48 protein-coding genes (1 of these 48 cut by a window edge) are annotated in these 57,671 nt (G+C 38.9%); 20 read left to right on the forward strand and 28 right to left on the reverse strand.

Annotated elements, in window-relative coordinates; genetic code table 11:
* Positions 1-558: 558 nt before the first annotated feature.
* Positions 559-1,797: a hypothetical protein gene (locus tag FAX86_RS16350; protein ID WP_144394542.1), complete on the forward strand. Its 1,239-nt coding sequence runs from the start codon at positions 559-561 to the stop codon at positions 1,795-1,797.
* A 282-nt stretch (positions 1,798-2,079) separates the two neighbouring features.
* Here the strand turns inward: FAX86_RS16350 and FAX86_RS16355 are convergent, their stop codons facing one another.
* From FAX86_RS16355 to FAX86_RS16375, 6 genes are all read right to left on the reverse strand, one after another.
* Positions 2,080-2,973 (reverse strand): hypothetical protein, encoded by an 894-nt coding sequence (locus tag FAX86_RS16355; RefSeq protein WP_144394543.1) that lies wholly within the window; start codon positions 2,971-2,973, stop codon positions 2,080-2,082.
* Positions 2,931-3,911 carry a serine hydrolase gene (locus FAX86_RS16360; RefSeq protein WP_144394544.1) on the reverse strand — a complete coding sequence of 327 codons (981 nt, stop codon included), beginning with the start codon at positions 3,909-3,911 and terminating at the stop codon, positions 2,931-2,933. Before FAX86_RS16360 ends, FAX86_RS16355 begins: the two co-directional genes overlap by 43 nt.
* Positions 3,912-4,332: 421 nt before the next feature.
* On the reverse strand, positions 4,333-4,557 hold the full coding sequence (locus FAX86_RS16365) for a hypothetical protein (RefSeq protein WP_144394545.1): 225 nt from the start codon (positions 4,555-4,557) through the stop codon (positions 4,333-4,335).
* A gap of 147 nt (positions 4,558-4,704) precedes the next feature.
* The gene (locus FAX86_RS22255; RefSeq protein WP_164503627.1) at positions 4,705-4,851 is read right to left on the reverse strand and encodes a hypothetical protein; all 147 of its coding nucleotides are present in this window, start codon (positions 4,849-4,851) and stop codon (positions 4,705-4,707) included.
* A 32-nt stretch (positions 4,852-4,883) separates the two neighbouring features.
* Positions 4,884-5,438 (reverse strand): hypothetical protein, encoded by a 555-nt coding sequence (locus FAX86_RS22260; RefSeq protein WP_164503628.1) that lies wholly within the window; start codon positions 5,436-5,438, stop codon positions 4,884-4,886.
* Between the two features lie 24 nt (positions 5,439-5,462).
* Positions 5,463-6,500, reverse strand: a complete 1,038-nt coding sequence (locus FAX86_RS16375; RefSeq protein ID WP_144394546.1) for an alpha/beta fold hydrolase — start codon at positions 6,498-6,500, stop codon at positions 5,463-5,465.
* A 649-nt stretch (positions 6,501-7,149) separates the two neighbouring features.
* Here FAX86_RS16375 and FAX86_RS16380 point away from each other — a divergent pair.
* A complete protein-coding gene (locus FAX86_RS16380; protein ID WP_144394547.1) occupies positions 7,150-7,584 on the forward strand; it encodes a DUF6985 domain-containing protein in 435 nt (144 codons plus the stop codon).
* 313 nt (positions 7,585-7,897) lie between these two features.
* Here FAX86_RS16380 and FAX86_RS16385 read toward each other — a convergent pair whose 3' ends face one another.
* The gene (locus tag FAX86_RS16385) at positions 7,898-11,266 is read right to left on the reverse strand and encodes a collagenase (protein ID WP_144394548.1); all 3,369 of its coding nucleotides are present in this window, start codon (positions 11,264-11,266) and stop codon (positions 7,898-7,900) included.
* Positions 11,267-11,382: 116 nt separating this feature from the next.
* Here FAX86_RS16385 and FAX86_RS16390 point away from each other — a divergent pair, with 116 nt between their 5' ends.
* The gene (locus tag FAX86_RS16390; RefSeq protein ID WP_144394549.1) at positions 11,383-15,399 is read left to right on the forward strand and encodes an ATP-binding protein; all 4,017 of its coding nucleotides are present in this window, start codon (positions 11,383-11,385) and stop codon (positions 15,397-15,399) included.
* A 363-nt stretch (positions 15,400-15,762) separates the two neighbouring features.
* The gene (locus tag FAX86_RS16395) at positions 15,763-18,219 is read left to right on the forward strand and encodes a Calx-beta domain-containing protein (protein ID WP_144394550.1); all 2,457 of its coding nucleotides are present in this window, start codon (positions 15,763-15,765) and stop codon (positions 18,217-18,219) included.
* 244 nt (positions 18,220-18,463) lie between these two features.
* Here the strand turns inward: FAX86_RS16395 and FAX86_RS16400 are convergent, their stop codons facing one another.
* Positions 18,464-19,519, reverse strand: coding sequence for a hypothetical protein (locus FAX86_RS16400; RefSeq protein ID WP_144394551.1), 1,056 nt, complete (start codon positions 19,517-19,519; stop codon positions 18,464-18,466).
* A 53-nt stretch (positions 19,520-19,572) separates the two neighbouring features.
* Between FAX86_RS16400 and FAX86_RS22265 the strand changes: the two genes are divergently transcribed.
* Complete coding sequence (locus FAX86_RS22265; RefSeq protein WP_205859234.1) at positions 19,573-19,722, forward strand: hypothetical protein; 150 nt, start codon at positions 19,573-19,575, stop codon at positions 19,720-19,722.
* A 325-nt stretch (positions 19,723-20,047) separates the two neighbouring features.
* On the opposite strand, the gene FAX86_RS22270 is transcribed toward FAX86_RS22265, so the two are convergent.
* The 3 genes from FAX86_RS22270 to FAX86_RS16405 all read right to left on the reverse strand — a co-directional run bounded on the left by FAX86_RS22270 (position 20,048) and on the right by FAX86_RS16405 (position 22,996).
* Positions 20,048-20,185 (reverse strand): hypothetical protein, encoded by a 138-nt coding sequence (locus FAX86_RS22270; RefSeq protein ID WP_164503630.1) that lies wholly within the window; start codon positions 20,183-20,185, stop codon positions 20,048-20,050.
* Positions 20,186-20,267: 82 nt separating this feature from the next.
* Positions 20,268-20,438 (reverse strand): hypothetical protein, encoded by a 171-nt coding sequence (locus FAX86_RS22275; protein WP_164503631.1) that lies wholly within the window; start codon positions 20,436-20,438, stop codon positions 20,268-20,270.
* Positions 20,439-20,923: 485 nt separating this feature from the next.
* Entirely contained in the window at positions 20,924-22,996 is a 2,073-nt protein-coding gene (locus FAX86_RS16405; RefSeq protein WP_144394552.1) for a winged helix-turn-helix domain-containing protein, read from the reverse strand.
* A 465-nt stretch (positions 22,997-23,461) separates the two neighbouring features.
* Here FAX86_RS16405 and FAX86_RS16410 point away from each other — a divergent pair, with 465 nt between their 5' ends.
* On the forward strand, positions 23,462-24,721 hold the full coding sequence (locus tag FAX86_RS16410; RefSeq protein ID WP_144394553.1) for an Ig-like domain-containing protein: 1,260 nt from the start codon (positions 23,462-23,464) through the stop codon (positions 24,719-24,721).
* Positions 24,722-25,359: 638 nt separating this feature from the next.
* On the opposite strand, the gene FAX86_RS16415 is transcribed toward FAX86_RS16410, so the two are convergent.
* Both FAX86_RS16415 and FAX86_RS16420 read right to left on the reverse strand, forming a co-directional pair.
* Complete coding sequence (locus tag FAX86_RS16415) at positions 25,360-26,004, reverse strand: hypothetical protein (RefSeq protein WP_164503632.1); 645 nt, start codon at positions 26,002-26,004, stop codon at positions 25,360-25,362.
* A 48-nt stretch (positions 26,005-26,052) separates the two neighbouring features.
* Positions 26,053-26,451, reverse strand: a complete 399-nt coding sequence (locus tag FAX86_RS16420) for a hypothetical protein (protein WP_144394555.1) — start codon at positions 26,449-26,451, stop codon at positions 26,053-26,055.
* A gap of 132 nt (positions 26,452-26,583) precedes the next feature.
* Between FAX86_RS16420 and FAX86_RS16425 the strand changes: the two genes are divergently transcribed.
* The 8 genes from FAX86_RS16425 (at position 26,584) to FAX86_RS16460 (ending at position 36,538) form a co-directional block, all read left to right on the forward strand.
* Positions 26,584-27,411: a MipA/OmpV family protein gene (locus FAX86_RS16425; RefSeq protein ID WP_144394556.1), complete on the forward strand. Its 828-nt coding sequence runs from the start codon at positions 26,584-26,586 to the stop codon at positions 27,409-27,411.
* 176 nt (positions 27,412-27,587) lie between these two features.
* Complete coding sequence (locus FAX86_RS16430) at positions 27,588-27,974, forward strand: BlaI/MecI/CopY family transcriptional regulator (protein ID WP_144394557.1); 387 nt, start codon at positions 27,588-27,590, stop codon at positions 27,972-27,974.
* The gene (locus FAX86_RS16435; RefSeq protein WP_144394558.1) at positions 27,971-28,915 is read left to right on the forward strand and encodes a M56 family metallopeptidase; all 945 of its coding nucleotides are present in this window, start codon (positions 27,971-27,973) and stop codon (positions 28,913-28,915) included. Before FAX86_RS16430 ends, FAX86_RS16435 begins: the two co-directional genes overlap by 4 nt.
* A 71-nt stretch (positions 28,916-28,986) precedes the next feature.
* Positions 28,987-29,355: a hypothetical protein gene (locus FAX86_RS16440; protein ID WP_144394559.1), complete on the forward strand. Its 369-nt coding sequence runs from the start codon at positions 28,987-28,989 to the stop codon at positions 29,353-29,355.
* Positions 29,330-30,904, forward strand: a complete 1,575-nt coding sequence (locus FAX86_RS16445; RefSeq protein ID WP_164503633.1) for an efflux RND transporter periplasmic adaptor subunit — start codon at positions 29,330-29,332, stop codon at positions 30,902-30,904. Before FAX86_RS16440 ends, FAX86_RS16445 begins: the two co-directional genes overlap by 26 nt.
* A gap of 102 nt (positions 30,905-31,006) precedes the next feature.
* The gene (locus FAX86_RS16450) at positions 31,007-34,078 is read left to right on the forward strand and encodes an efflux RND transporter permease subunit (RefSeq protein ID WP_144394561.1); all 3,072 of its coding nucleotides are present in this window, start codon (positions 31,007-31,009) and stop codon (positions 34,076-34,078) included.
* Positions 34,079-34,262: 184 nt separating this feature from the next.
* Positions 34,263-34,496 carry a hypothetical protein gene (locus tag FAX86_RS16455; RefSeq protein ID WP_144394562.1) on the forward strand — a complete coding sequence of 78 codons (234 nt, stop codon included), beginning with the start codon at positions 34,263-34,265 and terminating at the stop codon, positions 34,494-34,496.
* A gap of 221 nt (positions 34,497-34,717) precedes the next feature.
* Complete coding sequence (locus FAX86_RS16460; RefSeq protein ID WP_144394563.1) at positions 34,718-36,538, forward strand: SLC13 family permease; 1,821 nt, start codon at positions 34,718-34,720, stop codon at positions 36,536-36,538.
* A gap of 526 nt (positions 36,539-37,064) precedes the next feature.
* Here the strand turns inward: FAX86_RS16460 and FAX86_RS22280 are convergent.
* Positions 37,065-37,223, reverse strand: coding sequence for a hypothetical protein (locus FAX86_RS22280; RefSeq protein ID WP_164503634.1), 159 nt, complete (start codon positions 37,221-37,223; stop codon positions 37,065-37,067).
* 721 nt (positions 37,224-37,944) lie between these two features.
* On the opposite strand from FAX86_RS22280, the gene FAX86_RS16465 reads away from it, so the two are divergent.
* The 3 genes from FAX86_RS16465 to FAX86_RS16475 all read left to right on the forward strand — a co-directional run bounded on the left by FAX86_RS16465 (position 37,945) and on the right by FAX86_RS16475 (position 41,558).
* Positions 37,945-39,591, forward strand: a complete 1,647-nt coding sequence (locus FAX86_RS16465; protein ID WP_144394564.1) for a hypothetical protein — start codon at positions 37,945-37,947, stop codon at positions 39,589-39,591.
* 509 nt (positions 39,592-40,100) lie between these two features.
* Positions 40,101-40,589: a hypothetical protein gene (locus tag FAX86_RS16470; RefSeq protein ID WP_144394565.1), complete on the forward strand. Its 489-nt coding sequence runs from the start codon at positions 40,101-40,103 to the stop codon at positions 40,587-40,589.
* A gap of 132 nt (positions 40,590-40,721) precedes the next feature.
* Positions 40,722-41,558 carry a hypothetical protein gene (locus tag FAX86_RS16475; protein WP_144394566.1) on the forward strand — a complete coding sequence of 279 codons (837 nt, stop codon included), beginning with the start codon at positions 40,722-40,724 and terminating at the stop codon, positions 41,556-41,558.
* A 194-nt stretch (positions 41,559-41,752) separates the two neighbouring features.
* On the opposite strand, the gene FAX86_RS16480 is transcribed toward FAX86_RS16475, so the two are convergent.
* From FAX86_RS16480 to FAX86_RS16495, 4 genes are all read right to left on the reverse strand, one after another.
* On the reverse strand, positions 41,753-42,505 hold the full coding sequence (locus FAX86_RS16480; RefSeq protein ID WP_144394567.1) for a tRNA(His) guanylyltransferase Thg1 family protein: 753 nt from the start codon (positions 42,503-42,505) through the stop codon (positions 41,753-41,755).
* Entirely contained in the window at positions 42,495-42,941 is a 447-nt protein-coding gene (locus FAX86_RS16485; protein ID WP_144394568.1) for an AAA family ATPase, read from the reverse strand. Before FAX86_RS16485 ends, FAX86_RS16480 begins: the two co-directional genes overlap by 11 nt.
* 10 nt (positions 42,942-42,951) lie before the next feature.
* The gene (locus FAX86_RS16490) at positions 42,952-43,584 is read right to left on the reverse strand and encodes an ATP phosphoribosyltransferase regulatory subunit (protein ID WP_144394569.1); all 633 of its coding nucleotides are present in this window, start codon (positions 43,582-43,584) and stop codon (positions 42,952-42,954) included.
* A gap of 648 nt (positions 43,585-44,232) precedes the next feature.
* Positions 44,233-44,841 carry a PepSY domain-containing protein gene (locus FAX86_RS16495; protein ID WP_144394570.1) on the reverse strand — a complete coding sequence of 203 codons (609 nt, stop codon included), beginning with the start codon at positions 44,839-44,841 and terminating at the stop codon, positions 44,233-44,235.
* 724 nt (positions 44,842-45,565) lie between these two features.
* On the opposite strand from FAX86_RS16495, the gene FAX86_RS16500 reads away from it, so the two are divergent.
* On the forward strand, positions 45,566-46,318 hold the full coding sequence (locus FAX86_RS16500) for a LytR/AlgR family response regulator transcription factor (protein ID WP_144394571.1): 753 nt from the start codon (positions 45,566-45,568) through the stop codon (positions 46,316-46,318).
* Positions 46,319-46,368: 50 nt separating this feature from the next.
* On the opposite strand, the gene FAX86_RS16505 is transcribed toward FAX86_RS16500, so the two are convergent.
* The 4 genes from FAX86_RS16505 to FAX86_RS16515 form a co-directional block, all read right to left on the reverse strand.
* Entirely contained in the window at positions 46,369-47,169 is an 801-nt protein-coding gene (locus FAX86_RS16505) for a MipA/OmpV family protein (RefSeq protein ID WP_205859235.1), read from the reverse strand.
* A 515-nt stretch (positions 47,170-47,684) separates the two neighbouring features.
* Positions 47,685-47,855: a hypothetical protein gene (locus FAX86_RS22285; protein ID WP_164503635.1), complete on the reverse strand. Its 171-nt coding sequence runs from the start codon at positions 47,853-47,855 to the stop codon at positions 47,685-47,687.
* A gap of 10 nt (positions 47,856-47,865) precedes the next feature.
* Positions 47,866-48,150 carry a hypothetical protein gene (locus tag FAX86_RS16510; protein WP_144394572.1) on the reverse strand — a complete coding sequence of 95 codons (285 nt, stop codon included), beginning with the start codon at positions 48,148-48,150 and terminating at the stop codon, positions 47,866-47,868.
* A 423-nt stretch (positions 48,151-48,573) separates the two neighbouring features.
* On the reverse strand, positions 48,574-48,801 hold the full coding sequence (locus tag FAX86_RS16515) for a hypothetical protein (protein ID WP_144394573.1): 228 nt from the start codon (positions 48,799-48,801) through the stop codon (positions 48,574-48,576).
* 658 nt (positions 48,802-49,459) lie between these two features.
* Between FAX86_RS16515 and FAX86_RS16520 the strand changes: the two genes are divergently transcribed.
* Complete coding sequence (locus FAX86_RS16520; RefSeq protein ID WP_144394574.1) at positions 49,460-51,109, forward strand: M66 family metalloprotease; 1,650 nt, start codon at positions 49,460-49,462, stop codon at positions 51,107-51,109.
* A gap of 191 nt (positions 51,110-51,300) precedes the next feature.
* On the opposite strand, the gene FAX86_RS16525 is transcribed toward FAX86_RS16520, so the two are convergent.
* The 5 genes from FAX86_RS16525 to FAX86_RS16550 form a co-directional block, all read right to left on the reverse strand.
* On the reverse strand, positions 51,301-51,660 hold the full coding sequence (locus FAX86_RS16525) for a DUF2147 domain-containing protein (RefSeq protein WP_164503636.1): 360 nt from the start codon (positions 51,658-51,660) through the stop codon (positions 51,301-51,303).
* A gap of 237 nt (positions 51,661-51,897) precedes the next feature.
* Positions 51,898-53,817, reverse strand: a complete 1,920-nt coding sequence (locus tag FAX86_RS16530; RefSeq protein ID WP_164503637.1) for a galactose-binding domain-containing protein — start codon at positions 53,815-53,817, stop codon at positions 51,898-51,900.
* Between the two features lie 66 nt (positions 53,818-53,883).
* Entirely contained in the window at positions 53,884-54,537 is a 654-nt protein-coding gene (locus FAX86_RS16535) for a hypothetical protein (RefSeq protein WP_144394577.1), read from the reverse strand.
* Between the two features lie 630 nt (positions 54,538-55,167).
* On the reverse strand, positions 55,168-55,608 hold the full coding sequence (locus tag FAX86_RS16545) for a hypothetical protein (protein WP_144394579.1): 441 nt from the start codon (positions 55,606-55,608) through the stop codon (positions 55,168-55,170).
* A gap of 280 nt (positions 55,609-55,888) precedes the next feature.
* Complete coding sequence (locus FAX86_RS16550) at positions 55,889-56,245, reverse strand: hypothetical protein (RefSeq protein WP_144394580.1); 357 nt, start codon at positions 56,243-56,245, stop codon at positions 55,889-55,891.
* Between the two features lie 246 nt (positions 56,246-56,491).
* Here FAX86_RS16550 and FAX86_RS16555 point away from each other — a divergent pair, with 246 nt between their 5' ends.
* Complete coding sequence (locus FAX86_RS16555) at positions 56,492-57,232, forward strand: LytR/AlgR family response regulator transcription factor (RefSeq protein ID WP_144394581.1); 741 nt, start codon at positions 56,492-56,494, stop codon at positions 57,230-57,232.
* Between the two features lie 118 nt (positions 57,233-57,350).
* On the opposite strand, the gene FAX86_RS16560 is transcribed toward FAX86_RS16555, so the two are convergent.
* On the reverse strand, positions 57,351-57,671 hold the 3' portion of the coding sequence (locus tag FAX86_RS16560) for a M6 family metalloprotease domain-containing protein (protein WP_144394582.1). 1,941 nt of this gene lie beyond the right edge of the window; 321 of the gene's 2,262 nt are visible here — the last part of the coding sequence; its start codon lies off the right edge, out of view; its stop codon occupies positions 57,351-57,353.

The following is a 57,671-nucleotide window of genomic DNA, read 5'->3' on the forward strand; positions in this document are numbered from 1 at the left end:
CGCTAAAAACATTTTTACGATGTTTGAATCCACCGAGAGCAATTAACTGGATTGAAGAACAGTCATTATCTAATGGAAAAAAGGCGCTTAATAATTTTGTTAGGCGCCTTTATCTCTCAACTAAGAAAAACAACAACGAATATCCCATCAACCGTCCCTTGCTAGATTTAGAATACCGTTTAGTTAACTTAGTCTCGGCGCTATACATTTTAAGATTACAGACTTGCTTTTTTTTCAATATCAATCTGTTTGAAATGTACGTTAGTGCGCATGAGAAGTTCTTTTTATCATTCAAAAAAACAAAAAGAAAAAATATCTAAGAAACGACAAAAACAGCAAAAATGGATATCTTTGTTTAATTCGAGATCTTTGACAACACAACAAAACATTATGGTTTCATTAGTGTAATCCTTTAAATAGAGTACGAGTGTCGCTATGTGAGTAATTAAAATGCGCGACTATTCAAAGAGTCGTCATTTACCTAGTGACAACAGTTTCAACAAAACTTTCAATTCCAATTATCCTAACGTAACAACAGTTCATTAAAGGTATTTTTATATGAAATACAACTCTATGTTTAAAACATTTTTATTTCTTATCTCTGTAGTATTGATCTCCTCAATGTATCCATATCCACTTGTCGCAAATGAAAAACCAGAAGGTTTTCCACTAGATAAAAGAAGTAGCACCAATAAAACAGAAAGTGTCTCTGCAAATACGGTTCGTGCCGAAACAGTTGGCTCATCTGACAGTTATAGCAGTGATGATAAGCTGCGCATAGACACCCCAAGCACGGCCAACAATGGTGATTTGTTAATGTTATTTTTAAGTCGAACCGACGACTTACTTCCTATCCGTTTAAGCAGCTGGGATTTTGCTGCAGCCTGCTTTAAAACTTCAAATGGGCAAAACTCGTGTCATCAAGTGCGCGACTGCATCGACCGTGACGGCGACTATTGTATGCGCTTTGATGGCGGTAGTGGACGAGATCTGGCAACGGTTGTCTTTACTAAATCCGTAAGTTCCAATGAACCAAATAACTACTCATTTAATTTGCGTGGTAAGAAACCCACCTGGGCCATTATGACCGCAGTCCGTGGTGCAAATTTAAATAACCCCATTCGTGACGTAGCAACCGAATCTGACGATGGTTCATCCGACAGTCTTTTCCCGTCTGTTTATGGTAAAGAAAATGATCTTTTATTGTTGTCGATGGCATTTGACGACACCGCGCAAAAAGACGATTTTCGCGCACCCGATGGTATGGAGTTAGTCGATTGGACGCGTGGTTCAGATGAAGCAGGATTTCTTTATTCAGAAACACTGAGCTCTACTGGAGAAACAGGAAAGAGGAAAACGCATGGGCCGGGCGGCCCGAGTGCAAAAGATGCTCTAATTTCATTAACGGTTCGTGCGGCGAAAGATGACGATGGCGATGGCGATGGAGGTGATACACCAACTCGTACTAACAGCTTAAAGCCCGATCAACCGATGAAATTTGGCGACCGGTTAATTTCCACCAATGGAAATTATCGTTTGTACTTCCAGGGCGATGGTAACTTGGTATTGCGTGATACAGGTGGAAACGCGATTTGGGCCACCGATACGCATAACAAGGGCGGCGATAAGTTTATCTTTCAGAATGACAGTAATTTGGTGATCTACTCGGGCACTGAGCCACTTTGGGCGAGTAATACCCATGGGCAGGATGCTGATCGATTGGTATTAAATAATAATGGCTCTTTGGTACTGTATCGTGGCAACACTGTCGTTTGGTATGCAGGCAATCAACTTTAAAGAACTTGTTAATTGGTAACTAATTAAAAAGCCACATCGAGAGAATTTTTTGATGTTGCTCGAAAAGCTCATCGCTCCGTAATTTTGTGACGACAAATTTACGGAGCGAAAAGTAGGGGAGATCACTCACTTAAATAATATTCGTAGGTGTTTTACTTTCTTTCAGAAATGGTTGTTACAAAACAAATTCCATAACAATCATTCTGATATGTCGAGCCATGAGTTGGTTAAATTAATGTACACCCATCGAAAAATGATGGGTGTACTAATTAATTATTTCTGCTAACGTTCAATATCAGTACAAATATAACGACGAACGACTTGCTTACTGGCTAAATCATTACTTTTACCTTCACTAAAAGTACAATCCTTGTAATACGCATAGTGACTGTTATTTTTACTGACAATTGCCACTAAATCATCAACGGTTTTTCCTGGTGCTAGCTTACTTTTGTAAGCACGCCGTTTGCTGGCAAGGTTATGTGAAATCCCACTACTGACCCACAATTCACCATTATCGTTGTACCAAGCAAAATGCATATCATCATTAGAAGAAACATGAATTAAATTATTAATTGTGTATGCCGGGTCAATCCGAGAAGGATACAGACCGCGATTGCTGTCTAAATCTCGACTACTTCCACGCATAACCCATAATCCTTGATCTCGCTTGAGCCAAGCAAAATGAAAATCATTGTTAGCCGAAATATCAAAAACTTCTTCAAGTTCTCTTGAACCGTCTAAAGATGAAGGATAAAATTTTCTATCCCAGTCAAAATCTTGGCTGTTTCCAGCTGTTACATAAATTCCAGGGTAATAGGCAAAATGGTGATTATCGTTAGCCGAAAGATGCTCTGCGCGAAAGCCGTAGGTTGCATAAACAAAGGCATCAAAAAGCACTCGGGTTAACTCTCCAGAAGAGAACTCGCCGCTATTGATGGTTGCTGCAGCATAATGATTGCCAGGCAATGGAATAAAACTCGCGCGATAGTTTTTAAAACTGCCACCATGAAATCCCCATGTTGAGTGTCCTGTATCGTCTGCAAAAATTGAATCATTAATCTGACGCCATAAAATCAAACGCGTCCCTTCAGCTATCGGTCGCTTAATCCGTAAACGTATACCATCACTTATTAAATCATTCGAATGACCAAAAACTTTCGCAAATTGCGCCAATTGTCGTGCACTAAAGAAAAAGCCTCCTTGTGGTGCACAAGCGCTAGGACGAGGAAAATACCCATGAGTAACATTTCGATGTGAATATGATTTGGCAAAACTCTTTTCACCGAGCTCATCGTAAGGATTGCAGACTGGCTTCTCGCCTGAAAATATCTTAGGAAAAAAACATAAGTCATATAGTTTTTAAACATATTGTTATAAGCCGAAAGTATTGATTCAAAATACTCTTCTCGATCAGGTAAGTCTCCATACTGCTCTTCGATCCAAGCGGTCTCAGATGGATAAGCTATTGTTGGAATGATAAAACGCATTAACGAAATGTTTGTATTGTTGTAATCTATACCGCCTGTACCAGGTTGCCTTATAGTACCTCTTTGCAGTGCCCACTCTAATTTTCGCCAACCAGACGGTGGTTGATCTTGAGGTTCTTCACTATTCGCTTGAATCAAACCTGATTTATGAATAAGTAAATCACGAAATGTAAGGTCTTTTATCCCGTTTTTATATTGCGCTTTCAATCGTGGTGGTAAAAAGTCAGCTACTTTTGCCTCCAGCTGCTGATTGACAGTTCCCTCGGCGATACGGTTTTCTCGAATTAAATCAAGAAAAGCAACCCCAGTAATTACTTTACTAACAGAGCCTATATTACTAACAATGCTGGTAGACATAGGTACATTTCCGTTAGATGGTCCTTGTGCGAATCCACCTGCACCATCAACTACGGTTTGTCCTGGTGCCACTAAGGTAAAAGAATAACCTTTAACTCTATCTTTTAGACGAGAATGAACAAAATGTTCAAACTTTTGTGGATCAACTTCCGGTATTGCCGAAATAGGTGATGTGGCTATAATAAACAGCCACAAACCAATTATCCGATAAAGACCGTTCCTTGAATGAATAGAGCAAACTCTATTCTTTAGTTGGTTATCTTTCATCTTAATATTCCTCTTTTTTTAATATTTATTTAGATATCCAGTTAGCCAATCGCTTGAAGAGCGATATGTGTAACCTCAGCATTTGGAGCATTAACTTGTGTTATCAGAGACTCTAGATTTGCATCCCTATGGTAGAAATTATCTAGATTAGGAACTGCTAAGAAAGTGCTCATTTACAAAGACAAAAGACTAATGATAAATTTTTAACCATACTTACCAATCAAGTATGATAGGCTTCTTTAGGTAATATGCTGGAAACTTTATAACAGAAGGGAAGAACAGAACATTTCTAGGATATCGAAGTTAGTTATTGATTTTATTACTATTTACCTAAACCAGCGACTAGGAATCTAAATACAATCTATTTAACATAATATATATTATGCGCATTATAGAATACAGCCCCCAGAGCAACGGTTGGCTAATCAACGGTCTTGTTACTGAGTTCTAATATTTCTTTCTTACGAAGCTCTAGATTTTGAAGCTCCTTACGGTTGGCCTGTAGTTCATCATCCGTTAATCGCTTGGTATTGTTATAGTGATCTCTATGAATTAAGTTTCTTCTTTCAGTCTCTTCGATAATCTGTACGTATTCATCTAAGTATTCAGGATTAACGTTTGGCATCTGTTTAGGCTCATCAGACATAAATATCTCCTTGCTAATTAACGTCTTTGGTAACTCAGTTTAGTTTACAGATTGGAATTTGCTTGGATTAAATATCCACATTTTCAGTGGATAACCCTGTTTAAAAGACTCTGGGGCTAACGCCCCAAGGTTAATCAAGGGTGGTTTCTACTGCGTTTTTGACGATTCATTAGAGACCATTTGTTCGACGGTATCTAAGGCAGTCTCAGCTAGGTTCGCTATGGCCTGATGACGGCCATCGGGTTGACTGGACGTTCCCTGCGTCGATTCCGCACCCGCCTCGTCGGCATGCACCGCTTCGCTGCAATAGAAAACGAGCCTGTATATTAATGTATTAGATAACTATCACTTTCAGGCTCGTCATTTTCTGTATCTGCAGCATCAACCCAGCGGAAATGTTCTTCAATGGCTTTTTGAGCATCATTAACAGATACATTACTTAGGCACCAATTCCAGAAAGCATTTCCAGCATCGTATTCGGCGTGGTTGCTGGCTTCTTTTTGGTATTGAGGCGCAAACTTATATGCCATACTGTGAGCTTGCTTAGCTATTGAATGTTCGAATTTTTTTCGAGGAGATTCGTCATTAGACTCATCATCGATAGAAAAATTATTTTTTAATTCTTCTTCAAACTCGGAATCTGAATACTTAAAATCCCGGCGATAGGCTGCAATAAGTAAAGCATTTTTTTGGACACTTTGAGCATTTTTTGCACATGTGTTGTGGCGGAATTCTTGGGCTTCTAAATGCTCTCCAGAGAAATCATAGGTCATTTTTATATCATACCATTCCGGTAATTCCTGCTTTTCATTGGCAAATAGTGATGGTAATAGAGTAAGCATGAGTATTCGACTCAAAATACTATATTTTACGATCTTCATTATGTTCTATTCCTTTATTTAAATTTAATTGACAAATTTATTGATAATCTCGAAATATATTTCCGGTTGCTCCCACCAAATAATATGTCCCGCTTTTTCAATAAAATAATATTTTGCACCCAACAGCTCAGTAAATTCAATAGCTATACCATAGGGTATAAAATCACATTGAGCATGCAATGTTATAGCTGGTATTTCCACACTTTTTAACATCGGTCTAATATCTTCAAACTCAGGATTATAATTAGTTGACATATATGCATACGCACCAGCACCTCCCTCTTCTTGCTTAACATTTTTTGGATCACAAACCATTCCTTTGGTTACCTCTGTTATGAGGTTATTAAATAAAGTATCCATCTCTTTGTCGCTAATAAGCTTAGTATCCATTAATAACGCACCTGCCATTGCGAGCATCGGCTTTGGCCTAAAAATAGCTGAATCAGAAGTCTTGTGATAACTCCAAGGCTCAATAAACCGGTATTCTTCGGGTGGCTTGATATTATATCGAAGGGGAAAGCCTTCTTGATCATAGTGCTCAGGTGTAATGCCACCCGGCGATGAAAAAACAACTTTACTAACAAGCTCTGGATAATGTGCAATAAAATGTGTTGCGAGATCAGCGCCGAAAGAATGACCAATCAAGATAACTTTGTCCGCTTTAATATGCTGGGTCACAATTTCATGCAAGTCTTCAATGTGCCTTGTAAAGTTTACATCCGAAAAACTTGGCGGCCGCTCAGAAAGTCCTGAACCTAGCTGATCGTAAAAATATATCGCTCTCCCCTTGTTTCCCAGAGGCTTCAATGTGTCGATCGTCGATGAATGTATGTAGCCTCCGGGACCACCGTGAAGAAAAATGATCGGCGCTTTATTATCATTTCTTTCTCCAAACATACTAAATGCGATTTTAAATCCTCTATTAAGTTGCCAATACTGTGTTGTTGCGCGCTTTTCGATCTGGGTTACCTTACTATTTTCAGGTAAATAAGCAAAAATCATGAATGTGATGAGAGAAATTGCGAATAAACTTCCTAGGTATTTAAATATTTTTTTTATCATTTTTAATCCATTTATTAAGAACTCAAGCGATTTGCAATTTGATAGGATCAAAGTATTAATGACAAGTCACCAATTGTAAGAAAATTCTGTAAGGATTATGCTTTCGACTTTTTAAAACTGTACTTTTGTTGTCTGAAAGACATCGGTCAAGATTTGGGCGTTTTTAAGGCAGAAATTCACGAGCATCACTACTTAAAAGATAGAGAGAAAAGACACCAACTGGCTAATATACAACCAGTTATCCCTAGTTCAATTTGATTATAAAAGGGGACTCAAATGTCCCATATCGTTCTAGTAGAGCTTAATTTATTTAGTACTCCTAAATCGTTCACCGTAAAACGTTATCCTTTATCTTCCCCTGATGATGAGAATCCTTGTCAGCTATTGACCGGACGTCTCCAGAGCCGTTATCACTCACATAAACTTTCTCCATTCTGATTAGTATCAATCAGTTACATGAGCCTTAGGTTCCTTCTTTAACCGGCAATCAATCAACGGACTCTCTGTTTTCAGCAGCGATGTCGGAATTTTTCAATCATTGGTCGGATAAATGAAATAACGTACCAAATACTTATTTCCATAATGCCTTAAACTACTGAAATTCCAGAACTGATTGGTAAGCGCCACTGATTTTCTAATGAGCAGAACTTTGAAATTTAAGAACAACACACTTGCAAAACACTTAATAAATGAAGAAAAGGTGTATTTCGAACTATTCGGCGCTCACATCAACCTTATTGTCGATAATTACACTTCAGCCGACAGTCAAATTTTCGCTTCGCAGTTGAATAATTTGCCTGAAAAGACAATAAAAAGCCTCTGCGAGGCAACCTCTGAGTACTGCAACAATAAATTATACGCAATAGGAAAGTCAGCGATTCAATTCGAAAAAACCGAGAGCATTCTGTGTTATTTACGCCCAATTTTGTTACTGGTTTCTTTTGAGGGCTCCAAACGAATAATGACTTTAAATTTAGAGTTTGAATGCTCATTGTTGAATAAAAGTGTCATAGAGTGGGTTATACAAGGCGATACCATCCTTCATGTTGGTTCTTTTTATGATAACCCCCAATTTTGTCAGTAGCGAATCCATAACCCGTAACTTTAAACCTATTACTCGCTGAATTGACTAGACTTGATTTTTATTGATTCCGCACCCTTCTCGTCAGTGAGCCCAGCTTCTACTAACAAGAACTCTGAATTTGGATATCAATTTATTAATGGGATAAGTGTTAAGTTGATTTTTACGGGTTGAGCAAGATGGCATTTCTCAACAAACTCTTAAAATAACTGCGCACTAGTCGCAAGGTTAAATATTTTCGTTTAGTCGTTTCTTCAGTCAAAAGAAACCGAGTTTAAATTCGCATTCTTTTGACCGAGGAAATTGAGAATTTGATTTAACTGAATTTTTTTCTATAGTAGCCAGCTATCAATAAGAACACTAATGAATAGAAAAGTGTCCCGCCAGATTTTTTCTTGGCTTCAACGGTTACTTTTCTCGTAACTGTTGCGGTATTTCCCGAGCTGTCGCTTACCCGATAGGTCAATAAATACTCCCCCACCGCACTGGTATTCACAGAACCGGTTACAACAATACTTCCTGTTATATCGCCGTCGTTGTTATCGAGTGCTGTCGCACCAGGATCGGTAAATGTTGCCCCCCGCTTTATCGTTATACTATCTGCACCTATCAAGGTGACAATTGGCGCGGTCGTGTCTACTACGGTAACATTTCGAGTGACCGTAGTGGTATTGTCAGAACTGTCCGTTACCTCATAAGACAAGTTATACTCCCCTATTACATTAGGGTCGACAATTCCAGAGACAATAATATTTGCTGTTAAATCACCGTCATTATTGTCGAATGCTGTTGCGCCAGGATCGGTAAACACAGACCCCACTTCTATCGTCATATTGGCATCACCATTTAGAGTAAGCACAGGCGCAGTTGAATCGGACTTTTTAGAAACATAAACATAAACTACGTTAAAATCTTCTCGCTCTCCATCACTGACATGCAGAGTAAATGCCAAAACTATTTGTTGGTTAGACTCACTTTCAGGAATAGTAAAACTTAAGTCAGGATTTGTTAACGAATCGAAATCAATTGCTAAGTTGCCCTCATATTCCCAACGATAAGTAAGCTCTTGGCCTTCAGGATCATAGGCCTCACTTAACAGCTCAACGGAATCTCCATAATAAACATATTGCTCCTCTCCTAAACTTACCTCAGGAGCACTGTTATAGGCATACAGGCGAAAAGAAACCGTTTTGGATACAGAGTCATGTTCGTCTGTTACCGTTAATTTCAGTTCAACAGAAAACTCTCCCTCCAGAGATTCATCCGCAATTACCGTGGGCTGTAAAATACTCTTACTATCGAAAGTCAATTCAGGGCCAGATACTTGCTCCCATTGATACGTTAATGTATCACTATCCAAATCAACAGCCGATGCTTCTATTAACGTTTCGTGTTCATCATATAGATAAATACTCGTAGGAATATTCACTACGGGTAGAATATTTTCTCGCTCAGTATTTTCCTGTCGAATGGATGTTTCACATGTATAGTTGGTTTGAATTTCGGAGCCATTATCCATCAACTCGCCATGCCAACATACAATATTGTACCAGTCAAAGTCGCCGGATAATTCAACAAGTTCTTGTAACGAGTAATCCAGAGTTTGTGTGAAATACTCTTTCGCATTATCTGTTGTATTTCTCAACACGCCTCGACATATAACACGTCTCTCAATAGTCACTGCAAATTCTTCACATTCTGCATCAAGCAATGGGGTGTGCGTGATAAGGGTTTGTTCTACATCCAACACTGTGTCACGCTCAAGAAAACGTGATGGCAGAAAAAATGTCGATGGATTTGTCAGGTTGTCAAGATTTTGAATAGCTTGATCGATATATGCCTGATATTCACTCTCTAAGTCAGAATCATTCGAGATTGAAGCAATTAATGCGTCGAAAGACTCTATATCGTTATTACGAATCGCATTAAATATATCTGTTAATGTTGAATTATAGTTTTCATTCAAGAAGTCAACTAAAAGCGACGCATAACGATAAAACTTGAAACCATCACTATATCCTGAGCTTACGATAGTCTGAATCGTCAGCCTTTCAGAATCATTAGCTATTCGTCTTACAATAGTATGACGTTGCTGAACGCCATCGAATTGAGTTGAGTGGGCAAGATATTCTGCTGAACCTTCGTTTAACCATGTTATTCGATTATTTTCGTAAAACTCAGTCTCGCCAAAAATACCGTGAATTGAGAAGCGAGCTTGAAGGTAATGAGTGAACTCATGCCGAAAGAGCTCTTCTAAACTGTAGATACTGTCTTGTTCGGTTCTATCATAGGTATAAAAAGTGCCACGTTGCTCAATATAAATACCACCATTGTCTGTATCTATACCATTCAAAAAATATTGATATAAGTCGTAAGACTCTGGCGAATCGTAAATGACCATTGTCAGTGTTTCATTTAAGTCGTCTGGCAGTGGCTGATCATTTTCTGTTAGCCTAAAAAACTGCGCTTGCACTTGTTTAGCTGCGTAATAAAGCGGCTCTACCTTAGCAAGCTCAAGTCCGGTTCTTACCACCATTTTTCCATCATCAAAAGCAAAAGTATTTGGAAAAAGCATTGCCTCTAATTCTGGTTTTACTATATCTTCACAAATATTATGTTCAGCAAAAAGATTACAGTCATTCCAACCATTGATTGATCGGACTAGTGCCATCCAAAGATAGGAAAACCGTTCTTCTTCGTTCAGTAATTGTGAAAGCACTTGCTCTAAACGCTCTGGAAAAAGGTTAAAACCATGGACTTTTACTAGATAGAAATAAGTGTTAAAGATCAGATAGTCATAGTAACCATCTTCAATAGTGAGCAGCCATCTCCTACTCGTTGCGGTCTCCAGTAATTCTAAGAACTCTGAGTCTTCCGCTATAGCATCGATGAACGCTTGTCTACCTAGGCCTCGATCGATATGTTGATAGAATAAGTCGTTGTAAACGGCAGCCCACCAGTGAGCCTCTATAAAATCTTCATTAAAGCGCGACAATAGTTGCTTAAACATTGGAATAAACTCAACGTGTGCTTCCGCGCCGTCTATTAAATGAAACCATTCCCAAACAGCACTGGCGTGCATGTCGTCACCAGTTGTCCAAAAAATATTCGTGCTATAAAACTCATTAAGAGCAGACAAGGTTGCAGATCGAACTTCTGGAGTAAACTCGTCCCAGTCGTAAAGGTTAGACTCATCATAACCCTGATTAAAGTAACCCGCTCGAATAATCATTAAAAGACGTTCAAGAACGGCTGCTGCCTCAAGTTGATAGCCTTCTGAGCGAGACTGAATTTCATTGGCGAGTAAAACGATGCGCTCTGCAGTGAAGAATTCAGAAAGCAAAGTTTCATCACCGTAAAAGAACTCGCTTGTACAAGAGCTATCCAATTCAATCAGATAACTCGCAAGTTCCTCATTTGAGATACCAATAGCCTCTTGCAAAGAGCAACTTGTATTTGATTTAAATTCGTTAAAACGCTGTGAATTTGACACTCGCTGAAGTGATTTTGATGTTTTACCATAAGCGGTTTTATTGGCTATGCCAGTCGGCTTTCGTAGTCCACTTTTAATCTCATAATTCGAATTTGAAGCTAGGACTAATTCGCTGTCACTTTCGTAATGAATTGTTGACCATGCCGTCATACTGGTGATGGCTAGCCATAGCATTGTAATCGTTTTAATCATTTTTCTCTCAAGTGCTTTCTCATTGACTTGAGTTGTATTTTACCGATGAAATATCGCGACTTCTTTGTAAAAAAGTGACATTTCATTGTACTGAAGTGACATTAAAGGCAAAGTTGATGGGTAAAATTACCAAAAATAAAAAATTTGATAAAATCTTTAATGTCGTCGGTTTACTTTTCTTTATATTTGTAGTTTTCCCTACATCAGCAATTAATCTAAAAAGTTTTACTGCGGAGGATGGATTATTTCAAAACTCCGGGACTGCTTTTGTTATCGACCATGATGGATTTTTATGGATTGGCACTGAGCTGGGAGTCTCTAGATTTGACGGTTACGAATTTAAAACTTATCCAATAAAAACCCACAATCTAAAACCGGCTAAATATAGCTATGTTAATACGCTATATGTTGATGGTAATAATACGATTTGGGCAGGCTTGCATGTGGGCATTGCAAAGCTCGACCGTTCTAAGAATATCTTTAAAGTGCAAGCCTCCAAGAGAGATACTGAAGTTAGCGAAGAAGCACAAACATTAATTCCATTCCAGCCTTCGGCGGTTATTGGCATTCAAAAGGCGCCGAATCAACAACTCTGGATCGGACATTCTACAGGTCTTTTTGTGCAAGACGCTTCAGGTTGGCATTACGATGATGCAGGGCTTGATGAAAAAGAATATTTATCGGCATTCACCTGGATCGATTCTGAATGTTTGCTGATAGGGACAGATCTACGGATCTATCGATACTGTCCAAAAAACGAACAGATTGATACTATTTATCAATCCAATGAGGTATTTTCTAATCCTAAACATTATTACGTCACCAGTATCTTGAAAGACGGTGATAATATCGCATGGATAGGTATTCGTTATCATGGCGTCTATCGATTAGATTTAACAACATTTAAAATCTCAAAGTTTAAGGTTGATACTCCAAAATTTGAGCAGTTGGAAACATCAATCATTATTGAGGATTCAAATTCAAATATCTGGTTTGGCTCTTATGATTCCGGTACGTACCGATACAATAAGGATACTAAAAAGTTAGAGTCTATTTCGAGCCAGCCCACTCTAAGTTTAATGCCTTCTGACAACGGTACTGTTTGGGTTGGTAGTTACCGAGAGGGTATACAATTATATAGCCCGAAATTGAACAGGTTCGCGCACTTACATCCGCAAACTCTTTCAGAGAACTCGGTTCAAAGTAATAATGTTGTTGCTACTACCGTTGACAGCGAAGGTAGGATTTGGGCTGCAATTTCTAACGAAGGCGCTTTAGTTTTTGAAAATGGTAAAGTTATTTCGCACTTCACCACATCAAATGGATTATTAAGTAATGATTTGACCGTCATTAGAGAGTCACCAGATAAAAAAATATGGCTTGCGAGTTTTGGTGGTATCTCTATTTATGATCTAAAGTCTAAAACCTTCTCTTATTTGACGGCTGAAATGAGCAATATGTCTTTTCTAAAGAGCTCATCATTTTTTGAATTAATGTTTGATAAGAATGGTCATGTATGGCTATCAAAATGGAAAGGTGGTTTATACCGAGTAAATGGGGAAAATGTCGAAACTTTTGATAATCCTTATTTTATAAGCAATTACCGCTATACCGACCTTCTGCTAGATAATAATCAAGATTTATGGGCTATTCACGAATCGGGAGTCAGCCTGTTTGATGAACAGTCAAAATCCTTCAAACATTATTTGATTCCACAACAGCATCAACCTCTTTACGCATACACCAACTTTGTTTCAAAGGACAACAAACTTTACCTCGTATCAAGGCTGGGCATCTATATATTTGATCTTTCGACAGGGGTATTCGAAAATTTGAATCATCCAATACTTGTTGATGACTATACCATCTATTCAGCAATACAAGATGGTCATCATTCATTTTGGTTTGGCACTGAAAAAGGTTTGCTCAATTATAGTAATGGAGAGATAGAGTTATACGACTTGATTGACGGTATCCAAGGACTCGAGTTTAACGGAAAAACATCACTAGCTTTCGGCAATGGAGAGCTTCTTATGGGTGGTGTGAATGGCATTTCTATTTGGAACCCAGATGAATTTCTATTGGAACCCAAAGTATCCGAAATAGTGATCTCAGAGAGTAAGCTGTTAACCAATGAAGGAGCTCAAGATATACCTTTCACAAACAAGGGTATTGAATTAAATTCTAGTCAAAGAAATTTTTCAATCACCGTCTCCTCTTTAGACTACTCTTTTGCCGAAAAGATTAGATACGCTTACCGCATTCCGGGCATTACCGATTGGGTTTCTCTTAATCAAGAGCGAGAAGTCTCATTTATTCAATTTCCGCACGGTCAGCACACTGTTGAATTGAAAAGTACGAATGGAGTTGGGTACTGGAATGATGACGTTACCAAGATAGTTATTGATATTGAAGTGCCCTTTTGGAAGCGTTGGTACTTCATAGCGTTTTGTTGTTTATTCATACTTGTATTGGCTCTTGCAACTCACAGGTTTCGAATGAAACGACTTAAAGAGAGAGCAATATTATTAGAAACTTTAGTTAAAGAGAGAACCAATGAACTTCAGGTAAAGTCAGACCAATTAGTCAAAGTTACTGAAGAGAAAGAAAACTTTTTTGCTAATATTTCTCACGAGATTAAAACGCCTTTGACGCTAATTTTAGGTCCAGCAGAAAGCATTATGAAATCGCAGAAAGGCCTATCTGACGAACTAAGTATCATAATAAGAAATTCGAAAAGATTGCTTAAGTTAGTCAACCGTTTACTATCATTTACTTCACTTTCACAAGTTAATGAAAACAATTGGAGCCTGACTACTTCAGACACCTATGGCCTTGATGACTATGCTGCGGACTTATCTTTGCTTGCAAGAGAAAAGCAAATAACGCTGGAATTTAAGGGTGAAATTACAGGCTGTCCACTATTACCGGAAGACCTAGAGACGGTGATGTCGAACCTTGTCTCAAATGCTATTAAATATTCACCCGAGAATACAATCGTTACTGTCATGTGCTCAAGCTCCGATAGTGAGTTTACAATAGAAGTTGTCGATCAAGGAATAAGTATTTCAAGTGAAGAACTTGACAATATATTTAAAAGATTTTATCGGGTTGATACTCCTGAAGTTAAAGAACAAACAGGCGCTGGTTTAGGTTTATCTATTGTCAAAAGCCTTGCTGAAAAGTACAGCGGGAGCATTATAGCAAGTAAAAATCGAAATAATGGTTCAACGTTTATATTTAAGTGTCCAATGATCGGAAATGAAATTTTAGAGCCTATTAGCAAACGAGAGAGTCCAATAAAAAATATTCAGAGTGATCAGTCTCAATTGCCAAATAACAGCGAGAGAAAGACAATATTAGTTGTCGATGACAATACAGATATGCGCGACTATATCTGTTCGATTTTAAGCAACCAATTCGACTGCTTGTCGGCATCCAACGCTTTATCCGCGTATCAATTAGCCATCGATAGTGTTCCTGACTTCATAATTTCCGATATAAATATGCTACCTGTCGACGGCTTTGAATTTTGTAGAATGTTAAAAGACAATCAAATTACTTCTCACATACCAATAATGATGCTAACAGCGGATGGATCTGAGTCGAGAAAAATGAAAAGTCTACAACTAAAAGCAAATTACTTTTTGACCAAACCATTTTCAAGAGAAGAGCTTCTGTTAATTTGTCAAAATACAATCGCGAATCAAGCTAGTTCTTCGGATAAATTACAGATCGAATTGACTTCTAACTTAGTAATTGCAGAAGATATTGCAGTTAGTCAACAAAGCCAGAACCAAGACTTTATCAACAAACTTCACGAGTTAATTGATGATTATATAATGTCAAATACATTGTCAGTACAGGCTCTAGCAGATGCACTGATAATGAGCAAACGGCAGTTTCAAAGAAAAATGAAGTCCCTAACTGGAATTGCTCCTCTGGAATACATAAGACAATATAAGTTGAATAAGTCTCTAGTGTTATTGAAACAAGGACAGCCAATAAAAGCGGTTTCATTCCAACTCGGGTTTAATAGCGTTGCTTATTTCACTAAGTGTTTTAAAGATGAGTTTAAAGTCACCCCAAAGGAATTTGTAAATAGTAAGGTTACGATTGAGGACCAAGGATAAGCAGTCTTAACTGCATATAGAGTCCTTAGTGCTGATAATAGACCATTTGCCCGACGGTACTTAAGGCCGTCTCAGCATGGCTAGCTACGGCCTGACGGCCATCAGGTTGACTGGACGTTCCCTGCGTCGATTCCGCACGCGCCTCATCGGCGTGCACAGCTTCTCCTGGATTGTGACTTTGTCACAATTGAAAGGCTGACGAGTTCACAATATTGAGGGCAAACATCGTAAATATTTCACATCGCGATACTCATTGAGTTTTAATGCCGTAGAATCCGCTCAACTTCGTCAGACACCCACTATTGGTCTTATTTAGTCTGTTGGAAAACGTTAAAGTCTTATTAATTGCCCGAGGAGTATGCAGTGGTAACAAAGTTTAAGTATCAATTAATCGCATCAGCCGTAATTTCTGCCTTTACAACACTAGCAACCGCTGACATGCCAAATTCTCAGACAAATTCTACAGAGACAGACGTTACGCGATATATAGTTACCTACAAAAAGTCAGCCCTACCATTAGCAAAAACGACAGATAAAATTGAATATGAAACTTTTCAAGCTGCTAGAGCGCTCGAAGCGAAAGGTATTCCGGTTAAAAGAGAGTTACGAAGTCACGCCTCTATCGCTGTCGAACTGACGCCTGAACGTTTAAACGAGTTAAAAGCTGATCCTCAAGTAGCTTCTATCGTAGAAGATCACAAACGCTTCCCAATGGCGATTTACAATGATTCTCCCGGCAGCCCCTACGATGTGCAAGTAACTCCTTATGCTGTTTTTCAGTCACAAGCTGACCAGTTACAATTACAAGATGGACAAAAAGTCTGTGTTATCGATTCTGGACTGGCTGGTGCCGAAGGTGAGACAGGCGGACGCAATGACGATTTTGAATGGGCAGTAATTACTGGCGATAACGACAGTGTCAGCGGAAATTGGAATGAAGACGGTGGTAGCCATGGTACTCATGTAGCTGGCACTATCGGTGCTGCTGATAATGATTTTGGTGTTATTGGTATGGCTCCAGGGGTACCAATGCACATTATCAAAGTATTCAATAATGCTGGTTGGAGTTACTCTTCAGATTTAGCCTACGCCGTTGGAAAATGTGCCGATGCTGGCGCCAATATCATTAACATGAGCTTAGGCGGACCAAATTCAAACCCTGTTGAACAAAATGCTTTTGACACTTTTACGGAAAATGGTGGTTTGGCAATCGCTGCCGCAGGTAATGATGGTAGAGAAATCGCCCCAGAGAGAAAGTACCCCGCCGGATACGACTCAGTTATGATGGTCGGTGCTAATGATGCCAACAATAATCATGCAGATTTTTCCGAATCCCCTTCATGTAATGCAACAAAAACCAATTGTGTAGAAGTGACCGCTGGTGGTGAAAGTGTTCTTTCAACCATTCCTCATGACCAAGATTACCATGGTATTTTGAGGGCCGAAGGAGCTAGCTACAGAGTGTCGGCTTTCGAAAATTCAGGCACTGCTCAAGGAGAAACCTATTTTATGGGCCTAGGTACCGCAACTGACGCAGCAGCTGATGGTAAAATTTGCTTGATTGATCGCGGCGAAATCACCTTTCACGATAAAGTAAAAAACTGTGAAGACAGCGGCGGAATCGGAGCGGTTATTATTAACAATGAGGAAGGACCCTTGCAAGGCACTTTGGGCGAACCCAATAACACAATCATCCCAACGGTAGGTGCTTTATTAACTGATCGCACAGCTTTATTAGATGCGACAACCGCCACAATTACTTATGCAATTTCAAGATCCAGCTATGGCACTCAGAGTGGTACCTCAATGGCAACCCCTGCTGTGACTGGTATCGCTGCATTAGTTTGGTCAAATCATCCTAACTGTACCGGAGCTGAAATCCGCACTGCTTTAAAAGCAACCGCAGAAGATTCAGGGGCACCCGGCCACGATGTATATTTTGGTAACGGTATTGTTAAAGCAAAAGCAGCGAGCGATTATCTTTCAGAAAATCGTTGTAACGGAGCTTCTGCAGCTGGCACTATCCAATTAGAAACAACTAGCACAACCGTCAGTGAAGACGCCGGCTCAGTTACCATCACAATCGAGCGCATCAATGGCTTTGAGGGCGAAGTTACCTTTGACGTAACAACAAGCAACGGCGCAGCGACAGCTGGAGAAGATTACACCGCGGTTAACCAAACTGTATTAATGGCTGATGGTGAAACATCGACTACGGTATCAATCGATATCATCGATGACAGTGAATATGAAGGTGAGACAGCTGAAAGCTTTAATGTCAGTCTATCAAACGCTAGCGAAAATACTTCGATACAACAGCCTAGCTCGATGCAAGTTAACATCACTGATAATGATCCTATACTGGAAGCAGGTGACTTCGCCTTGAGCAGTGCAACCTATTCAGCTGCTGAGAATAGTGCCGGAATAACAATCACTATTAATCGTGTGAACGGTGACTCTGGTGCAGCATCCGTTACCATTAGCTCAAGCAATGGTACTGCAACCAGTGGCAGTGACTACACATCAGTCAATCAGGTGGTATCCTTTGCTGATGGTGAAACTTCAAAACAAATTACCATTGCTTTGATTGATGATAGCAACTTCGAGGGCGACGAGTCGTTTACAGTGACTTTGTCTAATCCAAGTGCAAATAGCACCATTAACTCGCCAGCAACGGCTACAGTAACTATCCGAGAAAATGATTTGGAAGCGGGTGACGGTAATTCAGATGATTCAAATGACTCAGGTGGTTCAATCAACTGGCTAGTATTGCTGTCATTATTGGCATTCCGTTTAGGTCGAGTCAGCACCACAAAATAATCTAATAAGTTTATTTGTCCCGACCCAAGCCCTGACAGGATAACTGCTAGGGCTTTTATATTGTCAGTCTTAAATCATGAAGAGATCATTTCTGAAATGATTGTGTGCTAAAGGCGGCCATGATAGTCAGATTTCCAAGAACGCCAGTTTCAGATTCCGCTTGTTGAATGAGTTTTTCTCAACTGGCATGTCGGTTATTACGGATGGTGTTGATTTTTATGTTAGCCTCAGTATATCGAATTAATTATTTCCCTCTTTGATAATCTTGCTTGGATATTATGCGAATTTTAGGCTGTCCATATTTACCGACTAAGTCTTGCAGACGGTAGTAACCTACGCCAAAAGCGCCAACCTCATTGGTTTTTACTATCGTAAACTCAGGGTGTTGAGACTCTCCTTTAAAAGGTTCTGAACCATCATGGGTTGAGCTACCATCAACTAAACTATTTAGCACGAGATCTTTAGCAAACTCTTTGGGAAAGTCATATTGTATGTAGACAAAATCATCTTTAGATGATTCATTTAGTTTATATGCTCCATTTTTTGCCGCAATCCAAAAAGCTTTATTACCATTGTAGATAGCGTCAAATATATTTTGAGACTTTATAGCTTCTAATGATTTAGAATTGCTGGGCACCGCTTGCACAAAAGTGGTTTCGTTACTGAGTTTTTGTAGATCTCTCCCAAAAGCTCCCCAACTTTCACTCGTATTAGTGAATCGCTTTGCTTGCTCTTCTGAGAACACTCGTCTTTGATTGACTGGCCTATCAGGGATTTTTCCTTTATCTTCTTGTGCTTTATATTCAGCTTCTCGAGAAGATTGAGCTCGTTGATTTAGCTCATCTCGCATCATGACGTATTCATCGACCGCTTCTTGCATTTTCTTAACAATCTCTAAGCTTTCTTTTAGCGCTTCAGGATCATCTGACTTGCTGAGCTTTTTGAAGGGTGTTGCTAGCTCTCTTTCAAAACTTTTTAATGTTTTTCCAATGTAACCAGATTGATCAACATTACTTCTCTTTATTTGATCCCTAAGAGCATCAATTGCACTACTGACCTGATCTTGGTATTTGATATTGCTAGAAGCCGCACTGGATGAAGAAGAGCTCGATGAAGTAACAGAACTAGAATCCGATTGGCTTCTTTGACTACTATTTACAGCGACCGCGCCAGGACTAGCCTGTACACTATGAGGTGCCCGAGGTGCGGCCAAACTACTTGATAATGGTGATGGTCCATCTTGCTGAGATGAATTGCTTTGGGAGTTAAGTAGTCTTGAGTTTTTTTTTGCTTTTTTCATAGCTATTAATCTCATTATATTACGACACAACAACCCCATAGAAAGGGTATCGTGTGATGTTAAAGTTTACTTCTGATTTTGTCTTAGTAGACGTCGGTATGATTTGGGGCGGAAAGTTTGGAAAATTTACTTACGTGCTAGCTGAACTCGCCGAAATGCGTATATTCTTTGATAGCTTCAAAGAATCAGTTCACCCAGAATAGAAATATTAGACCTAAGATTGTTTCTTTTGTCAATTTATGTTTTTAGGTTCGTTAATCTGACTACTAATCTTTTTTTTATTTTTGCCAATCGGAATCGTCTCTTTAGTAAAAGCATTTATCGAGGCGACCACCATTCCTATGATTAATTCATTCCAATAAAAATTAGTTTTTCGAATATTTGTTGTCTTACACATAAAATGCATTATTATGCCTCATTTTTATTGTGAAAGCTTACTCATACTAAACTGTCTATTTTTGTATACGTTTTTCCTAGCAACGTTCCATAATGATTAAAAGCAATTATTGGTAGTGAGATACCAAATAACTAAAATAATAACCTTGCGTATTCATCACGTTCAATCGAGTTTGATTGGCCTTTTTCTTCTGACGGTTCAGCGATTGATTGTTTCTTTTCTAGATCTAACGGTTGGTCAGACGCTTCTGACTTGGACTTCTCTGACATAGTGATTAATCCTTAAGCAATAAATATATGACAGATTATAGTCAATTGGGGCTAGCGCCCTATTGTTAATCAAGGGCGATTTCTATTGCGTTTTTGACGGTTGTCCAGTGACCATTTGTCCGGTTTCAGCAAGGTTGGATATGGCCTGGCGGCCATCGGGTTGACTGGACGTTCCCTGCGTCGATTCCGCACCCGCCTCATCGGCGTGCACAGCTTCGCCGCAGTACACGTCTAACTGTTTCGATAGTTTCACCAGAGCGGTTGCCATGGATGCTCGTTTTTTTCGAACATTATATGCGATGGATTACCCATCATAATACTGCCCGAGATTCTCAAATAATCCGGCTTCTCCGAATCTTCTTTTTTACCTTGGCTAACTTTTTTATCGACTGACTTAGGCTTTATTTGCTTCTGGTCTTTTGATGTTCCAGTGAGTGTAACTCACATAGCCTGCCCTTCTAAAAAAAACAGCGCGCTTTAAACTGAAGGTTATTAACGAAGGTCTTCAATTGTTTTTTTGATGATGTCCCAGTCACATGGACGGCCCTCCCAATAAGACGCAGGCAACGGCGCATGAACTCTATCGTTATGAATCTCCGGCGCGTATTCCTGCATGGTGTTGTAACAGTTATAAAGTGATTTCCCAGAGAAGCAAAATAGTTCAAGCAATGAACCGAACATCTGTGTGCTCAGTAACTCAAGGTTGTCGTTGCTAAAGATTAGCCTTTTGAGTAAATCTTATTTTATTGAAGCTTGTATAATAAGGTTTGATCCAGAAACCGTCTTAATATGCAATTTGAGATCAGGGGTATGGTTTAACAAGTCGATTTGGGATATCTTCTGGAAGGTTTGTTGGTAAACTTCAGAAAGAGCGTTGCCAGCTAAATCATATTGGTAAACGCGAAAGTCATTTTTTAACGAAGTTACAAAGTGAGCATGCGAAGGCCCTAATAAAATGGCGGCCGCATTTGTGGACAGCGATTGGGGTAGTTTTATTTCTTTGTTTGTCTGAGACTCTAAGTCATACAGATAGACATTTAGAGCTGACCCATTATTCTGGGTGTAAATCACATAGTTTTCATTGATGTCGAAACTTTTGATTCTGGGTTGCCGTAAAATTGATTCTGAGCGCTCGTTCATTTTATGATAAGCCATTAGCCCACTGGTATTCACATAAAATATTTTCGACTCATCTTCAGATACTTTAAAAGCATTGGTTGGAGAGTCCAGTTCAGCAAAGACCTCGATGTGATCATCGGTTATTTTTAATACTTGAGTGTTATTCAAGTGATTTAAGGTTAGAACAAAATAATAACTTCCATCTTTTGAGTATTGCGCGTCAATCGTCGTTAAGTCGGGATTAGACAGGAGTTTTGAAAGTTCACCGTCACTGTACTGCCAAAGACCTTGGTTTCCATCAACGCGAGAAGTTAAAAGGAAGTTGTTGCCACGCGAAGACCCTTCAATAAACCTGTATTGTATGTCTAGATTGATATTTTGTCTTGTATTGACTGGAGCACTTTTTTCGGACTTTCGATTAACGAGTATGTACGATTCTAAAGATTGCATAGCCGCAACATAATCCAGTGTTTTTGAATGCAGATCAATATCGCGATAAAACTCATAAGCCATCTGCTTGTAAGTCATTGTATCTAATCGGAGATACCAAAGGCCTGTTTCGTTTAAGGCCTGAAAATATAAGTCGTTATCTGTTTCTCCCCACATAACCTGAGTATTAATTCCTTTGGAGGTTTGAATAAATGAGACGTCATTCGTTTTCGTATCAATGATTGAAATGGAATCTGATCGGACTAGATTGGTACTGACACTCGCAATATAACGACCACTGGGAGAAAAGCGTGAATAGAGATGACTTTTGCGCTTAAAGTCGACATCCAGCTGAATGGCCGTCTTGGTCTTACTATCAATAATTTGCGGCACCGTATTTTTGCTGGCATCCAGCGCGGAAGTTAGAATTAAAGCTTTTTCTGGAAGCCAGTCAATGGTTAATACCGCATGCAAGTCACAACGACTAATGGGGGTGTTGGTTTTTTGTATAATATTATAAATAAATATATAGCACTGATTGTCTTGGGTGTTGCGTATAAGCAGCTGATTGCTGTCTTCGTCTGCGAAGGTGACTGCAATGTTATCAGACTTAAATTCAGTTATTTTATAGTCCTTCGATAATTTTCGGTCGTACAGTCGAACTTCGACATGTCGATTGATTTGGCGACCATTCTCGCTTGGTTTTTTAATGTAGACTATTTTTGACGCATCATGATTAAAGCGAGGTCTCATTTGATCGTCGCGATCAAAGGTTATTTGATTGCGTTTTTGCAGTAGTGGCAACGAGGCGCTTGGTTTTTTGAGCTCTTTGGCTACGTTAAATATAACGACGACTAATATGACAAAGCAGACGATGCTCAAGCCCGCTACATGCGCAAATGACAAACCTTTTTTCTTGCCGGAGTCAAAGGGTTGAACCTCACATATGAGTTGGTAGCCTTTCTTAGTAACCGTCTCTATATAGTTTGATGATTGTGCTGGGTCATTGAGGATCTTTCTTAAATCAGCGACCGTTCGCGATAAAACCACCTCTGAAGTGACCGTGTCGGGCCAGATGGTGTCTAACAAAGCATCTTTGGAGAGCGTTTCGCCTTGCCGACTGGCCAACACAACCAGCAGTTGCATTATTTTAGGGCGTACTTTCACCTCAACGTTTGATTCTTGATGTACAAGTATGTTCCTTGCAGGAAATACATCAAATTCCCCACAAGAAAATCCTTTTTCTAATTCATCAATGTTCAAAAGACGCTTTTCTCTTCAATAATAATAATTCGGTGAATGGAGTCACTCGGGTATGAGGGGTAAGTAATATACACGATTGAAATAAAGTTACACATTCAGCCATTTTCTCACTTCACCTATGAATCCCAGTGAAAGTTATTGGATTTAAATATGCCACGAGTCAAGGGGATAAAGTCATCATGGTTGTTAATAAAGCCGCCTTAAAGTGAGTTCATGAAGTAAAATTGTGCATTTCAACATTAAACGGAGTCAAGAACAAAGCATTTCATAAGATTATGATGTATAACATAAAAATACGAACTTCACCTAATTTTCAACAGATTTTCAACCCGTTATCAATTAAATGGAATTAAATTTTCAAGACTCTTTTGGCGTCAGTCCTTAGTTTGAGCGTGCAATGGGTCGCACCGTTTTCGAGGTGCGTCGCAAGAACGTTAAAACTTCATATTACATAGGTAGACTTTTATGCACTACGCCAAAAAACTGATACAGAAATACGCCGCATTCGTTTTAATGTCGTCCTCATCCTTGGCTATGGCCGCTGATTATAGCGATTTTGTCACGTTGCCCAATGGCCAAAATGACGACATAACGTTGGATAGTGATGGTAACTTGTATATTTCTCATACAGGAGGGTTTAACTCGTCGGGTGCTTTGGGTACGACGGTTTATAAGGTAACACCGGATGGCACTATCTCCACGGCAGTGACTGGGTTAAGTGGTCCTCTTGGATCGGAGTTTGATTCAAACGGTAACCTTTATGTCACCAATTTCAATAACGGTGTCATCACCAAAGTCACTCCTGATGGTACAACGTCTGTTTTTGCTGATCTGGGCAATGCGAATTCGGTAAACAATGTCGTGATTAATGCTCAAGATGAACTGTTTGTTGCCAGCTATGGCAGTAACTCAATTGTAAAATTGGTTGACGGTCAATCGCCAGAGACATGGGTTTCAGGCAGTGGTATTAACGCGCCCGTGGGGATTGCAATAGATGAGGCCGAGAACATCTACGTGGGTAGTTACGATGATGGTCGGGTTTTTAAAGTCGACACCAGCAAAAACATCACCGAATTAGACTCGGTTCCTGGCGGAATTGGTTATCTCACTTACACTAACGGAAATATCTATGCGACAGCGCGTAGTAGCAATGAAATATATCGTGTACCAACCAGTGGTGCGACCGCAACCGTTCTTGCGGGTTCCTCTGCTGCTGGCTTCAGTTTTCCAAACGGAATTGCACCGAGTCATGATGGCACCAAGCTTTACGTGTCTAACTACCAGAATGCTAAAATCATCGTGATTGAAGATTTTGAAAACGACTCTTCGGAGCAGACCGCACCAACAGCGGAAAATGACAGCGTCACTGTTGTTCAGGATTCAGAGATTGTGATCGATGTTTTATCGAATGATACTAGTGGCGGTGCTGTTGATATCGGATCGGTCAATATAGTTAGTGCTGCGCAGTTTGGCACCACACAGATTGATGAGTCGACCGGCTCCATCACCTACACACCTTTCGTTGACTTTGTCGGTGATGACTCATTCGTTTATACGGTTGACAATGAGCAGGGTGATACCTCAAATGAGGCAACGGTTTCAATTACTGTCACGGAAAAAGCGGTCGCTGAGACTTCCAGTGGCGGTGGTTCATTGGGTATTTCGATGTTCCTGATGCTTTTACTTGTCTCTGCAAAAAGTTTATTTCAAATGCTCAAAAAATAAACGTTGCCCAACGTGAGTCGGAAGCCTCTCCGTTTCGAGAGGCATCCGAATAGCGGGTCAAGCCAATTTTATAAAATTAAAACCTCATAAAATTTTGTCGAGCTTTAGCTCCCTACTCTGTAACAATTGCTTCACTTCTGCTCAAACTTATCATAGAAATCAATAGTAATTCTCCATGAGAAAACGCACTACTTTAATTTTATCTATTCAGAGTGAAATGATACCACCTATGGCACAACAATTCTTGTCAAAAAGATATTTATAAATATCACATCCATTCAAAGACTCGATTGGGTCTTACCGACATAAAGTTGGTTCTAACACAAGCCCTGCTTCTATTATGTATAGTAATAATTCAGTCTTACTTATCTTTCTTTTTTGAAGATGATATCGCAATGAACAAAACAATGATAACAACAACTATTACTCCAGCAATAACCGTAGTACTCATAACAAATCCTAAAATTAAATTGATGCGTTTCTAGTCTAGTTGAGAAATCAAGTATTGTCAGCTGAAAGCGTATTAAAGCTTTATCGCCAGCTACCTTTAGAAAAGGTTAATATACTTAGTTACTAACAATTTATTAAAGATATTTAGCTATAAAAACGTCAATCTTTCATAGCATCTTTGAATTTAATTACGAAGGGTCCTTATCGAGAAATTTTAAAAGTGTGTCCAAACTTTCTCGGTTGTAATTTTTTAAAGAGACTAAATACTTATGTCTGTAGATAAACACAGGCTCGCTAATTTGCAATTTTCGATTAGGCCAGACGACATCAATGTCTCTAATCAAGTCTGATCTTACACTTGAGTCCCAACCTTTCTCAGCGGCTATAGCATTAGCAAAATCAATTATATTCGCACGAGTATTAAAACGCCCTTTTTCTTTGTTAACTTCATCAAATATTCTTAAAATCATCTGATATTTATCTCTACTTAAACGTCTCTGTCGACTAAGTAAAGCGTATGCAAGATTATTCAAAGCTACTATTTCTTTTGAAGAATCAACTTCAGTTCCATCAATCGGAGTATCGTAAAACACAAAACGTGAGTTTCGATCTAATCTGACTTTTATTTTATTTAAGTCCTTATAAAAATCATAACAACTTTTGTTATAAAAGTGGCAATAGATAGCATTTACTTCACGTTTTTTCGACATTCCCCATTTTGGATTAAAGAATGGAGAAATTCTAAAATCAATGCCTCTTTTAAATTCTTCAGCTCCAGCATTTAATACAAAAACAGCTAAAAACAGGAAATACACTTGAATAAGTGCTTTCACTGAGAATCTAAACTTTTTAAAATATAGGAAACTCTCTTGCATAAACATCTAAATCGATGACTCCTGTAAATTATCGAACTTCCACACTCGTTCGCTTACGCAAATAGCATTAATTCCTCTGAGATGACATGCTCTTACGACATCAGGGTTATCATCAAACATTAATGCAACTTGATGCTGACAACATACTTCCGATTTCCAACCTGGTACATCATCAATATTATCATCCGGACAGCAGAAAATTTCTAAATCGCTTGTTTTTCTATTAAGCCATCTACAAGCATCATCTACTGTAAGCTCATCGTTTACAGTAATAATTATAACCCGCTCATAGTTTTTTGCTATTTCCCTAAAAGCCAAGGGATAATCGCTCGTCGTCTCATCCCAATCCAAGGCAAGCACATTTGATACTGAATTACCTTTTGTTTCATCATATTCTATATACATAAATCTATTGCTCTTTTCACCGACTTATCCTCCCTAACAATTATAGACTACCTCTGTTCCCAAATAAGTTACGTATAATGTAATATCGACATACTTTTAGAAATTTCCGGCCCAAATTGGAGCATAGTTCAAATGAATAAGGTTTCAAGTTTACTCTTAATCATGCTTATACAGAGTTTCTTCTTACAAGCTGCATTTGCACAAGATGAAAAATCAGTCATCGTTCCTTTACCTTCAGTTTACGATTTCAGTAAGGGCAATAATGGTTGGAGCTTCGGGTTAGGCCTTGGTGTTGAATATGAATCTGCCTACGAAGGATCGGACGAATTTGGTTTCGAAGCTCAGCCTGCTGGTGCTATTCAATGGCGAAGCGGAGATGATGCGTTCTTTTGGGCCGGTGAAGCGATAGGCTGGCGCGGTCTTCGTTCAAATAGATGGTTTTTCGAGGCTGTAGTGGCTTTTGAAGAAGGCCGTGAAGAAAACGCTTCCGAAGAAGGTTATTTGGATGGGCTTGGTGATCAAGAAGAAGGAACGGAATTAGTATTCCAAGCACGTCGCGCGCTCGATGACAACTGGCGTAATTGGTTGGTCGGCCGTATTGTAACCGGAGACAACGGAAACCTTGGATTATTTGGCGTTGGTCACCGCTTTGGCGACCAAAACGACGGAACCGGTTCTGAACTTTCGTTTGTTGTGGTTTTTCATGATAGTGAATACGCCAATACCGGTTTTGGCATAGACGCTGCGCAATCAGCAACATCTGGATTGGATGAGACTGAGTTAAGTGGTGGGTATCGATCATTTGGTCTCGATTACAACTATCGAAACTATATCAACGAGAATTTGCAAATATTCGGTGAGGTTCTCTATGAACGTTATAGCAGCGAGGTTGCGAATAGCCCCATCGCTCGCAACAACTATGAAGCCGAAGTCGGCGTCGGGTTGATTTATATATTCTAGCTTGCCTTACAATCTCTGATAATAAAAAGTCTTTTGTAGGCCTCCTATTTTGAGTTGAAAAATCGACCTTATTTTCATAGAGCAATTTTGAGATCCCACCCTTAACTTTAAAAACCGATTGCACCTCGGTTTTTAAATGTTAGTATGGTGATCTGATAAATGACGGGTCGTTAAAAATGGCGCTATCTCCTCACTTGGGTGATCTGGAAGTCAAAGTTTTAGAGTATCTATGGGAGCATTCCCAAGGTACGGCAAAGTCAGTCCATGAACAGCTGAGCGATGAACGTAAAATATCAGTAAACACCGTACAATCTGCACTAGAGCGGTTGTATAGAAAAAATCTTTTATCTCGTCGTAAGCAAAGCCACAGCTACATTTATACTGCCCTTGCATCGAAACAAGCAGTTTTAGGACAGTTAATTAACGACATGTTGGGACGATTTCACTCCGACACTGAACTGAACGTTGCTGCCATCGTCAATGCTGCAGAATCAATTGATCAAAAAGCACTCGACATTCTCGAAGCAGAGATTGAGCGACGACGATCTGAGGGAAATGAATGATGTCGTTTTCGCTTTTTGGTTTACTCGCGTTTGTCGCCTGTGTTACCTGGCTGATAGCAAACAGTGGCGCCTGGCTAATTAACAAATCTAACGATCGCTTCTTCCAGGGTTACAATAAATACTTGGTCTGGTTGTCCGCTTCCCTGCCCGTTTTGTTACCGACAACGTTAATCTTAGTTGTACTTTTTATTGCTTACGGAAAATCTTTTGGTTGGTTAAATGATCATTGTTTAACACATGACTTACACCATCCTCATTTTTGTCTGGCCCATTTTCCCAGTATTTCTTTATCGACACTCAACGCCACATTTATAAGCGGTATAGGTTTACTACTGGCAATAAGTTTATTCGTCAAATTTCTAAAAACGTATTCACGATACCAACGCACGAAGATCATTGCTCGACTGGGAAGAAAACAATCTTCATTGGTTTATTATGAAAGCACAAAACCAATGGCGTTTGCTTTCGGCTTTGTTAATCCCAAAATATACATTTCAAATGCAAATAAGAAATTATTGACCAAAAAAGAGCAACGTATTGTCATTGCCCATGAAGCAGCGCATTTACGAAATAAAGACTCACTTAAAAACATTTTTATGGAATGTTTTTTAACTTTTCATCTATTTTCCAACGCCATTCGAAAAAGATTTCAACTATTAATAGAAATAGACGCGGACCAACAATGCACTAAACGCTTCAAACCGTTCGATGTTGCTCAGCTGCTTATTAAACTGGGTCGATTTTCTAGAACGTCAGAATATCCTATTTCTATTGTCGGCTCACAATTAGAACAACGGATCACCCTGCTCATCGAGACTTCAAGCAATCCCAAAAAGCATTGGATTTATTGCACTTTATTGAGTGTCTTTTTATTACTTATTCCGTTAACGGTTGTAATCAATCATCATGCATTAGAAACAATTGTCGGCTGGCTACTTTAACTGAAGCCGACTTAAAAAATACAGATTACTAAAAAAATCGATTATTTATCATTGACTATTAGGACTAAACAATGAATTACAAGATCTTAACGATTGCTTTATTTTTTGGCTTATGTCTTTCCGCTTGTGATGACCATCACTCTCATGGAGAGGATACTCACACGCATGATGCGAATGATAAAGAGCATGATAATCATCATAGCGATGATAACACTGAGCAACATACCCATGATGACGAGGGCCACTCTCATAATGATGGCAGTCACTCTCATGAATCGGAGAGCCATTCACACGACAATAAACCAAAAACAGAAGTTATCTATGACGATGAATCTGAATTGAATGAATCCAGTCAAAAAAAATTATCAACTGAACATAAAGATGACTCAAACGATGAAGAGCACGAGCACTCTCATGAAGAAAGCGATCATGACCACTAGTCCTGTCAAAAAGCTAACGTTAATATTTGTCTTATCGTTTTTGTACTCTCCAATGGCTATTGCGGGTGGTAATCATCCGCACGGTGCGACTTCTCATAACAAAGACCATACTCATGAAGACAGCGCACCAGCAAACGTAGTGACTCAATATAATGACTATACAGAGCTGTTTGTTGAGTTCCCTCCTCTGGTCATTAATCAGAAAACAACATTTATAACGCATTTTACCCGCTTAAGTGATTTTAAAGCCGTTGATGAAGGTGTACTGGATGTTGTATTGACTAAAAACAATAAAACGGTGGTTCGCTTTCGAGTTCGCGAACCTGCTCGCTCAGGTATTTTTCTTCCAGACGTTACCCCCAATCAGTCCGGACAATTTGGCCTTGTACTTGAACTAAAAACAAATGACTGGATCAGTCGTCACGATTTAGGCCAAATCACTGTATTTGAAAATTCAAAAAATACGCAAATCGAAAAAAACGCGCCAAGCGGCGAAGTATCCTATTTAAAAGAACAGCAATGGCAAAATCCGTTTGCGATTGCTAAAAGTGCCATCATCGAGATGCGGCCTTCTGTTCCTGGATTTGGTACGGTATCGGCACCGCTTAATGAATTCACGGTTATACGAGCCCCCGACGATGGCTATTTCTCGTCAGGAAAAATCATCAGTGCGGGTGAGTCTGTATCAGTTAATGATGCATTGGGAAGTTTGATTCCGCGACTCGGTGAAGATACCGATATTGGAGAATTAATCGTTGACGTTGAGCGTGCCAAATCACGTTTTGAACTGGCGAAAGCTGATGTGAAACGACTTGAAAAATTATTCAACAAAGGTTCGGTTTCGGAGAAACTTTTTCTTGAAGCTCAAAAAGAACGTGATATTGCCGCAGTAGAATTACAAACCACTCAATCTCGGCTTCGACAACGTGCAGGTGGAGTTGAAACAGCAGGCATAAACATCGTCGCCCCAATTCAAGGCGAAGTATTAAGTGTTTATGTACATCCCGGCTCGTTTGTTCGTGAGGGTGATCCTTTGTTTTCTATTGCGGGCAAAAATATGCGTTGGATGAATGTTCAGGTTCCCGAAAAGTTTAGCGGAGAAATTCATAAAGCCACTGGTATATGGTTTGAATTTAAGAGTCAACCATTAGTGCTCGACACAAACAATCAAGCTTCCATCGTTAAAGTAAGCCGCGAAGTAAAACATCCCGCACGAACCGTTGAAGTTGCCGTGGCTTATCCATCTACACTCGGACCTTCTATCATTGGTGTACGCCTGCCAGTTCGAGTATTCGTTGGTGCGCCAGTACAACGGTTAGCTATTCCCGCCTCTGCAATTATTGATGATAACGGACAATCGGTGGTTTATGTACAAGTCGGTGGTGAGTCTTTTGAACGTCGAGTTGTGACTCTTGGTATACGAGACAGTGATTTAGTAGAAGTAACGTCCGGACTATCCCCTGACGAATGGGTTGTGTCTCGCGGAGCTTACTACGTTAAGTTGGCGTCTACCGGTGGTGATGCCATTGGTCACGGTCATGCACATTAATTAATGTGAATAACGTTTCGCTAACAAGTAAGCTTTTTTATAAATAATTGTGTTGCTAAGCTCTCACACATCGAGCTCATTTAAAAAGATAAGCGTAGTTTTATGATCGAAAAAACCATTGACTGGTCGTTAAAAAATCGTTTGCTAATTTTAGCGGCAGCAGTGCTTCTTTTGTTTTGGGGAAGCTGGACCGCGTCCGATACCTCGGTGGACGTGTTTCCTGATCTAACCGCTCCAGTGGTCACTGTAGTAGCCGAAGCCCATGGTATGCCGCCAGTTGATGTTGAACGTCTGATTACTTTCCCGATCGAAACTGCCATGAACGGAGCCAGTGGTGTTCGCCGTGTACGATCAAGTACAGGTGTCGGCATTTCGGTTGTCAATGTCGAGTTCGAATGGGGAACCGACATTTATAAAGCAAGACAAATCGTCTCCGAAAAATTACAAACGACATCGGCCAATTTGCCAAACGATTTACCACCACCCGCTCTTGCTCCTGTTGCTTCGGTGATGGGAGATATTATGTTTATAGCGCTGGTTTCCGATACACACAGTGAGATGGAATTAAAAACGATAGCCGATTGGGTGGTGCGTCGTCGTTTACTAGCGGTACCTGGAATTGCCGAAGTCATACCGAACGGTGGTGAAACAAAGCAGTTTCAGGTGATTGCTTCCCCCGAACGTTTGTCTGCCTATGGCGTATCTCTCGAGCAACTTAAAACAGCCGTTGCAGAATCAAACAACAATGCCGCGGCCGGCTTTATGGTCGAAAACTTGCAGGAATATTTAATTCAGGGACTGGGAAAAGTCGAAACCATCAATGATATCGAGCAAGCCGTTGTGACAACAGTTAATGACTTTCCGGTATTAGTAAGAGACATTGCCGATGTCGTTGTCGGACCTGCACCACGCAGAGGAACCGCGGCTTACAATGCAAAATCAGCTATCGTACTTGGGATTCAGAAACAGCCGAACGTTAATACTTTGAAAGTCACCAAAGAGTTAGACGAGGTTATTGAGAAACTTCAGTTAACACTTCCTGAAGGTATGCGCATCGAAACTAATGTGTTTCGTCAATCTAACTTTATTAATACCGCGATTGATAATCTTGTTGTGGCATTGAGAGACGGAGCAATACTGGTTATCGCCATCATGTTTGTCTTTTTATTAAGTGTTCGTGCAACCGGTATAGCGCTGTTAGCTATACCATTGTCGGTGCTTACCGCGATTTTAACCATCAAATGGTTAGGTGGCAGTTTGAATACCATGACACTCGGGGGGCTTGCCATTGCTATGGGAGCGTTGGTTGATGATGCAATTATTGTTGTCGAGAATATTGTCCGGCGACTCCGAGAAAATACACAATCGAGCGATAAAAAGCCGGTATATCAAATTATTTTAACAGCCACCCGTGAAATTCAAAGCTCGATCGTATTCGCAACGTTAATCATCATTCTAGTATTCATTCCCCTTTTCTTTTTGACCGGCGTCGAGGGACGTCTATTGCAACCACTGGGTTTTGCCTACATTGTCGCTTTAGCGGCATCATTATTTGTCGCGTTAACCGTTACTCCGGTGTTGTGTTTTTATTTACTTCCCAAAAGTAAAACCGTCTTTAACAGACATGATTCGAAGCTAACTTCAGGCCTTAAACGATTTTATCGACCCTGGCTTTCATTTACATTAAAACGTAGTGGCATTGTTATCACGATTGCTGGCGTTTTACTTCTGGCGTCCGTTGCCGTATTTCTTCAGTTTGGACGTGGATTTTTACCAGAGTTTAACGAAGGGAGTTTGACTATTAGTGTTGTAACGTTACCAGGCACTTCGTTAGAAACATCTGATGAGATTGGGCAACGCGCAGAAACCATTTTACTCAATGAGCCCGAAGTTATTGCTACGGCCAGGCGTACCGGTCGCGCTGAACGCGATCCACATGCTCAGCAGGTATTTTCTTCTGAAATTGAAGTAACATTGAAAATGCAGGAACGGTCAAAGGCAGAATTATTATCGTCATTGCGACAGAAGTTTGCGGCTATACCAGGTACCAATGTTGTTATTGGACAGCCCATCTCACATCGAATCGATCATATGTTATCCGGAACACGCGCCAATATCGCCATTAAATTGTTTGGCGACGATCTTGCAGAGCTTCGAAAACTGGGAACACAAATTGAAGGTCTAGTGCAAGAGGTACCAGGTGCCGTTGATGTTGCAGTGGAACAACAAAGCGAAATTCCCTTTTTACAGGTTAAGTTTGATCGGCCAGCACTCGCCAATTACGGCTTGTCGGTACACGATGCCGCAGAGATTGTAGAAACAGCATTTAATGGCACTGCGGTTAGTACCGTGCTCGATGGACAAGCAAGTTTCGACTTGGTCGTCAAATTTTCGGGCGTTAATAAAGAATCGGAAGCATCCATTAAAGAGACATTAGTGACGTTAAATAATGGTGCTATTGTTCCTATACAGGCTTTCGCTGAAATTAAAAAGCAGCGTGGCCCCAATACTATTTCACGTGAAAACGTGCAACGAAAGCTCGTGGTTATGGCCAACGTCGCAGAACGAGACCTGATAAGTGTTGTTAATGATATACAAACGACTATTGATAATAATATTGATTTGCCGACCGGCTACTTTATTGAATATGGCGGCCAGTTTGAGAGTGCTCAAAGTGCCGGCAGCCAATTATTAATTCTTGGTATCGTAGTGATTATTGGTATTTTCTTTTTATTGATCACGGCGTTCAACTCTACTAAAGATGCTTTTTTAATCATGCTCAACCTACCGCTGGCATTGATTGGCGGTGTTGCCGGTGTTTGGATAATCGGAGGGAATCTCACTATTGCGGCTGTCATTGGCTTTATTACGTTATTTGGAATTGCAACGCGGAATGGCGTGATTTTGGTCGACCATATCAAACATTTATTGGCTGAGGGACAAGCCCTCAAAGACGCAGTTGTTCAAGGTTCTGAAGAACGATTAATACCGATATTAATGACCGCGCTGGCTACCGCTTTAGCGCTTATTCCATTGGCTCTTGCCTCCGGTGAGCCTGGGAGTGAAATTCAGGCGCCGATGGCGGTGGTAATTTTATTCGGCTTAATCAGTTCGACCTTTCTTAACATGATTGTTGTTCCAACTTTGTATTTTCGATTCACGCGAGACCAGTAAATTAATCCGGATATATTTCAAATATTCAATCTCGTTAGTGTTGGTGTTACCGTTAGTGTTACCGTTGGTGTTGGTTTAACGGTTGGTCTCGGTATTACTATTGTTGCAGTTATTAAAAGTGGACTTGGTTTATATTTAATTATTCGTTATCGTCTCCAATACGTTTTAACAAGAGGAGTTACTCATGTCCGAACACAAATGGAACGACACCTTACAGAATCCTCCAACAGGCGAACCAAGATTTCTTAAAGTCTACAACCCATCTCAAGATCGCGAGTTCTACACCTCATTTAAAAATAATGCCTTCACCGAACTAGGGGGCGAAGACCTATATTGTTCATTTTCTAATATTGAAAGATGGCGAGAAATTAGCGCTGAAGAAGCTCAGGAGTTGACTGATAGAATTAAAGACATGTGAGAATTATAGCAGACCTCAAATTTAATAAGGAGACACTCTAGTGAGAATTTGGTGGCGCATATGTGACCAGTTTTCCTGCGGTACCAGACGTAGGGTTCATTACCTCGTATTAATCTAACTTAAATAAAATCTATGCCATACTATAGTGACTTTTATGGAGTATCTCATTGACTTGGTAGCTCACATTATTATTATTAAAGTTAACAACCTTGGACTTTTAAATGACGGTTGAAATTGCGATTGTCTTTTTTGTAATAGCCATTGCTCTGTATCTTTTCGCAACCGAAAAGTTTCCGTTGGACGTTACCGCCCTGCTCATCCTGACCATTCTCATGATAATTCCCTTAGTCGGACATTCTTCGTGGCTGTTGGATAAGGGTATCGATTTAAAGTCTGCCTTTCCTACCGTGAGTGAAGGTCTTAGTGGACTTTCCAGCACTGCAACGGTAACTGTGTTAGCCATGTTTATTCTTTCCGCGAGTATACAACGCTCGGGTTTGATTCACCTCTTAGGTAAAAAGCTATTTCCTTTGGTCGGAAACTCAGAGGTGCGCATGATGCTAATCATTGGATTATTGGTTGGCTTTTTATCGGGCTTTATCAACAACACAGCCGCCGTTGCAGTTACCATTCCTTTGGTTCTGGATATGTGCAAACGATTAAAGATGCAAGCATCCCGCATGCTCATTCCTGTCAGTTTTTTTGGTATGTTGGGCGGGACACTTACACTGATTGGAACATCAACTAATATTTTAGCGTCGGCAATTCTTAAAGACCAACCAGAATTTGGCCGCGAAATTCAGATGTTTGAATTTACCCATTTAGGCTTAATCGTACTCGGTATCGGAATGATTTATTTTCTAACAATTGGTCGATTATTACTGCCTAAAAAAGATCGTATTAAATTGCACGATGAAGGCGCCGCACATTTTTTAGTGGAACTCAAAGTTCCTGAAGGAAGTAAGCTTGTCGACCAATCACTGGCAGAGTCGGAATTCGCAAAGCGTTCTCATGTCGAAATAATAAAAGTCTTTCGTAAAGACAAAAGTCATATTAAACGTCCTCAAGCAGTTATCATTAAACCTGGCGACATTATACAAATACGAGCCCAAATACGTCAGTTACATGATCTGATTAAAGGTAATGACGTGGATATCCTGTCCGAGACGGATCACTCACGCAAAGCTCGAAGTGATGGTCAACTGGTTAGAGTACTGCTGCGCGATCGCCAACGTTTTAGTGGTCGAAAAGCAAGCGACGTTGGCTTTTGGGCAAAAGATCAAGCTCGCTTAATAGGCCTGGAAACAAAGGAACTTAAGGAAAGATATTTGTGCGACGAGAAGCTCCATGTAGGAGAAGTTGCTTTACTTCAACTATCAAACACATCGCTGAGTAAATTACGAAGGCAACCCGACGTTATTTTACTCGAAGAGTACGAAGATAATTTTGACAGCAAACGCATGGTTCTTGCGGGCGGAATTGTGTCTGCAGTTGTACTGAGTGCCGCGCTTACACCATTACCTATTGTTGTTACCGCACTAGTTGGTGTAATCGCTATGGTTCTTTGTGGTTGTATTAACAAACATGATATCTACTCAGGTGTATCTTGGGATGTCATCTTCTTGCTAGCGGGTGTCATACCTTTGGGTATTGCCATGACCAAATCCGGTGGTGCTGAGTGGTTAGGCGGCTTATTAGCCGTTGTTGCTTCCGAATGGCATCCAATCATCGTCTTAATGGCTCTTTATACCGTAACGACATTACTCACTGAAATGGTCAGCAATAATGCTTCCGTTGTAATTCTAGTACCAATCGCAATAGCCCTGGCGCAAAGTCTCGGCATTGAAATTTTACCCATGGTATTGGTTGTTATGTTTGCAGCCTCAACCAGCTTCTTGTCACCTATTGGTTACCAAACGAATACGATGATTTATGGCACCAACTTATACCGCTTTACTGATTTCGCTAAGGTAGGTGCTCCGCTTAATGTGCTACTTATGATTGTCACAAGTTTTGGGCTTTATACTTTTTGGATTGCTTAATCATGAGCAAGTCGACGTTCAACAAGCAATATGTTACTCAACTTTTTCGGTATAAAATAAGACAAATATTTAACCAAACTTTAGCTAGAGTAGTTTTGCGCTACAATACGTTTAATATGAGGATAGATAAGTTTTCTTCTTTTTGAACTTGTTGCCAAAAGTAATATGAAAGAAAACCATAGCGTTAACCAAACGCTTGTCCACTTAAAGCCAACCAAACGAAAGAGTATTAGCTTTACCAAAAGACCAACTAATGAAAATAGGATGTGAAATATTTTGTTTTTCGAAAAAACAGACCCTACCTCAATCGTTGATTGATCAACAACTCGAAACTGCGCTGCTTCACTTAAACCTCGCAACTCAGGAAGATGTTAAAAGGCATCATATTTTAAAAAGCTCAACTAACGCACTCTCTAAATATTAATTATTGATCGAATATAAACGAAGTAAGTTCACAAGGCCACTTCTCTTCGAGAGGTTATAAGTTTAGAGACATTAATCGGACGCCTCTCAGTTATAAACATAATCAGGTCATTGCAATGTTTACCATTTTAGCTGCCAGCATAAAAAGAACTCCGCAGACTAGACCTATTATGGTCGCTTTAATTACTGCCTGCTTTTTATTTCCATCAGTGGATTTAGTATTGTCTTCAATTTCTATGGGCTGATCGGGTTTGCTTGTCATAGTTGTCCTTCTTAAATTTCTTAATTAGTTGTCATTGATTACGAATGTTAGAAGCGATTCTCAACAACATAACTATTCAATAGTGAAATCGACCGTCTCGCTGTCGGCAAACATTTTAATTATCTCGATAGTTAATTTACGGCTTTATAAAACCTAACCCCTCATACAAATCTCATTTTGCAACTTATTCGTAAAATAAACAGCTAAAAGTAACTTTTTCGAGAAGCTGCTAGATATTGCATGTTTGATTTCCCAAGCGCAATTTATCGACGTGTACAACATTGCTACCTTACATGCTCGCTCTATCAAAACACTTTATTAGTTGAGTGTTTATGATTCTTTTAAAGAAGTTAATAACCTAAAATGATTAGTTAATTATTTTTATTACGGTTTATAGCCTTGTTTCTCGCTCTCTTATTTTAAGCTTTATACTCACAACCAAGTTGTTGAATAAATCATTCATCGTCTCCTTAACTATCACAACTGAAAAATCTCTTTTTGTTAACTTTAGATTCACAACGATATCAAGCATCTCAAATTTTTTGAATTCGTTTTCAGTGTAATTAAATATGTTAATAATGTGACATGTTTCATCCCGTATGATAGCCATCGATTTAATACTCGAAAAAAAATTTATGATTAGCTAGTATCCAGTTGGATCTTATTTGATCTATACGACACAGACATTAACCAACTAATTAAAAAAAGAGATAAAGTTAATATGAATTTTCAGGAAATGAAAAAGAGGATGTGTGTAGTTATCGGTGGCTTAGGCCTTGCGCTGTTGGGCAGCACTGGTATGGCGAGCAATGTCCAAATTGATGAGTCCAAAGTTCAAATTCTACAAGAGTCGAAGGGCTGGCAGTTGATGGATGTGCAAAATGCGGATCTTTCGCTTCAGGCCGATGAAAAAACTTTTTCCAGAGTTTATCTCATTAGCTCTTTAGAAGGTATTGAAAGCGCACCAATCGATGCAGCCATTAAAAAAGAATTGGTTTTAGCGCATCAACAAGCCCTAAAAAATGATGAAGAATTTTTTGTTGCCATTAATGCTGATGTTGCCGAGCAAGGATTAACAGCTCTGCAGGAACAAGATGGCAATTTTATGTTTCCGTGTAAACCAGGTTGGGTTGAGGAGAGTGAATCTTTTCCACGAGACTTTGCTTTTGCCGATAGCCGCGAGTTTACAATTGACTTACCCATTGAAGGTCAAGATTCGGCTTACATTCGAACAATTGCCGATGTTAACTTGAGTGGTATGGCTGAGTTCACAGCTTTTTATGAAGTTAAGAGAAGCTGGTTATGCGTGCCTTACATGTTCCGCTATGTCCGAAGTGAAGTCCGCGCCAGTGCCGACCTACACCGCGCCGGTTTTAACATAGAAGGTGAAATAGCTGCTGATTTTAATCGCGTATTTGAAAGCGAAATGATTAAGCTCATTGATCAAAGCTGGAATTTCATGGTGGGTCCAATTCCTGTGGTATTCAATATCGAAGCTCCTTTGTCAGTAGGATTAGAAACTCATGCGCAACACCGCGAAAGTTTTTCGATGGATGCCGCTATTAATGGTCGCTTGTCAGCCCGTATTAGTTGTGCGCCGGGAAGTGATTGTGAAGAAGAGCATGATTTTAATTTTCAATACATTGGCGATGGCCCTTACATCGATGCTAATGCGCAAGCAGCAGCACGACCTTATCTTGATTTAAAAGTAGAGGGTTCTCTTTATAACAGTTCTGCGATTGGCGCTTGGGCCTCAGCGCAGCCTTACATTACTGCTAAAGCCTGGGGTTATGCAGGTAACACTTGCGGTGATGCTGATCGCGATGGCGTTAATGAAAATGTCTATGGAGCAACCTTAGACGCAGGTGCAGGACTGCATCTCTTTGCCGGTTATGACTTGCTAAATATTGGCGATGTTTTCCCCATCGCTGAAGATTTATTGGACTATATTTGGTGGGATTACGAATTAGAAGGCAAGTACGCAGAATCTTTTTATCACCACCTTCTCTTTACTGATCTACTTGGTAACTCAACGGTACTTAATCCCGTGATGAAAAGTGAGATCAATGATAAACAAGTTAGGCTGAACTACGGCATGCGTGCTTGTTTACCTTTTGTTGATGCATTACAAATGACGGTTGACTGGGGTGACGGTACGGTTCAAAAAATGGATTATAACTTAAGAGGTATGGACGCGCTTGTCCATGAATACGATAGTCCCGGTGTTTACACTGTGGTGGTCAGCGCTGGCACTGACGCTTTAGGTCGGGAATATAATCGGTCTAGCAGTATGGAAGTAGCCATTGTAGAACGTAAAACCTTTTGGAATTGGTGGTCACGATTCTTAACCTGGTTAGGCTGGAAATAAATTATAAGCAATATTAGCATGGCTAACTCGCTTACATTTACGGCGGGTTGTCATGCTTTCTCCTAAGTATTCATCAATGACTGCTCAACGCTTTTCGGCAAAATTATTTGGCATTAATGGTACATTTTGTAAGCGACTTTACCTATCAAAGTTAACTGAACACATACGAAAGTATAGACAACTGCGACTTGCCACCTAAACGCTGCATCCTTATTTTGGTTCTATTATTTTTAATAAACGTCTTTCTCTGGATCATGTTAATCGTTTAGCGCACACCTGTACTGCCTTTTCCTCAATCAACAATTGCTTTTAAGTCTCATATAATTTGCAAAACAAACTCGATAATGTCGGTCTAAATCAACCGAAATAAGCCTGATTTAGAATTTATGCGAAACATTTGATACTTAGGAACAAACCTATACCGCGCTTCTAATGTAGGGTGTCACACGAACGTACGAACATAACACTAATAATACGTACGATAATAACTCTAATAAAAGGAAACATTCATGAACCTACTAAAAAAATCAATCACTGGTGTATTACTAGCTGCGGCCATGGGATCGTCAGTAGCGGCAAATGCAGCCTGCTCTAATCCTGTTGAGAAATTAAGCAGAATTATTAACTGTATCGACGTAGAAAATGCTTTCTGCGCTGCAAGTGGTTATGACACATGGAGATTTAGAAAATTTCATAATGGTGTCGATACCAACACTAATAACTTCTTACTAACGACAATTGGTTGGCTCACAACCTTTAACTTCATCGGTTTTGAGTTTGATATTGAGCGTATGGAAGAAAACGAAGACGGTACTGTTGATTTTGACTATTACGAATACGTACGTTTTCCTGATGGTGAAATCATTACTCAATATGAGAAGGCGGTAGTACACTTTAACAACCGTTGTCGCATGACATTGTGGGATCAAACCGGTGATCAAGCTGAGCAAGATGCCGTTGACGAAAAAACGAAAGAATTATTCCCTTGGTTTAATTAATAAACCTTCGTTGGAATAGCAGATATCGCCTGACTCTAAAGTCAGGCGAGCTTAAAAAATGTTCTAAAAATCGATGATTCAAACCGAATGTTGCCAAGACTTAGGGTCTTACATTGAAGTAGAGGTTAACGCTTGAACAAACGAAGCATTTTAATGGTTGTAACTATCACGTTAGTAACGGCGTTCTATTTTATTTCCCAAGTAGGAACAAAAGAAGACACGGGCTCTAAAGAAACTTACGTGGCTGTGACATCTAAAGACACGCAAGTCGATCCCAAGCTTATCAACAATGATACAACGCGTCATATAGAGCCGGTAACGAAAAACAGCAAGCATAATACAAGCGATCCTATTGAAGCGACTTCAAATGAGTATGACCATCGCAAAACTCTTGCTAAAGCAAACGAATTACAAAAGAATTTGATCCAACTCGGATATTTCATTCCTCCAGACTTTGTCGCTGCATACGAAAGCTACTCTGAAGATACATTACTTCAAATGTCAGAACATGGTGATATGGTTGCCATAAAAGCGTTACAAAATCGGTATGCTAAAGCAGAAAACTGGGAAGCCTTTCGGAACATGCAAGAAGAAGCTGTACGCCAGGGTTCCATTCAAGATATTGCCGACTTACACGATATCGAGTTTGCAAAGTATTCGGGGGAAGATTCCAGAGACAGTTTAATAAAATCTGCAGCTTATGCTGAGTTAGGTGGACTACGAGGATCGAATGTCTCTGTATATCAAGCGATCACTAATTTTAATGACAATGGCGTAGAATTCTCCCCTTCTGAATTAGCTCAAATCAGCCAAATGGCTAAAGACATGCTTAATCAAATCAATGTCGAGCGACGCAATAGAGGCAAAGATGCGCTGGGACAAATTGATGATTCTCAGTTGATCAACAGTGCACCAGAATCTTCTCTAAGTGGTTGGGGCTCAGAATTTGTTGCAATCCGTCAGGACTAGTTAACTCACCACTTTCAACAAAGTTATACTTTAATCTAAAAAGGTTCTCTGTCGGAAGCGGTGAAAAAACTAGTAATAAGTCTTGTACTGATCAACTACAACCAAATAAAAACTTGTCATTTCATATTAAAACTACAAAGAATATTTAATCTCAAGTTTTCATAAGTTTAATTTAATAAAGCTCACTTTTTTGCTTACATAAATCTCGCGACAAATTGGTTGTAACTGTCTTTAAATGGAATGTCTAAGTCCACTTTAATCCGATTACGAATTGCTACCGTAGGCTCCTGAGTGATAGGGTTCACGGCATTTTTCTTGTATGCCTCCCAATAAATACCAACACCACGCTTTTGCCAGTTAGGAATTTCATTAAAATTGACTCCGCGTTGAAAAAGGAACTCGTTTTTCTCTGCAACTGACTTGTTTAACAATAGACTTGATGCATCTGTTGGATTTAACCCTTCTTCACGAAGCGTCCAATAACAATACGCATTTAAACAATTTCTGGAAGCATCTTCATTGCGCCATCGAAAGTAATCAGCAACTAATGCTTGATTCGGAAGCTGGCTGATTCGACAATCAAATACCCCAGGCTTTCCTAACATCAAACTAAATCTTGCGCTGGCTTCTCCAGCTAAAATTGAGTTAAATTTGCGGTCTTTACGACCGAACGCATTTTCATTGAGGTCGAACAATAACGAGATTTCATCACTTTGAGTGTATCCATAGTTAACTTTAAATCCGCACTGCATGAGGTGTTTAACCGTCTCGATCATCAAGTCTCTAAACCTTATGTCATAAGGAGCTTCGAACTGCATTGTGTCCTTAGTTAGTTTGGTAAAACATCGTCCGTCAATTCGTGCGACCATGTAAACACCAGGAAGAACGCACGAATCACTGTTTGTTTCATAGGTTCTCATTTTTGTATCTAATTCTTTAAATTTCATTTTTCCAATCTTCTATATTAAATCCGTTACTAGTTATGCTAACTGCATAGAGACGGTCAAATCCTTCGACTAAACTTGGGTATTCAAATTTGTTCCTCGTAGCTCTGATGGCTATATCGGGAATGCGCTCTTTACCTTTTCTCACGTTGTTACGTTGTAGGCACTCTGTAATCCCTGAAATAAAGCAATAGCCTGTCACCTTAAAGTCATACGCTTTAAAAGCTTCTATATACCTAGCTCGCTCTCTCTTCGTTGGATTAGTATTATCGATAACGCAGGACGTTTTCGAATCCAAGCAAGCATTAAAAAGAATACACTCTCTATTCCGGCTTTTTAGTGAGTCCAAATTTAGTCGAAGGTGAGTTTTATAAAACTGTTGTAAATAAAACGTCGATTTTCCGCTGGCCTGTATTCCCATAAAAATAATTCCTTCCATTATTTACTCCTTATTTACAAAGCATGAGTCGGTCGAAACCAATGGCAAAACCGATGCCTTGTTGATATCGACCACCACCGACAACTTGTTTTTGTGCGCCTAATTGAGGGACACGAATTTCAAATCCATCTTCCGTGTAGTAGTTAAGCCCACGCTTTGCCGAAATACAGGTATCAAATTCCTGCGTTTTCAATGAAGCCATTGACTCGGCTAAAGCAATGAGCTCTTGCTTTACACCATCTGAAGAGGGATTAATGACTTCTAATCCAAACTGAAAAAACTCTCGATATCTTCCTTCTTGTGGCTTTTCATAACGCCAACAAGGCTCAAAATACCAGAGTCTAACGTCTTTATTTCGTCTAAAGTGCTTATCTGCTAAGAGCTGAATGGTTGCCGTTGCTTCTGGCCTGAGGCAAATACTTCTGCCCTTTTTGTCCTTAAATTCATACATTTGCGATAGTATTTCTTTGCCCGCCTTATTTACATATATTGAGCTTGGCTCAATACTAGGCAAGATGATCTCGTTAAATCCATTTAGCTCAGAAATGCGAATTAATTTATTGAGCAGACTCCTTCTTTTGTTGGATTCTTCACCAGAAATTATCCGAACGCCTCTGGCCAAAGCATCTATCTTGAGTTCCATTACATAACCTCATTTACTTAAAAAACAAAAAAGCCCTCGCAGTCAGGCTGGGAGGGCTTTCTTAGTAAACGGGCTAAATAATTTTACTTAAGCACTAGCTCTCCCAGCCATCGATGTGACTGTCCGTGAGCGTGCATTTGATAAGTAAATTCAATATTCATAATTGCAAATATATCTTTAGTTTTACAGTAAAGTCAACGGTAAGATTATGCGTGTTTCTCTTTTCTTAAGTTGCTCCATGCATTCTCACAGGAACACCTAAATTATGAAATCCAAAGATAAAGCGTATTTTTGATGATAATAAATTTACGAAACTTGCTCAATTCTTAGGACTTCACTCTATAACAGCTGCTCAACATTACTCTGTTAAAGACGATTTACCACCACTCAAAATATTCATTATCAAAAAAATTCATATATGGCATTTTACATGCTTAATCAATATCGAACGGCGCAACAGAGGCAATGATCCGATCGGACAAATTGATGGCACTCAATTTTAACCGTGAACCAGATGCTTCTTTAAGTGGTTGGTGCTCGGAGTATGTTGCGAGCCGACAAGACCAGTTAATTCACCAGGATTCGCAACTCAGCTTTTAACTTCATCCTCTGTGTCGATAACATCAAATATAGATTTTTAATTATCTATCACACTCTCTGTTTTCGTGCCAGTAAAAAGAGCCTCATTCCGAGTATTGATAAAGTCACCAAGAAAAATAATCCGACGATTCCTAATACTTGGTTAACAATACTCCAAGGTGTCCACTGCAAATAATGGATCTTGTAAATTAAATTGATAAGATCGGTATCTTCGCCTTTTTGACGCAATTTAAGTGTTTCCCAGTTGAGCGATATTCGAACACCGGTACTGGTCATTGCCTTATTATCAACCCACTGCTCTATCTCGCCATACCGAGCTTTATTGTGAGCTATTGCATCATCGATCAGGAGAGCCAATTCTTCGCTAGAAGGCTTAGCCCTTGGCTCAAGAGTAGACGCATTTAGATGTATTGTTTTTTCATTGCTTTTTACCAATAAATGGAAACCGAGAATTGTCTTAACTAACCTCACCTCTTGCCAATTTGAATTAGATGGAATAGTGAAGCTTTTATCAATTGGATAGGTCTTAACATTCAACATTTCATAAGCCCCTTGATAGCCAGGCTTAATAAAAAAGATCGTTCCTGTGACAGCCCAACAAATAAGTGGCAGTAGCATGAACAACCCCACTGACCGATGAAATTTTTGGCTTTTCATATCAAAGTATTTCCTTTAAAAAGAACTTGTCAAAACTTGTATTAAGATAGAGGGCGTCATTCTATTGAAACTAAGCTTAAAAATAAATTATTCTCGAGTCGCTCGTCTTAAAGAAACAAAAAATCCGACGGACAGGTCGGCGATTTTAGCCTAATCAAGCTCGGTAGAGTCCAATTGAATAAAATGCACTCATGCTCAACTAAATAATAAACAATCGCAGTAAGGATGTTCATTACTATACTTAGGCAAGCGCTCTAAGCTTTGCGCAAACAGTTAGATGAAAGAGGGTTATTTTTAGATCGTATTCTGCTAAATAATGAAACACCCTATTTAGATTGTTCGAGAAACTCTTTTTTCAACTCAACGGTGTCAGTAATACGTTCACCAATGGTAAAACTCACTAGATAATGTAGTTGGATAGAGTTAAAAGAATAGAAACTCTGTATTGCTATGTTCAATTTATCAAAATACTTTTTGAATTGGGAACTGAGTGAATGAAAGGAGTGTATTCGCTTGCTGACACCCGACATTATCGCAAAACGACTTTAGCTAAGGCCACCCTATTTCCGAATCACTTTGTTATGTTTTAAATTACTTAGAGTTAATAATAAGAATGAAGCGAAATTTGCGATTGAAATCTTTAAGCTCTAAATCCATAATTGAGTTATAATTGAACTAAGTGAATGGCAATATTATACCGCTCAAATGAAATAGAGACTCTAAAATGACTGTTAAACGAGTGATGATCATAGATGATGAAAGCGCTGCTCGAGAAAATTTAAGAGCCGTTATCGATAAGTTCAATCAGTTAGAAGTTATTGCGGAAGTTAGCGATGGAGAATCTGCAATCAAGGAAATTGAGCGTCTTAAACCTGACCTTGTATTTCTCGATATAGAAATGCCTAACTTAGATGGTTTTAATGTCGCACAAAAAACTAGCTATTTAAGCTATCAGTTAGTGTTTGTAACAGCATACGAAAAGTATGCTTTGGATGCCTTTGGTACTAATGCAATTGATTATTTATTAAAACCAGTACGACCAGAATTGCTAGAAAAATGTATTAATAAAATTCTTCATCATGAAGAAATTGTACTTGAAAAGTTACAGCTCAAGAATGGTCAGAATAATACGCTAGTTTTGACTGACGGTAATACATCGCGCGTTTTGAACAACGAGGATATTTCTTACATTGAAGGTATTGGACGTTATCGGAGAGTACACCTGACGAAAGAAGGCCAAGTCAATCATAAAATCGAGACAATTATTTCTGATACAACATTAGATGAGTTTGAAAGCCTACTCCCGTCGAGTGAATTTATGAGAGTACATCGGAGTTATATTATTAATATTCAATTAGTTATTAACATCAGAAAAGATAAGAGACGTCACTTTGCGACTTTATCTGACTGTTCAGAAGCGATTCCGATATCAAGAAGTAAACATCCAGCATTGACGTCTATTTTAAATTCACGCTAATCATCAACTGAGTCAATTTATATCTGAACTCTAATGAGTAGCCAGTTCAGCTAAAAGTGCTTAGAAAACATCAACATAATGCTATAACTGCTATCTTTTTCAGTGGTTAGAGGGCTCGCAGTGATGCTTTCATCATAATACATATTATCTATCACGACGCGAGTCAATCCGCCAAAAAATATGGGAGTTGCGATTGCAACACCTACCTTTGAGTTCAGTGCATCTGATCCACTAAAGACTGACCGATCGAAATTAGCTTCATGGCTTTGAACACCATAATAATAATCAACATAATTTTTATCGAGATAGCTCATGCTTACAGATGGCTCAATGAAAATAGGTCCAATCCTTAGCACTTTGCTAAGCCCAAAACTAAACTCATAACCCTCTGAACGCCCTAGTATATCATGCATACCAGATAAGCTCGCTTTCCAGTCATTGTACTCATAACGAATACCAAAACCACCATCAAAGCTAAATTTTCGCTCTTCCATTCCCTCAAATATTTTTCCATCTTCCTCGCTATAGCCATCAAAGCGTGGTGCTAATTTTAATGACAGTGTTAAGTTGTTTAGCTTGTGGGTATCATAGCTCACAAAAGGACCGTATACTTTCAGACGCTTTCCCCTATAGCCAATAATAGGGAGAGGAGTAACACGTTGATCATAATCTTTATAAATCTGCTGATTAAAATTCATTCCTATACCGTACAGAAAACCTCGTGGCTCTACTGAGGCCCGCCGCTCTCCTCGATTATCACTATCAAGCTTTACCTCTTTTGCATAACCAAAATTTATAAAAATCAATAAGTGTACAACACAAATTTTTAGAAAAAACTGTCGAACGTTCACTTAAAATACCTTCCATTACTAGAATACTTTATTGACGCAAAGATAATTAGCGAACCACTTTCACGCGTACGCTGTTTCACTTTGTCAAATTAAAAGATCTGAAATACTTCATAAAAACAAGTAATTACAAAAAGTGTTAGTAGTGTAGGCATTCAAACACCAAGTACACCACAAACCACTAATGCATTGCGGAGTTAACACGTGCGCTAGCAAACTCATTTCTTGACGAGTTGAACCCTTAAAATTCATTCGGGAACTTAAAAATCTCAAATATCATAATAAAACTAAAGACATTACCGAAAATTAAAAAGAGACATATTTTTTTAGTTCCCTAAAGCTTTATCGTCGATGATCATCGTAACTCCGACAAGTAAATAAACCAGTTGTTCTGTTAAAATATACAATACTAAGATTTTGCACCGATAGATTATCTTTATTACTCATAATTTATTTGGGTATTTTAACTTTTAGATCGACTACAACCATTCCAAAGAGATTATATAAAAGATTTATTTTTAAATAATTAAGGTTACTAGCATCGCCAAAGAAACAGAAGTCGTTCCAGCAATGGCTACCACTCTATGACGAAACCTATGATTTACCATAGACAACCCAAAACACATTGCACCCCAAAGAAAAAGCAATAGAGACAATAAGGCTAAAAACACATCGAATAATTGTTCCATTCACTACTCTTCAATACAAGGCTAATCTTTTTAACTCTTTTAATAAAACGGAATACACTTTCATCTTTTTATCAACTTCAAAATATGACTCGAAAGGTCCAATAGTTGACTCGCCATTAACCCGAAAAAACCAACCTGTTTCATTATTAAAAATTAGGTAGCCGTCAGGTACGAGAGTTGAACCATTATTCACAGGACCAAAAGAATTATGTTTCGGAATTTTATTACCACTCAACTCATCTTTATTTAAAGATGAATTGTCAATTTCATCCGTACTTGTTACATCAAATTTCATATTAAACTAACAAATTTCTATTTGTGATTAATTATATCGACGAATAAGATACGGAGATATTTTTCTCGTATGAAAGGTTCCAATTTCAGTACCAAATGGTATTGCTATACCTGCAAATGGCTACTCAGAAAAGTTCAGTTTTTTTTCCATAGAGATAAGCTAATTGAACCGAACAACCTTCTCTTCGAGCGAACGAATAACTTTTCCCTCTTTCATATACTGATCATTTCTTTTTGATACTGTCATGATGCTCATTATTAAAGTTAGGATTACAGTAATGAGCAACACACCCCCTATTATAACTTTTAACTGATTGCTTTGGTTTAACATTCTACATTGCCCATTTCTTATGCATAGATTAATAGAATCAATATTAATTAACGAATTACTATTAACTGAGAAAATATCTTTTGAGCCCTCCTTTCACATTACAGCTCTACTCCATTCCTTAATTTCATTCTCTAATTCAAGAGCTTCACTAAAATTATTAAAGTCAAAGCGAGCTTGTGCCTTTGTTGCAAATGGACCTCGAATCTCACCATTACTTGCTTTATAGAAGTAATCTCCCTGTCTATCGACATGTAGTTGGTTGCTCTGTAACTTGAAGCATTCTTCTTCTAAATCGTGTTTTATTGATTGACTGATATTCATAAATCACCATTAAATATTTCTTTGTGAGATTCATTGTATATATAAAGACCAATACTCTCATGCTCCTGATGTATGAGCTGTACATTACACTGCATGAAATTGCACATTGCGTATCTGGTTTAAAACGCCAACCGTTTCAAGGAGCCATAGGAACTCCTATTTATCTCGGTATTTCAGTATGTTAGAGAGAAAGAGGAGCCATGCTCAGATAAGTCCAAAGTGGTTGTCGAGCCATCCGCACTAGACATATCACATGAATTCACGACTAAATATGCTGTCTAAACTCTTAACAAACTCTGATATCGCTCTTTGGCTAACAAGAAATAAAGCTCATACGAAATTCACTTTGCGTATCTTAATCTCAAAGGCTTCGCTGCAGAGGCGAGATGATTGCGCTATCGACAAGTCATTTCTCCTATAAAAAACGTGAAGATATCCAAGGTTAATGCCATTAAGTGTCAAGCTAAACTCGTTGACTATGTCAATTACCGACCATTTGATACGGCTGGTTGCGCAACTGGTACATATTCCAAAGTTAAATGTGAACTCAATTGAATAACCATATTTCGCTTCGTTATATATTAATAATTAATTGACGTGGCAAATGATTAATTGAATGCCATTACTAAACACATTTAATTTTATATAGAGGTTTCTAGTGATTAAATTAAATAGGAATTACTTTCGACTAATTTCATATTTTCTCTTGTTCAACGCTATTTCGTCACATGCCAGCAATAATGAACTTGTCATAAATGAAGATAGTGAAAAAACATCTATCGATGCCGTATATTTCGGTCAGACTCATGTTCAGAAGCCAGAAGATGAGTATTTTACTTTAGTGAGTAATCGAAAAGCGCTCATTAAAGTACATTTAACGTCTTCAGTAAATTCCATTCAATCGCCTGAAGTAGTAGCGGTTGTAAAATTAAATGGTGACAAGATTAAAATTCCACTAAGCGGTCCCGATATTTTACCCACTCACTTCAATGATACACCTTGTGATGTGAAGCATTCTCATGATGATAGTTTTACAGGGATGATTCCAAAGGAATGGGTTAAACCAGGTATGTCGGTAAAAATCAAAGCGGGTAAATTAAGAAAATTCATTAATTATATAGAAGTTGGTGCGCCTACTGTTCTCAAAATCAATATGTTTGATATGTATAGCTTTCAAGACAATGACAAAGACTTTCCTGACGGCTGGAAAGAAGAGTTTGAAGCTAAATTACCGGTTTCAGATATGATTGTCGAGCGTCAGAAAGTCTTTTTTGACGAAATTGTTTTGATTCCTCGAAATGGTCAACCGGCGAAAAGAGTTTACTCAACAAATGAAACGTCTCGCGGCGAGCAAACCGCAGCAAGGTGGATGAATGCGCTTATGGATGCAGCAGGAACAGCCAGACGTAATCATTTCTATTATGCCAATGTGCATGGTTTGAAAATGAAAAATGCACGTGGAGGTGGTTTTTCTGCGTTAGGTATCGGTGCAGGAGAAGGCTATCTACTCCATGAAATGGGACACGGCCTCTCCCTGGCGCATAGCAGTCAAGGATTTTGGCCCTATAAAGGAACCATGTGTGGTATAGAGTCAGAAAAAAATCATGTTGGGTCTACCTGGTTTTTCAATTTAGATCATGAAAAATTTGTTTCTCCCATCAGTGAACGAACGGGATCATTCAAAACATCACCTATGCTCGGTGGTGGTTTGGGTAAAGAGAAAGAAACTTGGGCACTAACCAATTTGAAACACTACTCAGACTATGAAGTGAATAAAATGCAGAAGTATCTGCAAAAACATATGGTTGTATGGAATAGTGAGCTCAAAAGTTATGCCAGCTGGAATAATGTAGAGAAAGCTTATACAAACTTTGTTAATAATAATGGAGTGTTGTATCCCATTGAGCGGGATGTCGATGTTATTAGTATTCTAACGAGTGTGAGTGCCGTTACTAGCGACGCAAATATCATTTACCCTCCTATCGGATCTTATAAGGCGGGGCTCATTTCATTATTTGATCCTCGTTTCGGATACGATAGAACCTTAGCGGAAGAGAATTTTTGTCCTAAAGAAGGCTGCGATGTGAGTTTAAAGGTTATCCAAGGTGGTGAAAAGAAGTTCATCATGCTCCCTATTTCCTGGGATGACAATGCCGATCCACTCCACAAAGGCAGTCTAAACACAAAAGCGATTAACCTGCGTGCTTCTGATGGAGAGGTGACCAAAGTACAGCTACTCTATACGCCGGATGCAGAACATAATGGATTACCTAAGAAACAAAAAGTTATTACAAAATGGCGCAAGTAAAAAATTGTTAATAGTCAGTATGTCGAGAGGCTGAAAGCCTCTCGAACATACTTATTCATTTTTAGTGAACTAGTTAAGACCAAAAGTAACATTTCAACTTAAAAAGTTAGGATTACCGACTGTTGTCCAAATCGGTAACTGTTACGTCAAGTCTGAACGACTGTATCTACGCAAAACTCAAAGTTTCATGTCTATTTTTTTATCCATTCAACAGACTTACTAAAAGGGCCAACCAATATTGTTATATTCAATTTATTGCCTATTGGTACGAATGTAGCTTCATACCATTCATCACGCTTGGGAACGTATAGTTTTCCTTCCCAACTATCTTCCATTTGTTTTAGCTCTTTTACCATCGGCTTTCCAATTTGTGCTTTAGCGTTATTGGAATAGGTCAATTTTCCGCTGTAGATGCCATTTTGTTGTTCTATTTTTATAATGCTATTTTGCTTACCAACAATCCACTCTCCTAAAATATCTGTTTGTGCAAAACAATTTAAGCTAAGTAAATTAATAATTGACACTGACAATATATTTCTTAAAAACCTCATATTAATCATTTCCTGTTGTTTAAAAATATTTTTTCATTATTTAATAATTAAGTAATTCTATTTTAAGTACGACACTATCTCCACATTGCACGAAATGAAAGGTTCAAATGATGTAATCAACAGGTACCAAAACCATGATCATGATGCATTCGATATTTCGGGGTAAAACGTATGAGCTCGGTAGAGATTGCTGGATACCAATTCTAATAAATGGGTGAAACATTAAATCATCATAAATTACTTATAAATATACAATTTCATAGAAACCAACTCATAGGGCGATGCATCTTTATCGGATGTGTTGATATAGTCAGAACCATTTGACAACAGAATGCCAAAATCGATTGTATTTTCTTCACCCTTGATAATGGATGGCGTAATGTCGATTAAGCTTCCAACGGATACGGCCCCAGGGCACCAACCATTGCGGTTATGATACCAAGTGCCCGCTTGTGGTCTGACAGGGTTGAACTGACAGTCATCTCGCCATTCATTGACGCTGTATATATCACCATTAACAATGGTGTCTTGTCGCATCTGGCAAAACTCCGCACAATTATAGGTATACCCAAAGCCATGACCTGTCGCTAAAAGCTTCACTTTTATCCTCTTAGCATCTGCAGGAATATTTACTCTTACCGGCTTTATACTGTCCTCAAGAGCGGCAGGATCGCCAACATTGATCTTTCTTCTTTCCCAAAGATTGATTATCTGGTCAGCAGCTTTTCTTTCTCCAGGATAAAAAACAAACTTTACCGTGACTACGAATCCGGTATCAACCCAAGTATTGATCCATGACGTGATTATCTTTTTACCGACAAGTTTATTCGCCATTGGGCTAATATCGGTATAGCTGCAAAATCCCTTTCTGTAAGGTGTTATATAACGAGCAATTTCAAAATGATTTAATCTATTCGAATCTTGTGTAGACTCCTTCAAGCCAATGCTTGCTGAACGGTCCCATGGATCGCATTCTTTGTTGGGTGGGCATTCAAGGCGTATCAAAAGACCCAGCTGCTTCCAATATGTCTCTGACGGAAATTCAACTTCAGTTTCAATATCACGTGAGCCTCCTCCATTAAAATTATGAAGAGCTTTATCGAAGGCTGTAATAATAGAAACTTCTTCGGGAAATGAGCTTTCATCGGGACATGGGTACCAGGGTGCGTTTCCAGGAAAGTCATAAGCTTCAACAAATGGACCTTGATAATCGTCTTCAGATACTCCCCATACTTGAGCTTCAGCCAGTGAAAGCGTACCCATTCCGTTAAGTTGTGTACGTACGGAATACACCCCCTCTCCAGTTAAATCAATATCAACCTTCTCCGATACTGTGTCTTGATAGTTCGTACTTTTTATGACACTTCCATTTTTATCAAGCAATTCCACGTTAAAATTTGACAGGCGTTCTCCACAGCAATCAGTACGATTCCATAGGCTAATTTTGTTGATAATTGCACTTCGACCTAAATCGACTTTCCACCAAGGCGATGACTCTTCGAATGTATGAGTAACCGATTTACTTTTAAAGTAATGACCATCCGTATTACCGTCGACAGCACGCGATGAGTACCCCTGATGACTGGTTGACGACTGAACGGTCATCTTATTGAGTGACAAATTTTCTCCACTAGTACCCCACACCTTAACTTCAGCCAGCGACAGAACACCCGACTGATTCAGTTGGACCCGTACTGAATAAACGCCCACGCCAGTTAGATCAATATCGACCTTATTAGGCACTGTTCCAGTATGGTTTTTACTTGCCAATATATTTCCATTTTTATCCAGTAAATCCACGTGAAAGTTTGACAGGCGTTCTCCACAACAATCAGTGCGATTCCAAAGGCTTACCTTATGCACTATATAAGAGTCTCCAAGATCAACCTTCCACCAGGGAGATGACTCGCTTAGTGTGTGCGTCACTGACTTACTTCTAAAATAATGACCGTCAACATTGCCATCTACAGCACGCGAAGGACGTCCTTGATGACTTATTGATGATTGCTCTGTCTTTTTGAACTGTGCAATATTTTCACTGCTACTTTTTTTGTATGAAGCTATCTTTGAAAAGTTCTTATTATCACTTGAGTAACTAAGTGATGTTAGCAGTGATAATGCAATTGCGTACAATTTGATAAGTAAAGCTTTATTCATTCTAACGCTATTATCCATCATATCTTCTTTTACTCGATTATAGGACTCAGATATTTTTTGTTTTTCCTACATATTTTGATTGACTTTTCTAAGGCCACCAATAATTTTGCAGTTGGATACTATTGGAGAAAGAAAGAAACGTTCTATGACACCGCCTATCAAAATAGATTCTTTATCGACACATTCAGCTAAGATTTTTCCATAAGACATGTCAAATACCGCATAAGCAGAATTAACACGCTTTACTTCATCTGCATCAATTACTGTGGCCCATACTTGACCACTGCTTTTAAACGAAATAGAGGTCACCTTTACCTGCCATAAAATATTTTCTCCAATGTACTTTTTTTCAATTTTTTCGCGCTCATTATCTGTAAGATTCGAGTTATTCCATGCTCGCAAAACATCAGCCAAGCAATCTTTCTTGATTTCTAATTGCTCGTTTGGAACGATAATCTTAGAAATAGGTTTTATTGATTTAGTCACTTGCTCCTCTGGCTTTTTTTGCCTGATTTTCGCATCCAATACATTCTTTTTAACGAGCAATGTTATTTCTCGTTCCAGCCTACCCACTCTATAAAACTGCTTTTTTAGATTTCCAAGCTCTCTTTGCAAAAAATCAACGTCCTTAAACCTTCTATTAATTCGAAAAGTCAAATAGTACAAAGCCCCAAGAGCAACAGCAGTAAGGATAACGATAACCATTTGAATTAATGGCAAACTGTTCATATCAATAAGCCTTTAAGTGCTGTATCAAAAAAAACAATACATTGGAGCCGTCGTGAATACATTTACAATAAAATCATCGTTAGCATTACCATTTAAATTTCACATAAATACTTAACTCTAGAAAAAGCCATCATATAGCATTCGACTCACTTCAGAATAAATATAGATGATAAAACCGAAGCATTCACTTGTGTAGGATAAGGGAAGTACAAAGTGCTTGTATTCGTGCATGAACTGACCATAAAATATCGAAGTAGAGATAACTACTCACGGTTCATTCAAAGTATATAGCAACTTTCGACCTATTTGACCAAAAAAAAAATCAATCCAAGTGTATGTTCGCAATCGCTTTATGGAGTTATGAAATTATGGGATTATGGGATTATGGGATTATGGGATTATGGGATTATGGGATTATGGGATTATGGGATTATGGGATTATGGGATTATGGGATTATGGGATTATGGGATTATGGGATTATGGGATTATGGGATTATGAAGTATGCGTAAAGATTTCCGATGGTCAGGAATCTACTCTACCACCGGAATAAAAAATGTTCTTATTGTTTGATATTTTATAAATTCACCTAGAAATTCAATAGAATAGTTTACAAATTCATCTAAAACTCTGTATGAATAATCTTTGACACAACAAGCTCTCCATTGTTAGTTAATTCAATGTAGTCAAAGCCCCTCCCTAGTCTCTTATCCCACAGTTCTTTTGTGTAAAAACCTTTATTTCTATTGGTCGCCCACTCTGGTCTCCCATCTACATAAAGAACCATATTTCCATCACTTCTTTGTGCCGCCAAGAAACAATCTTCACCGCTGGTTTGTGTTTCCCAAAGGACAAAGATTCCGCTTCTCAAAACAAGATTACATTCAGCGGTAAGTCTTAACTCATAATCCTCACCATCCGCAATCAAACTAAAACCTTTTTGCAATGAATCACCTAAATTTATTCTCTTATAATAATCTCTCGAATGAACATCTGACGAGAAAAGAAAACAGAAAAATATAAAGCCAGTGAATAGAAAAGTACTCTTAGATATCGATTTCATAATAACTCCTAAAAGGCATTTGGTTATTTCAATCATCGCTATAACTCTCCCAACCCAAAAATTCTATAGTTTCATTAAACCAACATTATTCAAGCAGAGGAAAACATAGCATCATCAAGTGTAGGAGAGAAATGCGAAATACATTGAGATTTAAAGACCCTATCAAACTCATAATGTAACAGCTCATTCACTTCTACTGCTGATAAGACTATTGGCGCTATAAAAAACATCAAGCCGATCGGTTTTAAAAAAACATGCCGTTCTATTCATTCAAACTACCTCATGTGCGTCTCATCACAATAACTTCACCTTCATACTTTATGTATATATAGTCTTCTTTGAGAGCTGTTTGAGCATCAACGATCCGATTAACCTTATAATCGTACAATCTTGCGCTATATCCGAAACTTGCCCTCCGTATTTCAGTAAGAACCGTCACACCCAAGGTGACTATTTCATGCACTGCTGCTATGACAACCCCGTTCCAAAGCCCATTGCCCAAAGAAGTTATTTCAATCTCCATACTCAAATCGAGTATCACCCAACGCCCCTCAATATTGTGTAATTTAGTTACTCTCTCTTTATTGAACACGTACTTTCCTTTAACTGAGAACATACTGGCTAACATCCTAATCACTAACGCCTCCCATTACAGAAATAGCTCTCTTAAATACTTTAAAACCCAACTAAATAAAATGGCAAAACTTAAATTAAATAGAACAACTGGACTAATTCGCCAATACCAAACTGCTCAAAGTGTACATTATTGCGTACCGAACGCGTCGCCAAGATTAGAACTTCATTAGTTCATAAATTAAAATACTCTCTACCCGAAAGCTCTTCTTTTTATTCTATATTCAAACAAAGGAAATTAATTAATACCATGAAGCGTGTAATGATTGTTGATGATGAATTATCAGCGCGGCAAAATATAAAAGAAGTTATTGATTTTTTTAATGAGCTTGAGATTGTTTCTGAGTTATCAGATGGTATTAGCGCAATATCAGAAATCGATAGATTAAGACCAGACATTGTATTTTTAGATATACAAATGCCTGAAATTAATGGATTTCAAGTTGCGCAAAAAACAAGCCACATCAATTATCAGCTCGTGTTTTTTACAGCTTATCCACAATACGCTTTAGATGCCTTTAGTACGAATGCTATTGACTTTTTACTCAAACCCATTCGACCTCACTTATTAAAGAGATGCATTGATAAAATTCTACGACAAGAAAGAATGATATTAGAAATACTAAAAAATAGTACTGATGCTGATACCCTCGCTTTGTCTGATGGAAATACATCCCGCATCATAAATATTGAAAATATTAATCACATAGAAGGCTTAGGGCGATATCGACGGGTGCACCTGACCAAAGAAGGTGAAAGAATTCATCAAACGAAAACGATTATTTCAGACACAACACTGGATGAATTTGAAAGTCAGCTTTCAAAAGTTACTTTTTTAAGAGTTCATCGCAGTTATATTATCAATACTAATTATATCACTAATATTTTAAGAGAAAATCGTCGACATTATTTAAGTCTTGAAGACTCTACTGACACCATTCCAATTTCCCGAGGTAAATACCCATTATTAAAGTCTCGCTTTAATTTATAGGATAATGAAAGTTCATGGGTATTTGCAACAGTGAACGGTTGCAAATACCCTATTACATCAAGTTAAAAATTTCTTACCATTTTCACTCAATTATGTCTCGCAAGAACATGTAAACTACTTATTTAACATCCATTTTATCAAGATTAGGACCACCATAGTCGGTATTCGCTTTTAATTGAATGGTATTGTTTCCTTGTTTAAGTTGAACTCGAATGGTTTGAGTTCTCCAATTAGTCCAGCTACCAGTGCCATCAAAAGATAGATGACCTATTCGTCGTCCATTAACTTTAATGACACATCGACGAGGAGTAGAACTTCCATTGGCATACCGAAATGTTAATAAGACTTGGCCGTCTTTAGTGGCAGAAACATCGTTCCACTCAACGAAAGATCGCTTTTTACCGTAATCCATAAAACCAGAACCCGTGTATCCACCAAC

This window comes from Pleionea sediminis, assembly GCF_007570825.1.
GTDB classification, from domain to species: domain Bacteria; phylum Pseudomonadota; class Gammaproteobacteria; order Enterobacterales; family Kangiellaceae; genus Pleionea; species Pleionea sediminis.

What these genes read in the sequence shown, in the direction of transcription:
- FAX86_RS16545 (WP_144394579.1), bottom strand. Translation starts at nt 55,608, where the DNA reads ATGAAATCGATATCTAAGAGTACTTTTCTATTCACTGGCTTTATATTT.
- FAX86_RS16400 (WP_144394551.1), bottom strand. Translation starts at nt 19,519, where the DNA reads ATGAAAAAAGCAAAAAAAAACTCAAGACTACTTAACTCCCAAAGCAAT.
- FAX86_RS16480 (WP_144394567.1), bottom strand. Translation starts at nt 42,505, where the DNA reads ATGAAATTTAAAGAATTAGATACAAAAATGAGAACCTATGAAACAAAC.
- FAX86_RS22280 (WP_164503634.1), bottom strand. Translation starts at nt 37,223, where the DNA reads ATGACAAGCAAACCCGATCAGCCCATAGAAATTGAAGACAATACTAAA.
- FAX86_RS16420 (WP_144394555.1), bottom strand. Translation starts at nt 26,451, where the DNA reads ATGTATATAGAATATGATGAAACAAAAGGTAATTCAGTATCAAATGTG.
- FAX86_RS22260 (WP_164503628.1), bottom strand. Translation starts at nt 5,438, where the DNA reads ATGAAGATCGTAAAATATAGTATTTTGAGTCGAATACTCATGCTTACT.
- FAX86_RS16425 (WP_144394556.1), top strand. Translation starts at nt 26,584, where the DNA reads ATGAATAAGGTTTCAAGTTTACTCTTAATCATGCTTATACAGAGTTTC.
- FAX86_RS16365 (WP_144394545.1), bottom strand. Translation starts at nt 4,557, where the DNA reads ATGTCTGATGAGCCTAAACAGATGCCAAACGTTAATCCTGAATACTTA.
- FAX86_RS16410 (WP_144394553.1), top strand. Translation starts at nt 23,462, where the DNA reads ATGCACTACGCCAAAAAACTGATACAGAAATACGCCGCATTCGTTTTA.
- FAX86_RS16510 (WP_144394572.1), bottom strand. Translation starts at nt 48,150, where the DNA reads ATGAAATTTGATGTAACAAGTACGGATGAAATTGACAATTCATCTTTA.
- FAX86_RS16485 (WP_144394568.1), bottom strand. Translation starts at nt 42,941, where the DNA reads ATGGAAGGAATTATTTTTATGGGAATACAGGCCAGCGGAAAATCGACG.
- FAX86_RS16390 (WP_144394549.1), top strand. Translation starts at nt 11,383, where the DNA reads ATGGGTAAAATTACCAAAAATAAAAAATTTGATAAAATCTTTAATGTC.
- FAX86_RS16470 (WP_144394565.1), top strand. Translation starts at nt 40,101, where the DNA reads ATGAACCTACTAAAAAAATCAATCACTGGTGTATTACTAGCTGCGGCC.
- FAX86_RS16385 (WP_144394548.1), bottom strand. Translation starts at nt 11,266, where the DNA reads ATGATTAAAACGATTACAATGCTATGGCTAGCCATCACCAGTATGACG.
- FAX86_RS16350 (WP_144394542.1), top strand. Translation starts at nt 559, where the DNA reads ATGAAATACAACTCTATGTTTAAAACATTTTTATTTCTTATCTCTGTA.
- FAX86_RS16525 (WP_164503636.1), bottom strand. Translation starts at nt 51,660, where the DNA reads ATGAGGTTTTTAAGAAATATATTGTCAGTGTCAATTATTAATTTACTT.
- FAX86_RS16375 (WP_144394546.1), bottom strand. Translation starts at nt 6,500, where the DNA reads ATGATAAAAAAAATATTTAAATACCTAGGAAGTTTATTCGCAATTTCT.
- FAX86_RS22285 (WP_164503635.1), bottom strand. Translation starts at nt 47,855, where the DNA reads ATGGAACAATTATTCGATGTGTTTTTAGCCTTATTGTCTCTATTGCTT.
- FAX86_RS16515 (WP_144394573.1), bottom strand. Translation starts at nt 48,801, where the DNA reads ATGAATATCAGTCAATCAATAAAACACGATTTAGAAGAAGAATGCTTC.
- FAX86_RS16435 (WP_144394558.1), top strand. Translation starts at nt 27,971, where the DNA reads ATGATGTCGTTTTCGCTTTTTGGTTTACTCGCGTTTGTCGCCTGTGTT.
- FAX86_RS16465 (WP_144394564.1), top strand. Translation starts at nt 37,945, where the DNA reads ATGAATTTTCAGGAAATGAAAAAGAGGATGTGTGTAGTTATCGGTGGC.
- FAX86_RS22270 (WP_164503630.1), bottom strand. Translation starts at nt 20,185, where the DNA reads ATGTCAGAGAAGTCCAAGTCAGAAGCGTCTGACCAACCGTTAGATCTA.
- FAX86_RS16495 (WP_144394570.1), bottom strand. Translation starts at nt 44,841, where the DNA reads ATGAAAAGCCAAAAATTTCATCGGTCAGTGGGGTTGTTCATGCTACTG.
- FAX86_RS16490 (WP_144394569.1), bottom strand. Translation starts at nt 43,584, where the DNA reads ATGGAACTCAAGATAGATGCTTTGGCCAGAGGCGTTCGGATAATTTCT.
- FAX86_RS16530 (WP_164503637.1), bottom strand. Translation starts at nt 53,817, where the DNA reads ATGAATAAAGCTTTACTTATCAAATTGTACGCAATTGCATTATCACTG.
- FAX86_RS16430 (WP_144394557.1), top strand. Translation starts at nt 27,588, where the DNA reads ATGGCGCTATCTCCTCACTTGGGTGATCTGGAAGTCAAAGTTTTAGAG.
- FAX86_RS16455 (WP_144394562.1), top strand. Translation starts at nt 34,263, where the DNA reads ATGTCCGAACACAAATGGAACGACACCTTACAGAATCCTCCAACAGGC.
- FAX86_RS16445 (WP_164503633.1), top strand. Translation starts at nt 29,330, where the DNA reads ATGAAGAAAGCGATCATGACCACTAGTCCTGTCAAAAAGCTAACGTTA.
- FAX86_RS16440 (WP_144394559.1), top strand. Translation starts at nt 28,987, where the DNA reads ATGAATTACAAGATCTTAACGATTGCTTTATTTTTTGGCTTATGTCTT.
- FAX86_RS16360 (WP_144394544.1), bottom strand. Translation starts at nt 3,911, where the DNA reads ATGAAAGATAACCAACTAAAGAATAGAGTTTGCTCTATTCATTCAAGG.
- FAX86_RS16460 (WP_144394563.1), top strand. Translation starts at nt 34,718, where the DNA reads ATGACGGTTGAAATTGCGATTGTCTTTTTTGTAATAGCCATTGCTCTG.
- FAX86_RS16450 (WP_144394561.1), top strand. Translation starts at nt 31,007, where the DNA reads ATGATCGAAAAAACCATTGACTGGTCGTTAAAAAATCGTTTGCTAATT.
- FAX86_RS16555 (WP_144394581.1), top strand. Translation starts at nt 56,492, where the DNA reads ATGAAGCGTGTAATGATTGTTGATGATGAATTATCAGCGCGGCAAAAT.
- FAX86_RS16500 (WP_144394571.1), top strand. Translation starts at nt 45,566, where the DNA reads ATGACTGTTAAACGAGTGATGATCATAGATGATGAAAGCGCTGCTCGA.